This is a genomic window from Streptomyces sp. NPDC033177 (assembly GCF_055577715.1).
This window is the reverse complement of sequence record NZ_JBVIPS010000003.1, coordinates 573,691-615,913: the sequence shown is the minus strand read 5'-3', so window position 1 is coordinate 615,913 and position 42,223 is coordinate 573,691. Positions and strand designations below refer to the sequence as shown.

Annotated in this window: 37 protein-coding genes (1 of these 37 cut by a window edge); 15 read left to right on the top strand and 22 right to left on the bottom strand. The window is 69.0% G+C overall.

The genetic code is table 11. The features are described 5' to 3' along the window. Positions 1 to 387, bottom strand: a 387-nt coding sequence (locus tag ACZ5U5_RS13995; protein WP_469020886.1) for an SDR family NAD(P)-dependent oxidoreductase, incomplete at its 3' end; no start/stop codon positions are given. A gap of 156 nt (positions 388 to 543) precedes the next feature. On the opposite strand from ACZ5U5_RS13995, the gene ACZ5U5_RS13990 reads away from it, so the two are divergent. Beyond that, positions 544 to 909: a hypothetical protein gene (locus ACZ5U5_RS13990; protein ID WP_469020474.1), complete on the top strand. Its 366-nt coding sequence runs from the start codon at positions 544 to 546 to the stop codon at positions 907 to 909. Between the two features lie 340 nt (positions 910 to 1,249). Here the strand turns inward: ACZ5U5_RS13990 and ACZ5U5_RS13985 are convergent, their stop codons facing one another. Then, positions 1,250 to 1,801 carry a GNAT family N-acetyltransferase gene (locus ACZ5U5_RS13985; protein ID WP_469020472.1) on the bottom strand — a complete coding sequence of 184 codons (552 nt, stop codon included), beginning with the start codon at positions 1,799 to 1,801 and terminating at the stop codon, positions 1,250 to 1,252. A 2-nt stretch (positions 1,802 to 1,803) separates the two neighbouring features. On the opposite strand from ACZ5U5_RS13985, the gene ACZ5U5_RS13980 reads away from it, so the two are divergent. Further along, complete coding sequence (locus ACZ5U5_RS13980) at positions 1,804 to 2,067, top strand: hypothetical protein (RefSeq protein ID WP_469020470.1); 264 nt, start codon at positions 1,804 to 1,806, stop codon at positions 2,065 to 2,067. Here the strand turns inward: ACZ5U5_RS13980 and ACZ5U5_RS13975 are convergent. From ACZ5U5_RS13975 to ACZ5U5_RS13965, 3 genes are all read right to left on the bottom strand, one after another. Beyond that, positions 2,061 to 3,158 (bottom strand): hypothetical protein, encoded by a 1,098-nt coding sequence (locus ACZ5U5_RS13975; protein ID WP_469020468.1) that lies wholly within the window; start codon positions 3,156 to 3,158, stop codon positions 2,061 to 2,063. The genes ACZ5U5_RS13980 and ACZ5U5_RS13975 overlap by 7 nt on opposite strands. Before the next feature lie 101 nt (positions 3,159 to 3,259). Then, a complete protein-coding gene (locus tag ACZ5U5_RS13970) occupies positions 3,260 to 5,275 on the bottom strand; it encodes an RICIN domain-containing protein (RefSeq protein WP_469020466.1) in 2,016 nt (671 codons plus the stop codon). A 374-nt stretch (positions 5,276 to 5,649) separates the two neighbouring features. Continuing rightward, entirely contained in the window at positions 5,650 to 6,267 is a 618-nt protein-coding gene (locus ACZ5U5_RS13965) for a hypothetical protein (RefSeq protein WP_469020884.1), read from the bottom strand. 133 nt (positions 6,268 to 6,400) lie between these two features. On the opposite strand from ACZ5U5_RS13965, the gene ACZ5U5_RS13960 reads away from it, so the two are divergent. Continuing rightward, on the top strand, positions 6,401 to 9,031 hold the full coding sequence (locus tag ACZ5U5_RS13960) for a tetratricopeptide repeat protein (RefSeq protein ID WP_469020465.1): 2,631 nt from the start codon (positions 6,401 to 6,403) through the stop codon (positions 9,029 to 9,031). Between the two features lie 33 nt (positions 9,032 to 9,064). On the opposite strand, the gene ACZ5U5_RS13955 is transcribed toward ACZ5U5_RS13960, so the two are convergent. The 3 genes from ACZ5U5_RS13955 to ACZ5U5_RS13945 all read right to left on the bottom strand — a co-directional run bounded on the left by ACZ5U5_RS13955 (position 9,065) and on the right by ACZ5U5_RS13945 (position 11,390). After that, entirely contained in the window at positions 9,065 to 10,162 is a 1,098-nt protein-coding gene (locus ACZ5U5_RS13955; protein WP_469020462.1) for a barstar family protein, read from the bottom strand. Beyond that, entirely contained in the window at positions 10,159 to 10,662 is a 504-nt protein-coding gene (locus tag ACZ5U5_RS13950; protein WP_469020461.1) for a cupin domain-containing protein, read from the bottom strand. Before ACZ5U5_RS13950 ends, ACZ5U5_RS13955 begins: the two co-directional genes overlap by 4 nt. 107 nt (positions 10,663 to 10,769) lie before the next feature. Beyond that, on the bottom strand, positions 10,770 to 11,390 hold the full coding sequence (locus ACZ5U5_RS13945) for a sigma-70 family RNA polymerase sigma factor (RefSeq protein ID WP_469020460.1): 621 nt from the start codon (positions 11,388 to 11,390) through the stop codon (positions 10,770 to 10,772). A gap of 79 nt (positions 11,391 to 11,469) precedes the next feature. Between ACZ5U5_RS13945 and ACZ5U5_RS13940 the strand changes: the two genes are divergently transcribed. The 4 genes from ACZ5U5_RS13940 to ACZ5U5_RS13925 all read left to right on the top strand — a co-directional run bounded on the left by ACZ5U5_RS13940 (position 11,470) and on the right by ACZ5U5_RS13925 (position 17,526). After that, positions 11,470 to 12,309, top strand: a complete 840-nt coding sequence (locus ACZ5U5_RS13940) for an alpha/beta fold hydrolase (protein ID WP_469020457.1) — start codon at positions 11,470 to 11,472, stop codon at positions 12,307 to 12,309. Positions 12,310 to 12,347: 38 nt separating this feature from the next. After that, positions 12,348 to 13,943 carry an FMN-binding glutamate synthase family protein gene (locus ACZ5U5_RS13935; protein WP_469020455.1) on the top strand — a complete coding sequence of 532 codons (1,596 nt, stop codon included), beginning with the start codon at positions 12,348 to 12,350 and terminating at the stop codon, positions 13,941 to 13,943. A gap of 64 nt (positions 13,944 to 14,007) precedes the next feature. Next, positions 14,008 to 15,738 carry a thiamine pyrophosphate-dependent enzyme gene (locus tag ACZ5U5_RS13930; protein ID WP_469020452.1) on the top strand — a complete coding sequence of 577 codons (1,731 nt, stop codon included), beginning with the start codon at positions 14,008 to 14,010 and terminating at the stop codon, positions 15,736 to 15,738. 264 nt (positions 15,739 to 16,002) lie between these two features. Continuing rightward, on the top strand, positions 16,003 to 17,526 hold the full coding sequence (locus tag ACZ5U5_RS13925) for a catalase (RefSeq protein WP_469020449.1): 1,524 nt from the start codon (positions 16,003 to 16,005) through the stop codon (positions 17,524 to 17,526). Between the two features lie 100 nt (positions 17,527 to 17,626). Here ACZ5U5_RS13925 and ACZ5U5_RS13920 read toward each other — a convergent pair whose 3' ends face one another. Beyond that, entirely contained in the window at positions 17,627 to 19,672 is a 2,046-nt protein-coding gene (locus ACZ5U5_RS13920) for a SpoIIE family protein phosphatase (RefSeq protein ID WP_469020448.1), read from the bottom strand. A gap of 195 nt (positions 19,673 to 19,867) precedes the next feature. Here ACZ5U5_RS13920 and ACZ5U5_RS13915 point away from each other — a divergent pair, with 195 nt between their 5' ends. Next, positions 19,868 to 20,626, top strand: a complete 759-nt coding sequence (locus ACZ5U5_RS13915) for a hypothetical protein (protein ID WP_469020445.1) — start codon at positions 19,868 to 19,870, stop codon at positions 20,624 to 20,626. Between the two features lie 61 nt (positions 20,627 to 20,687). Then, positions 20,688 to 21,110, top strand: coding sequence for an SRPBCC family protein (locus ACZ5U5_RS13910; protein WP_365826566.1), 423 nt, complete (start codon positions 20,688 to 20,690; stop codon positions 21,108 to 21,110). A gap of 87 nt (positions 21,111 to 21,197) precedes the next feature. Here ACZ5U5_RS13910 and ACZ5U5_RS13905 read toward each other — a convergent pair whose 3' ends face one another. Then, on the bottom strand, positions 21,198 to 21,365 hold the full coding sequence (locus tag ACZ5U5_RS13905) for a hypothetical protein (RefSeq protein ID WP_469020444.1): 168 nt from the start codon (positions 21,363 to 21,365) through the stop codon (positions 21,198 to 21,200). 343 nt (positions 21,366 to 21,708) lie between these two features. On the opposite strand from ACZ5U5_RS13905, the gene ACZ5U5_RS13900 reads away from it, so the two are divergent. The 3 genes from ACZ5U5_RS13900 to ACZ5U5_RS13890 all read left to right on the top strand — a co-directional run bounded on the left by ACZ5U5_RS13900 (position 21,709) and on the right by ACZ5U5_RS13890 (position 23,267). Next, positions 21,709 to 21,975 (top strand): GlsB/YeaQ/YmgE family stress response membrane protein, encoded by a 267-nt coding sequence (locus ACZ5U5_RS13900; protein WP_363207835.1) that lies wholly within the window; start codon positions 21,709 to 21,711, stop codon positions 21,973 to 21,975. A gap of 39 nt (positions 21,976 to 22,014) precedes the next feature. Next, entirely contained in the window at positions 22,015 to 22,644 is a 630-nt protein-coding gene (locus ACZ5U5_RS13895; protein WP_469020441.1) for an alpha-ketoglutarate-dependent dioxygenase AlkB, read from the top strand. 242 nt (positions 22,645 to 22,886) lie between these two features. Beyond that, positions 22,887 to 23,267: a hypothetical protein gene (locus ACZ5U5_RS13890; RefSeq protein ID WP_469020439.1), complete on the top strand. Its 381-nt coding sequence runs from the start codon at positions 22,887 to 22,889 to the stop codon at positions 23,265 to 23,267. On the opposite strand, the gene ACZ5U5_RS13885 is transcribed toward ACZ5U5_RS13890, so the two are convergent. After that, positions 23,258 to 24,133, bottom strand: coding sequence for a LysR family transcriptional regulator (locus tag ACZ5U5_RS13885; RefSeq protein WP_469020437.1), 876 nt, complete (start codon positions 24,131 to 24,133; stop codon positions 23,258 to 23,260). The two genes, ACZ5U5_RS13890 and ACZ5U5_RS13885, sit on opposite strands and share 10 nt — an antisense overlap. Positions 24,134 to 24,249: 116 nt before the next feature. On the opposite strand from ACZ5U5_RS13885, the gene ACZ5U5_RS13880 reads away from it, so the two are divergent. Together ACZ5U5_RS13880 and ACZ5U5_RS13875 are read left to right on the top strand one after the other, a co-directional pair. Continuing rightward, positions 24,250 to 24,630, top strand: a complete 381-nt coding sequence (locus ACZ5U5_RS13880) for a tautomerase family protein (protein WP_469020434.1) — start codon at positions 24,250 to 24,252, stop codon at positions 24,628 to 24,630. Positions 24,631 to 24,857: 227 nt separating this feature from the next. Next, entirely contained in the window at positions 24,858 to 25,238 is a 381-nt protein-coding gene (locus ACZ5U5_RS13875) for a hypothetical protein (protein WP_469020432.1), read from the top strand. A 109-nt stretch (positions 25,239 to 25,347) separates the two neighbouring features. On the opposite strand, the gene ACZ5U5_RS13870 is transcribed toward ACZ5U5_RS13875, so the two are convergent. The 5 genes from ACZ5U5_RS13870 to ACZ5U5_RS13850 all read right to left on the bottom strand — a co-directional run bounded on the left by ACZ5U5_RS13870 (position 25,348) and on the right by ACZ5U5_RS13850 (position 31,463). Then, positions 25,348 to 26,652, bottom strand: a complete 1,305-nt coding sequence (locus ACZ5U5_RS13870) for a cytochrome P450 (RefSeq protein WP_469020430.1) — start codon at positions 26,650 to 26,652, stop codon at positions 25,348 to 25,350. Positions 26,653 to 26,825: 173 nt separating this feature from the next. Next, positions 26,826 to 27,710, bottom strand: a complete 885-nt coding sequence (locus ACZ5U5_RS13865; protein ID WP_469020427.1) for a geranyl diphosphate 2-C-methyltransferase — start codon at positions 27,708 to 27,710, stop codon at positions 26,826 to 26,828. A 14-nt stretch (positions 27,711 to 27,724) separates the two neighbouring features. Beyond that, positions 27,725 to 29,011, bottom strand: coding sequence for a family 2 encapsulin nanocompartment cargo protein terpene cyclase (locus ACZ5U5_RS13860; RefSeq protein ID WP_469020880.1), 1,287 nt, complete (start codon positions 29,009 to 29,011; stop codon positions 27,725 to 27,727). Between the two features lie 50 nt (positions 29,012 to 29,061). Beyond that, the gene (locus ACZ5U5_RS13855; protein WP_469020425.1) at positions 29,062 to 30,471 is read right to left on the bottom strand and encodes a family 2B encapsulin nanocompartment shell protein; all 1,410 of its coding nucleotides are present in this window, start codon (positions 30,469 to 30,471) and stop codon (positions 29,062 to 29,064) included. A gap of 275 nt (positions 30,472 to 30,746) precedes the next feature. Then, positions 30,747 to 31,463, bottom strand: coding sequence for a TetR/AcrR family transcriptional regulator (locus ACZ5U5_RS13850; protein ID WP_469020422.1), 717 nt, complete (start codon positions 31,461 to 31,463; stop codon positions 30,747 to 30,749). A gap of 227 nt (positions 31,464 to 31,690) precedes the next feature. Here ACZ5U5_RS13850 and ACZ5U5_RS13845 point away from each other — a divergent pair, with 227 nt between their 5' ends. Further along, positions 31,691 to 33,931 (top strand): MMPL family transporter, encoded by a 2,241-nt coding sequence (locus ACZ5U5_RS13845; RefSeq protein ID WP_469020421.1) that lies wholly within the window; start codon positions 31,691 to 31,693, stop codon positions 33,929 to 33,931. A 66-nt stretch (positions 33,932 to 33,997) separates the two neighbouring features. Here the strand turns inward: ACZ5U5_RS13845 and ACZ5U5_RS13840 are convergent, their stop codons facing one another. The 6 genes from ACZ5U5_RS13840 to ACZ5U5_RS13815 form a co-directional block, all read right to left on the bottom strand. Beyond that, positions 33,998 to 36,211 carry a discoidin domain-containing protein gene (locus tag ACZ5U5_RS13840; protein WP_469020419.1) on the bottom strand — a complete coding sequence of 738 codons (2,214 nt, stop codon included), beginning with the start codon at positions 36,209 to 36,211 and terminating at the stop codon, positions 33,998 to 34,000. A 79-nt stretch (positions 36,212 to 36,290) separates the two neighbouring features. Next, positions 36,291 to 37,898, bottom strand: coding sequence for a glycoside hydrolase family 13 protein (locus tag ACZ5U5_RS13835; RefSeq protein WP_469020416.1), 1,608 nt, complete (start codon positions 37,896 to 37,898; stop codon positions 36,291 to 36,293). A gap of 84 nt (positions 37,899 to 37,982) precedes the next feature. Beyond that, complete coding sequence (locus ACZ5U5_RS13830) at positions 37,983 to 38,858, bottom strand: carbohydrate ABC transporter permease (protein WP_469020414.1); 876 nt, start codon at positions 38,856 to 38,858, stop codon at positions 37,983 to 37,985. 18 nt (positions 38,859 to 38,876) lie between these two features. Further along, positions 38,877 to 39,833, bottom strand: a complete 957-nt coding sequence (locus tag ACZ5U5_RS13825; RefSeq protein WP_469020411.1) for a carbohydrate ABC transporter permease — start codon at positions 39,831 to 39,833, stop codon at positions 38,877 to 38,879. Continuing rightward, complete coding sequence (locus ACZ5U5_RS13820) at positions 39,833 to 41,275, bottom strand: extracellular solute-binding protein (protein ID WP_469020878.1); 1,443 nt, start codon at positions 41,273 to 41,275, stop codon at positions 39,833 to 39,835. The genes ACZ5U5_RS13825 and ACZ5U5_RS13820 overlap by 1 nt, the downstream gene beginning before the upstream one ends. 232 nt (positions 41,276 to 41,507) lie before the next feature. Then, positions 41,508 to 42,223, bottom strand: partial view of a LacI family DNA-binding transcriptional regulator gene (locus ACZ5U5_RS13815; RefSeq protein ID WP_469020409.1) — the 3' portion only. Its footprint extends 295 nt past the window's final position; the window shows 716 of its 1,011 coding nt (coding positions 296–1,011); the start codon falls outside the window, past its right edge; it ends in the stop codon at positions 41,508 to 41,510.

The window sequence follows — 42,223 nt, the reverse complement described above, 5'->3', positions numbered from 1 at the left end:
GGGTCTTAATTTCGTGGGTTCGCTCACTGGAACAACACCCCTGCACACTGGGGAGTGGTTAAGGAGAGGAAAAAAAACTGAACGAAAGGGGGGGGGGTCCCCCCCCCCCCCCCCCCCCCAGGACTCCTCGTCCGCCACATCACACGCCTCGAAGACCGCGCGTCCCCCGCTCTCGCGGATGGCCTGTGCGGTGCGTTCACCCTCCTCGACATCCACATCGGCGATGATCACCCCGGCCCCTTCACCCGCGAGCCGCCGGGCGGTCGCCGCGCCGATCCCGTGCGCGCCCCCGCTGACGACGACGCAACGGTCGACGAAGCGCCGACCGGGACTCGCCGTCCGCGACGGCTCCTCCGACTCCGGCGAACCCGATGACTCAGCGCCCACTGGCAACTCAACTCCCGCCTCTCGCACGGCAGACACGCCACAACCACATCAGGCACCTCCCCGCCAACACCCCGTCCCTAACCCCTCCCTGTGCGGGCCTGCCCGCGGAACGAAAGGCGGTGGACGAGACCGTGCCACGTGCTGGACGATCACCGGGTGAAGCGACTCATCGATCTCGACCAGGCGGCCGCCCAGATCAGCGCCCGCAGGCAACAGTGGACCGCCGCGGGCCTCATGGTCGGGCCGCTCACCTGGCGGGACGGGGAGGCGGCATGGCCGCAGCGGCTGGAGACGAGCCGCTCAGAGGTACGGGACCCGGACTCGGTCGGCGTCCATGTCACCGGCCCCTCGGACGCCGAACTCCTCGTGGTCCTGTTCCGGGGCGGCTGGGCTGACGTGGACTTCGTCGCGGCTCTCGACACGAACGAGGAGCTGGTGAGCGAGGCTCCTGAGGTCCTTTCGCCGCAGGTGTTCGGACAGCTCCTCGACGGCTATGTGCTGCGGGCGTTCGGAGTTCAGTGAGGCTCGACTTCCTGGGTGCTCCCCGGCTGTCTAGGCTGCCGGTATGTGGAGAGAAGTCGCGGAGCTGGCATTCCCGGAGGCCGGGTTCAGCGCGCCGGTCGAGCCAGCGGGCGTGGCCGCTGCGGAACGGCGGCTGGGGAGTTCACTACCTGCGGGCCTCGTGAGCCTGCTGCAGGAGACCGACGGCATCGTGGGGCACTACGGCACGGATACGTCTGGCAGCACGAGGACGACAGCCGCCGCTGGGTCGCCCGGGATCGGACGGACTACCTGAAGCGGTCGCTCACGGACGGGGAAGACGACTGGTACGAGTAGGCGCGCGCGTGGGGCCGATCGAGAGTCACTTTTCTGCCTCCTCGAGGTGGTCCCGATGCTCGGCAAGGTCGAGCGTGAACGCCACCCGGTCAAGTCCGGGGCCGTCGTAGTCCGGCTTCAAGGACGAGACCGAGAAGCCGAGCCTGGCATGGAAAGCCTGCGACGCGGAGTTCTGCGGGCTGGTGATGCAGTGCACGTACCGGCGGCCGTGTGACCGGGCGAGAGCGAAGAAGGCCCGGTACAGGGTTCGTCCCACGCCTTGCCCGTGCAGTCGCGGGTCGACGCCGACGAAGTGCACGTAGGCGGTGTCGGGTTGGGTCTGGGACAAGAAGCCGACAAGGAAAGCCGCGACCTGCCCCCCGTCGGCTGATTCCGCCTGCTCCCCGGTACGTTCGACCACGAAGCTGGTGGTGGTGAAGTGCTGGAAGTACAGCCTGGGCAGGAGCAACGAACGCTCCAGCGCACCCGCCGGTCCCTTCATGCCGCCCCACCACACGTCCAGCACCGCGAGCACCTGCGAGTGGTCGCCCTCGGCAAGGTGTCGAGCCGTCAGGCCCTCAGGAAGATCGTCGATCATCGGTGCAGTCTGTCACCGGCGTCACGCGCGCCGCTATGGCCGCGAACGCCCATCTCACCCGCGAGGCGGGTGGCCGCGCCGGTGGCGAGATGGTCCTGAGCGCGGGTGCGATCGACTTCACCCGCGAGGCGGGGCGGTGGACCGTCGATGACATCAGCAACCAGTCGACCGGGTACTGCCCCGACGTCAGCTCTTGGCAGGCGGTCGCCCGGGTTCTCGACCACACGGGGCTCGGCCGCCCCTCCCGCTTCACGCACGACTATTGAATGCTCCAGCGATGCGGGTGGCCGGGGTCGGCGGGGCATGCGAAGACGTTGAGCTGGCCGGCGCGGCCCACGATGACCTTCGTGGGTGTGCCGAACGGGTGCGGTGGCAGGTCCGCTTCCTCCATGGGCTTCCAGCTACCACTGCCGCCGTCCCACTCGGAACTGGCGATGGTCAGCAGCAAACGCATGGGTGTGGTGCAGGTCAGGCAGTCCATGGGGGAAGCGTCGGTAGTGTGCCAGGAGGCGAAGCCGCCGACGCGCCAACCGGGTGGGATGGACAGGTCGTACTGGTAGTACACCTGCTTGTCGCCGCCGTCCTCCGCGGCCCGCTCGTCCTCGCCCTTCTCCCCGGCATGTTCACGCTCGTTCGCTTCCCACGGCGAGTCCCACTCCTCGTCGGCCTCTTCGTCGAGTGCCTCCTCGCGGGCGTAGATCCTGTCGCACAGGTCCGTGGGCAGAAGGCCCGCGAAGGGGTACGTGACCACCTGCTCCGGATGCAGCACACAGGGCTCGGGCACGTATCCGTCGGAGCCGACGACTTGCGGCTGAGGCGGCGCGGCGAGCACCTCGCCGACCTCCTCCGACCTGCGCCAACGCAGGTGGAGCAGCATGCCGTAGCCGCTCGGGCCATGCGCGTCGAAGGGGCAGCAGAACACCTGGAGCAGGTCGCAGCCGTCCGGTCCGGCCGGCAGGTCGGGGATGTCACGCCGGTACAGCTGCGCGAGCGCGATCAACGGCAGCGGGTCGGTGTCGGTGACGTCGGGGATCCGGTGTCGCCGATGCAGCTCGTCCAGGAGCGCCCTTTCCTCTGCCGTGGGGCCCGAATAGGGTGCGCGGGCCCACGCGTCGTCCAGGACCTTGCGCCTTCGGCGGATGTCCGCGGGCCGTCGGCCACTGCTGCGACGGTGGACCTCGGTGCACACCGGCCATGGCTCGTCCGCCGGCCACAGGAGCGGGCCGCCCACGGAACTGGCCGACACATCGGGGTTTCCCGGCCTCGGGTGCAGTCGGGTCGTGGTTCCCCGGTATGCGGTGAGCTCAGGGAACAGCGCCTCGACATCAAGCGGCCGCGGCGGAGTGGTCCTCGTCATGGGCACGACCCTAAGCATCCGGCGGCCTGGCTGACCTGGCACCCCCGCCCATGGCTGAGGGCACCAACTGACGCCCACGGACACCCACGGACACCCACTGGCTAGCGAGGCCGTGCCGGCATTTTCCCCGTCACTTCGGCCCGCCCTGCAGTGAATTGGGGTCGCTCGCCGAAACCCTCACCAGGAAATTCCCGAGGAAGCCTCTGCCCGACCGGCAGCGGGGCGGTGGAGCAGCAACCAGCTTCGGCGTACCGCTCCGCGTCATCGCCGCGCCGGGTCGCGTCAGTTGAGGGCTCCCGGTTCTTGCCCTTCGCTCCCTGACCCCTCTCCCTGGCGTCCATCGGCGGCCCCGGCTTCTGCTTGCGGGGCGAGGACGGCTCGCAGGTCGAATGGGCGCAGGCTTGGCCCCCGCCCCCACCCCCGCCCCGACGCTTGCGAGGCGCGTCACCGCCACCCTTGACGCCCCGGACACCCTTGACCTTCTTCTCACCCTCCGAGCCTTCCGCGCCCTCTTCGCCCTCTTCGCCCTTCCCGCCCTTCGCGGACGGCTCACCCCCGCCCTTGATCGAGCGGGATTTCGGGTCCGCCGACGACGAGTCGAGCATCCAGCGCTGTTCCGGAGATCCGTCGCGGACCTTCACCACGGCTTCCGCGCCCTTGCGCGCGGAGGCAGGAGCGACCGCCAGCCGTTCGTGCCACCGGGGCAGCAACTCCCCCAGCACGGTCAGGTCGTAGCGCACCTCCTCCGCGCGCGCGGCCGAAGGCGCGACACATGCACCGAGGACGAGCACTCCATCGTTCCGGTGGGAGTCGAGGCAGAGGTCGGGACGGGCGACGGTGCTCAGCAGTCCGTTCTTGTCGTACGACCACTGCTGACTCGCCGCATCCGAGCACTTCGCCAGCTTCGTCTCGGCGCCGGGCTTCACCTTCCCCCGGATGTCGAGGCACAGATCCGCCGCGGCATTGCGGAGCGTCCCCTGGTCGGTCCTGTCGGGGTAGCCCGCTGAAGTGGGCGCGGGAGACCCGGTGGGCGGCGTCTCGGAACCCGTGCTCGGGCCGGTGCCATGGCTTCCGGTCATGCCGGTCGGTGGCATGGCCTCGCCACTGTCGCTGTCGCCGTCGCCCGAAGCGAGGGTGATGACGAGTACGGTCGCGAGCAGGACCGCTGACCCCAGGGCCGCTCCGGTGCGCAGCGCCCTGGAGTGTGCGCGCGCCTGCGCGAGCGAGCCGCCGACCGAGGGGTTGGGGGACGACGGACGATGGCGTCCGCCGCCGCCCGCGCGCCTGCCGCCCTGCGCGGGGGCTCCCGCGCCGCGCTTCACCACGCCCCCGCGCCCCGGGCGCGACTCCAAGTAGCGACGTGCGCCCCAACCGAGCACCGCTTCGGCGAGCAATGTCCCCAACTCCTTGTCCACGTGGACGAGTTGATCGGTCACATCCCGACAGTGACGGCACTCCGACAAGTGGTGTTGCGCATCGGGGAGCAACGTGCCGCCCCGGCGAATCGTGACATCGAGGATTCGGTTGTATAGGGGGCATTCCTTGGTCGGCGCGAGTTCGCGGTGGCCGCGAACGATGCCTGCCCGGAATTGTTCGCGTGCCTGCGCGAGTGCGTCGGCCGCGAGATCGGGGCTCAAGCCCGACATACCTGCGGGTATGGATATGTGCTCGGCCTCCACCGCCGTGTGCCACAGCAGACATTGGGCGTCCGCGGGAAGGTCCCAGAAGGAGCGCGCGGCGAGTCGACGCTTTTCGGGTGTCATGGAGGTCGCCGCCCGCATGCCGCGCCCACCGGTCGGTTTACGGAGTTCCGGCATGAGGGCGGATATGCGCTCGTCGACGGTCCACCCCCTGACCGTCTCCCTGACAGTCACCAGGAGGTACGGCCGCAGGGCCCCGCCCGGCTCGGCGCTCCCCAGCTGTTCGAGCATCTGGTGGAAGGATGCCGTGGCGACCATGGAGGCCGAACTCGACCAAGCGGCCAGGCAGATGGCCGCGTAGTCGTATGTTGCCTGCCAGTGCCGTGCGAGCAGCAGCGCGATGGGTTGGTCGGACTCACCCTCCGACCGGCCACGCAGTCGGGCGGCGAGATTTCGGTCTGATTCCTCGGGGGGCACGCCGGGATGAGGGGCGTGAGTCGGACGTGGGGGGTGAGGGGATGGCACAGAACCTTTTCCTTCCGAGCCGATAGACGGCACACGGAAAACACACCCATCGAAATGGGGCGCCTGATTGGTGCATACCTAAGGCTCACCGGTACGGAAAAACGGATCAACAAATCGTGGGATCGCCCGTGTACGGCCGACGGAAGACCTTTTGGGTCGGCGGCACGAATCCCGGACGAGAAAGGCGATCCTGATCATTGCCTCGGCGCGAGGAAGCTCACCTTGGCACAGCCGACTCGCGGGAAACAAGAAGTTCGAGGGACTTCCATTCGGGAAGAGAGAGGAACCTCGGCGTTACCTGCGGTACTCGCACCTGTTTTCGAAGTCTACGGCGAATCACCCAGCGGAGCGGATACGGCGAAGCCCTCGTCAAGGGTCGCGACCAAGGCGCCCGCGACTGGCGCGAAGCCACAAGAAGCCCATCGCTCAACGCACTTGAGGAAGCCGGTGAGGTCGTCCTGGACAGAGCTGAGGAGTTCCCGCAACCGCTCCCGGGGGATCTCGATGGGCCGTCCCTCCTGACGGGCGGCGTCAGGCCACATCCGGATGGTCGCGCCCACGTGCTCGACACGCGGTCCGGGATCGTGGCCGAGCCACGGCTCTTCCCCCTCCAACAGGCCCTGCCAGTCCCGCCAGTTCTCCAGCCCGAAGCAACAACCGGGCTCCACCGTGACCCCGCTGTCGGTGTCCCTGACCCGCAGACCACCGGGCGCGACCACGCACTCGGCGGTCACCAGCCGGTTCACCATCGCGAGCCCGTCCATGGTGTGCCGCTCGCTGCGCCTGCGGGGCCTGTTGTTATATCCCGTCAGCACCGCCATGACCGTGCCGACCTGAGGTGACGACAACTCACCGGACAGCCGCAAAAGCCGGCCGTCGGCGGGATCAGAGACGGGCCACAGCGCGAACTCTCTGGCCTCGCAGGTCTCCACCACGGCATCCATGATCAGCACACCCCCAGTCTCCCGCACCGCCCTCCGCGTACACCTGCCCTCTTCCTCCTGCCCGGCCCGACCATTGATGCCCGCGACGGCACACGATCCGACATGCTGTGGGGCAGGTGGGGAGGAGACCGCGATGGCAGAGGGACCGGTGTCGAGGCAGGAACTGATCCGGCGACGGCGCGGCGGTGGTTTCGTCGGGCGGCGGCGCGAGCTGGCGGTGTTCCGGGAGAACCTGGCGCAAGGGGCCAGTGCCGACACCTATCAGTTCCTCTTCCACGTGAGCGGTCTCGCCGGGGTGGGCAAGTCGACGCTCATCAGACGGTGGGAGGCGACGGCACGCGAAGGGGGAGCGGTGACCGCCGTCGTCGGGGACGACGTACACAGCGCGGTCGAGGCCATGGCGGCAATCAGCGAGCAACTGGCGCGTCAGGGCTTCCCGTTGAAGCAGTTCGACAAGCACCTGTCCGCCTACCGGCAGAAGTGTCACGAGGCCGACGCCGCGTTCACGGAACAACTGATGTGCGAAGGAGGCAACGGGCAGCGCAGCGGGCCGGGGCCCTCGCGTCGGACAGACCCATCCCCCTCCAGCGCGTTCGCGGCGCAGATCAGCGTGGCCGGGCTCAGCCTCGTGCCGGGGGTCGGCGCATTGAGCGGTGCGGTCCGCCCGGAACACGTCGCCTCCGGTCTCGACCGGGCGCGTGCGGCGCTCAGTTCACGACTGCACAGTCACGAGGACGTACAGCTGGTGCTGTCACCGCTCAAGACGCTGACACCGCAGTTCCTCGCCGATCTGGGTGGTGTCGCAGAACGCCGTCCGTGGGTGCTCCTGTTCTTCGACACCTATGAACGTACGGCACCACTGCTGGATGTCTGGCTGCGGGACATGCTGGTCAGCGAGGTGTACGGGCCGGTGCCGGTCAACGTGCAGGCGGCACTGGCGGGACAGGGGCCCCTGAACTCCGCGTGCTGGGGTGACAGCCTTGACCTGATCACGGAGGTCGCACTCGAGCCGTTCACGGAGGACGAGGCGCGTGCGCTGCTCTCCGCCCGCAGTGTGACCGACGTGCACGTGGTGGACGTCGTCCTGCGCCTGTCCGGCCGGCTCCCGGTGCTCCTCGACGCTCTCGCCAGGAGTCGCCCTCAACAGGTGGACGCGATCGGCGACCCGTCCGACACGGCCGTCGAGCGCTTCCTGAAGTGGGAGACGGATCCAGCCCGCCGGGACACGATCCTTGCCTGCGCGCTTCCCCTGCGTGTCGACGCGGACATCTACCGGGCTCTGGCGCCCGCCTCCGGTGCCGACGGCTTCGGATGGCTGAGCGGGCTCCCTTTCCTCACCGGCCAGGCGGGACGCCACCGCTACCACGACGTCATCCGCACCCCGATGCTGCGCTTTCAGCGCTCCCGCTCCCCCGTTCAATGGCGCCGCAGCCACGCCCACCTCGCCTCAGTCTTCCGCGCATGGCGCCGCGAGCAGGAGGAGAGGCTGTCGCCGGACGGTTACTGGGACGACTCCGCCTGGCGGGATCACCGGCTCGATGAGACGTACCACCTGCTCTGCGCGCAGGGCCACGGCGCGCTGTCCGAAGCCCTGCGCGACACGGTGCTCGCGTGCGGCCACAGCACCGAATCCCTGCGCCGCTGGGCCCAGTTGCTCATCCAGACCGGGACGGACAGCGACGGCTCCGGCGGCAACGGCGACCTCGTCCGAACCGGGCAGCGCCTGCTGGACTTCGCCGGGCAGGATTCCGGCGACGCGGAGACGCTGACCTTCCTCCTGACCACACCTGGTCTGGACACGGACGGGCGGGCGCTGGCCCATGCTCTCCGCGGCCGCGAGTACCGGCGCGGCGGCCTGCACAGCCAGGCGCTCGCCGACTACACAGCAGCATTGACCCTGGACCCGGATCTCCCTCGGGCCTATGCGGGCCGGGGACACACCCACCTGGCCATGCGCCAATTCGAGGCTGCGCTGGCGGACCACAGCCATGCCGTCCGGCTCGCTCCGCGCTCCCCGACGCACCGGATCAACCGCGGCACCGTCTACTACCGCATGCGCCGCTACGAAGAAGCCACAGCGGATCTCGACCACGCCTTGGGCCTCGATCGCCATAACACCTGGGCCCTGGAGTTCCGCGGCTTGCTCCACCACCACATGGGTCACCACGACAAAGCGCTGACCGATTTCACCGACGCGGTCACAGTCGACCCGCAGGCGGCGTGGGCTTACGGCGCCCGCGGCGATCTCCATCTCACCCTCGGCCACTTCGAATCCGCCCTCGCGGACCTCGACCACGCCCTCGGCCTGGCACCACAGGCTCCCTGGCCGCACTGCTGGCGAGGCGAGACCTACCGCGCCCTGGGCCGGCACGAGGAAGCTCTCGCGGACTTTGACCGTGCCATGGAGCTCCTCCCCCGCTGCGGCTGGTTCCCCTATCAGAGCGCTCTGGCCATGCGGCTGTCGGGAACGCCCGGCGAAGCAGCCATGTGGCAACGCGCGACGGACATCTACCAGGCCGAAGTACGCAGGGCGCCCGACTTCGCCGACCTGCCGCGCAGCAATCTCCTGGTGCTGTGGTGCGCCCTGCCCGACTGGGACCGCGCCGAGGAGCATCTGCGGGCCTTCTTGTCGTACGCCCCCTCACCTCACCAGATCGTGGAAGCGCTGGACGACCTGGCGGATCTTCAGCGGGCCGTGCCGGTCAGTCCCGAGAGGCTGGCGCCGGTCCTGAGACGACTGCGGGACGCCTTGGGAACGTCCTGAGGTGTGGGCCCGCATGTCTGCCGGTGCCTTCGCTCACGTCAACGTGACCCGCATGCCGCCCTCCGCCAAGACATCGAGTACCTCGGCGAACAGGTCGTAGCGGCGGCCGTCCGGTGTCAGGGAGCGTGACAGGTGTGCGCGGGCCGTTTCGGCGTTCCGCCAGAGCAGCGTCGCGGGAGCCGTGTAGCCGAAGGCGCCGCGCAGGCAGTCGTCGAGGGCCGCGAGGCAGCCGCCGAAGTAGCCGCCAGGACCGTTCACCGCTTCGCCGAGCGCCAGGCAGATGCTCGGTTCGTCGGTGATGTGCCCGCCGTCCAGTTCGTAGGCGTGACCGGTCGACCCGGCGGGGTGGGTGCGTCGGCAGCCTCGCTCCCGGACGAGATCGAGCCAGGCATTTCGGTGTCGGGTGTCCAGCTCGGTCCAGGCGCCCGGAGCCCGCGGAGGCCCGGCGTACCACTGCTCCCAGATGCGGCGGACGTACTCGGGCTCGGGCGTGAAGCGCTCCGCGTCGAGTTCCAGGTCGATCAGGTCCGGGCCGTAAGTGGAGGCGTGCCAGGATCTGACCTCGGTCCACAGCAGTCGCTCGGTGAGCAACTCGCCCTGGTCATCGTGTATTTGCAGGGATGCTTCCTCCAGGTCCAGCGCCCGCCGGGTGCCCTTCGCCAGTGCCGCCCGCAGTTGCTCACTCTGCGCGAGTCCCCGCAGGACGAGCGGAGGGGCCGCCCGCTCGGGTGGCAGGACCAAGGCGAACTCACGGCAGGAACCCAGCCACCGGGACCCGTCGTGCACACGAACGGAGCCCCGATAACCTTCGGGTGGGCCCTCGTAGTCGTCCAGGCCCGTCAGCACGAGGCTGTCCGTGCCGTGCGGTTGCCCCAGGCTCTCCGCGTCCTCAAGCAGCCAGGGATCGAGTGTCCGGTCCTCGGGCACCAGCCACACCCTGGCGCCGAGCCACCCCTGCACCTCGACGCCCTCGGGGACCCAACCGAAGAGTTCGTACGTCCCACGCAGGGGCTCCCCGAAGAGACCGTCCACGGCGGCGCACATACCCCATGCCCGGTCGTGCTCCGTCTCTGTCAGCGTGTATCGCCCGTACCCGCGGGCTTTTTCGTCCTCATGCACGCTGGGAATCATGCCTGGGCGGCGGCGAGCGCCTCGCGCCAGACGGGGCTGTCCACGTAGTGGTTGTCGTAGCGCTCCGAGGACTCCGCGATCTTCTTCGGGTCGGTCTCGCCGCGCATCACACTGCCGAGCAGGCGCAGGTAGTCGAAGCGGGCCATGCCGGGGGTGAAGACGAACAGGACGTCCGCCTCGCAGCCCGGTGCCGCGGCGAAGGCGTGCGGGGTGTGCGGGGGCACGGCGAGGAAGTCACCCGCCTGCAGGACGGTGATCTCCTCGCCCACGAGGACCTGGAGGGAGCCGCTGATCACGAAGAAGAGCTCCGTGGCCTTGGTGTGGAAGTGCGCGGGGGCGCCGACGGCCCCTTCGGTGAAGGTGGACCGGTAGGTGGTGAAGCCGCCGCCCGGTCCGTCCGTGTCGGCCAGCAGGGTCATGACGCTGCTCGGGTCGGCGCTGGTCTCGGCCTCCGACGCGCGGGTGAGGACAGCGGCGAAGTCGGCGTTCTTGCTGTTCATGGTGGTGTTCCCTTCGGTTCTGCGGCGCGTGCTCGCGTCGTTGTGATCACCACTCTATGAGCCCGATAGACCCTCACAGGAGTGCAATTCAGCGCCGAAAGGGAGGGTCAATTTCCGAGCTGATCGCGCTGGATCGCGTGGGCGAGAGCCCGGCGCGCGGAGGCTGATCCCGCGGCGGTGCCGCCCGCGGTCACGTCCGCGGGGATGTCGAGCCGGCGAGCGATCTCGTCGTACGTGTCCCGGTGGGCGCCCGGCAGTCGAGCCTGGTGCCGCCTCAAGTCCTCTTCGAGGAGCCGCCGCAGCTCGTCGACGCTCTGGGGCGTGAAGCGCTTCCGCCCGCGGCCGAGGGCGTTCACGTGACGTGTGCAGTGGGCGGCCTCGCCCAGCGTCTCCGAGACCACCTCGGCGAGGCCCCACAGGCGCCCTTCGAGCCACGGCAGGTCCCGCTGGTCGAGGTGCAGCTCCATCGGTGGCGGCCGGTCACCCGCCTTGCGTTTCGCCACCTGCTTGGACACGGCGGGCTGGCTCATGTCCGCCAGCTCGGCGATCTTGTCCTGCGTCCAGCCGAGATCAACGAACAGTTTGATCATCTCGGCGCGGAGCTTCCGCATCTCCTCGCCCGCGCGGATGACCTCGTTCATGCCGGCGAGCATCCGCGCGGCCTGCCCCTCGGTCAGCACCCCGGGACCCTCGCGAGAGCCCTCATACATGTCCTCCGCACCTGCCATGCCTCGGTTATACAGCTAGGCACACCAGTCGACATAACCGGGTTGTATAACCTGGTTATGCCGTGCCAGGATCCGACCCATGCCCACCTACTCCGCACCTGACGGAACCCAGCTCGCCTATCACGTACACGGAGACCTCCATGAAGGCGTCCCCCTCGTGTGCATCCCCGGCGGCCCCGCGGCCTCCCGCTACCTCGGCGATCTCGGCGGCCTGTCCGCGCATCGGCGACTCATCGTCATGGACAGTCGCGGCACCGGCCGGTCAGCGATCCCCGAAGACCCCTCCTCCTACCGGTGTGACCGCCTCGTCGATGACGTCGAGGCCCTCCGCCGCCACCTCGGGCTCCCCGAGATGGACCTGCTCGGCCACTCCGGCGGCGCGAACGTCGCCACGCAATACGTGGCCCGCCACCCCCAGAAAGTGCGCAAGCTCGCACTGATCGGCCCCGGCACCCGAGCCGTCGGCATCGCCGTCCCCGGTGCGATGCGGCGTGAGCTCGCGCTGTCGCGCAAGGACGAGCCGTGGTTCACCCCGGCGTTCGCCGCGCTGGAAGCGATCACCGAGGGCACGGGCACCGACTGGGACGCCATCAGTCCCTTCTTCTACGGCAGATGGGACGCCGCCGCCCGGCACCACTGCGCCATGAGCCAACCGGACAACAAGGAAGCCGTCACCTGGTTCGCGGCGGAGGGCGCCTTCGAGCCCGAGACCACGCGTGCGGGGCTCGCGGCCTGTGAGATGCCGGTGTTGCTGCTCACCGGAGAGTTCGACATGAACAGTCCCCCGCGGGCGGTGGCCGAGTTCGCGGCCCTGTTCCGCGACGCGAGTTTCGTGGTGCAGCCGGCGGGCGGGCACTATCCCTGGCTCGACGACGCCGGGCGCTTCGTGGCGGCCACAGCGGAGTTTCTGGATCACTAGGCACGTGTGACCAGCTGAAATCAGGTCACACGACGTGCATGACGCGTTTCGTGACAGTGGGCCTGCTGATGGCCTGCGCAGTGGGCGGTGTGTTTCTCGCCCTCCTGGCATCCCCGTGGTGGTGGTCGGCCGCGGTGCCTCTCCTGTGCGTGGCACTGACCGGTGTGTACGACCTGGCGCAGAGGCGGCACTCCGTGCTGCGCAACTACCCCGTGCTCGGCCATCTGCGGTTCCTCATGGAAACACTGCGCCCGGAGCTGCAGCAGTACTTCGTGGAACGCAACTACGACGGCAGGCCCTACGACCGCGACACCCGCAGCATCGTCTACGAGCGGGCCAAGGGCGTCGCCGCCGAGGAACCGTTCGGCAGCGAGCGTGACATGGACGCCCGCGGCTACGAGTTCCTCGTGCCGTCCATGGCACCGGTGGCCGTGCCCGACGAGCCACCCCGCGTGCGGATCGGCGGCCCGGACTGCACCCAGCCGTACGACATGGCGCTGCTCAACGTCTCGGCGATGAGCTTCGGCTCGCTCTCCTCCAACGCCGTCGTGGCGCTGAACACGGGTGCGGCGCGCGGCGGTTTCGCCCACGACACCGGCGAGGGCGGCCTCTCCTCCCACCACCTGCGGCCCGGTGGCGACCTCGTCTGGGAGATAGGCACCGGCTACTTCGGCTGCCGCACCCGCGACGGGAACTTCGACCCGCGGCAGTTCGCCGAGAAGGCCGCCCACCCTTCCGTGCGCTGCGTGTCGCTCAAGCTGTCGCAGGGTGCGAAGCCGGGGATCGGCGGCGTGCTGCCCGGCAGCAAGGTCAACGCCGAGATCGCCTCGGTACGGGGCGTTCCCGAAGGCAAGACCGTGGTGTCGCCGCCGTACCACCGCGTCTTCTCCACCCCTCGCGAACTCGTCCGCTTCCTCGCCCGGATGCGGGAGCTGACGCGCGGCAAGCCGGTGGGGTTCAAGCTGTGCCCCGGGTCCCGGGTCCAGTTCCTCGCCGTGTGCAAGGCCATGGTCGAGGAAGGCGTCACCCCGGACTTCATCGTCGTGGACGGCGCGGAGGGCGGTACGGGAGCGGCGCCGCTGGAGTTCGCCGACCACCTCGGCATGCCGCTGCGGGAGGGGCTGTTCACGGTGCACAGCGCGCTCACGGGCGCGGGCCTGCGGGACAGGATTCGTCTCGGCGCCAGCGGCAAGGTGGCGACGGGCTCCGACATCGTCAAATGCCTCCTCCTGGGCGCCGACTACACCAATGCGGCCCGCGCGATGATGTTCGCCGTCGGCTGCATACAGGCCCAGCGCTGCCACACCAACCGCTGTCCGACCGGCGTCACCACCCAGGACCCGCGCCGGGCCCGCGCCCTCGACGTCATCGACAAGGCCGCGCGCGTCACGCGCTACCAGCGGGCCACCGTGCAGAGCGCGCTGCAGATCATGGCCGCGATGGGCGTCCGCGACGCGGCGGACCTCGGCCCGCATCTCCTGCGCCGCCGCGAGGACCACGGTGATTTCCGGTCCTACGCCGAGCTGTACGAGTGGCTGTCCCCCGGCGAGCTGCTCACCGCACCGCCCGCGAGCTGGGCCGCCGACTGGCAGGCGGCAGATCCGGACAGCTTCGCCGTCGTCCGGCCGGCCTGACGCCCGGACCGCCACCTGCCGACACCTCCACTCCCCCTGACTGCCGTATCGAGAGGAAGACCTGATGTCCCGCACCGTTGCCCGCGTGATGATCGACGCCCTGGAAGAACTCAAGGTGCGCCATGTCTTCGGCGTGGTGGGAGATGCCCTGAATCCCTTCACCGACGCCATCCGCGCAAGCGACTCCGTCGAATGGGTGGGCTGCCGCCACGAGGAGGCCGCCGCATTCGCCGCCGGAGCCCAGTCACAGCTCACCGACACCCTCGGGGTGTGCATGGGCACCGTGGGACCGGGCTCCGTACACCTGCTCAACGGTCTTTACGACGCCGCCAAGAGCGGCACCCCGGTGCTCGCCATCGCGGGGCAGGTGCCCCTCTCGGAGGTCGGCACCGACTACTTCCAGGAGGTCGACAACGACCTCCTCTTCCGTGACGTCGCCGTCTTCCGCGCCACCGTCACCTCCCCGGAGCAGATGCCGGGCCTCCTTGAGATAGCCGTACGCAACGCGATCGGGCGCCGCGGTGTGGCGGTCCTGACGGTGCCCGGCGACATCGGTGACCTGGAGCTGCCTGCGGACCGGCCGGTCCGGCTCTCCGTCGCGGAGTCCGCCAACCGGCCCGACGACCCGGTCCTCGACGACGCGGCCTCCGCACTCTCCGACGGCGGCAAGGTCACCATGCTGGTCGGCCGCGGGGCGCGCGGTGCCCGCGAGGACGTCCTGGCCCTCGCGGAGCGCCTTGCGGCGCCCATGGTGCTCACGCTCAAGGCCAAGGAGGGCTTCGAGGGCGACAACCCCTACCAGGTCGGCCAGACGGGGCTGATCGGCAACCCGGCCGCCGCGCACGCGATGGACCACGCCGACACCCTGCTGCTGCTCGGCACCGACTTTCCGTACCGGGACTGGTATCCCCAGGGCAAGAAGGTCGTCCAGGTCGACCGGGTCGCCGAGCACATCGGCCGGCGCGTCCCGGTCGACGTGGCCCTCGCCGCCGACGTCGGCCCCACCGTGCGTGGGCTGCTGCAGCGCCTTGAGCGGCGCCCGGAGCGCGACCACCTGGACGAGGCGCGGGAGAAGTTCATCAAGTGGCAGGAGGGCCAGCAGCGGCTCGCCTCGCCCGGACACGACCACGGCCTCGTCGGCAAGGTGCGCTCCGCCCTCGACAACCGGGACCACCTGGTACGCCCGGAAGCGCTGGCCGCTGCGGTGGACGCGCTGGCGGCCGACGACGCCGTGTTCACCTCCGACACGGGCATGGCCACCGTGTGGCTCTCGCGCTTCGTCGAGATGCGCGGGTCCCGCCGCCTGCTCGGCTCGTACAACCTCGGATCAATGGCCAACGCCATGCCGCAGGCGATCGGCGCGCAGCTCCTCGACCCCGAGCGGCAGGTCGTCGCCTTCTGCGGGGACGGCGGCCTCGGGATGCTCCTGGGCGACCTCATGACCATCCGCAGCCGACAGCTGCCGGTGAAGCTCGTCGTCTTCGACAACCAGCGGCTGGGGATGGTCAAGCTGGAGCAGGAGCAGGCCGGGCTCGCGGAGTTCGGCACCGGACTCGACAACCCGGACTTCGCCGCGGTCGCCGAGGCCCTGGGCATCACCGGCATCCGGGTGTCCCGGCCCGAGGACCTCGCCGAGGGGGTCGGCAAGGCCTTCGCCACGCCGGGGCCCGTCCTCCTGGACGTCCTCACCAACCCCGAGGAGATCGCCGTGCCGGGCAAGCCGACGATCCAGCAGGGCTGGGGTTTCGCCATCGCCAAGATCCGCGAGAACCTCACCAGCCCCGGCGGCCACTGAGGCTCGGCGGGAAACGGAAGGGCTCGCCACGTATCGGCGGCGCCAAGGCGGGCACTCGGTCTCTGTCCGGTGAGAGATCCACGTGCACGAGCACAGACGAACAAATGGCCACATCAGTCGAAAAGCCGCAATATGGACTCGACGCGAGCACGCCGCCGAATCCGCCACGCCACAGACAGGTCCTCGACAGACAGCCCTTCGCAGCTGCCGGCCCAGGCCGTCGCGGCGCAGAGAACCACACCCACCGAAAGGCATTCGTACCTCATGAGCGACGTCACAGGTAAGGCGACAACCAACGACGCCGGCGCGCCGGTCGAAAGCGATGAGCATTCGCTCACCGTCGGCGCCGGTGGGCCGATCCTTCTGCAGGACTCCTATCTGATCGAACAGATGGCGCAGTTCAACCGGGAGCGGATTCCCGAGCGGCAGCCGCACGCCAAAGGCAGCGGCGCCTTCGGCTTCTTCGAGACCACCGGAGACGTCAGCGCCTACACGAAGGCCGCCCTCTTCCAGCCCGGCACCCGTACGGATCTGGTGATCCGTTTCTCCACCGTCGCCGGCGAGCGCGGGAGCCCGGACACCTGGCGTGACCCGCGCGGATTCGCGGTGAAGTTCTACACGACCGAGGGCAACTACGACATGGTCGGGAACAACACCCCGGTCTTCTTCGTGAAGGACCCGATGAAGTTCCAGCACTTCATCCGGTCCCAGAAACGCAGGGCGGACAACAACCTGCGCGACCACGACATGCAGTGGGACTTCTGGACCCTCTCCCCCGAGTCGGCCCACCAGGTCACCTGGCTGATGGGTGACCGAGGCATCCCGCGCAGCTGGCGCCACATGAACGGCTACACCTCGCACACGTACATGTGGATCAACGCGGAGGGCAAGCGCAGCTGGGTGAAGTACCACTTCAAGACGGACCAGGGCGTCGAGAACTTCACGCAGCACGAGGGCGACCAGATGGCCGCCGCCGACACGGATTACCACACCCGGGATCTCTTCGAGCACATCCGGGACGGCGAGTACCCGAGCTGGACCCTGTACGTGCAGGTCATGCCGTACGAGGACGCGGCGACGTACCGCTTCAACCCGTTCGACCTGACCAAGGTGTGGCCGCACGGCGACTACCCGCTGATCGAGGTCGGCAAGATGACGCTGGACCGCAACCCCACGGACAACCACGCCGAGATCGAGCAGGCGGCCTTCCAGCCGAACAACCTGGTCCCCGGCATCGGTCCGAGCCCCGACCGCATGCTCCTCGCGCGGCTCTTCTCGTACGCCGACGCACACCGCTACCGCATCGGCGGCAACTACCAGCAGCTGCCCGTCAACGCCCCGATCGTGCCCGTCCACACGTACTCCAAGGACGGGGCCATGGCGATCCACAAGCGACAGGACCCGGTCTACGCGCCGAACTCCAAGGGCGGCCCGGCCGCCGACACGGCCCGCTACGGCTCCCCGCCCAGTTGGTACGCCGACGGTGACATCACGCGCGCCGCCTACGTCGACCATGCCGAGGACGACGACTGGGGCCAGCCGGGCACGATGGTGCGCGAGGTCCTCAACGACGAGGAGCGCGACCGCCTCGTGGACAACGTGGTCGGGCACCTGCTCAACGGCGTGACCGAACCCGTGCTTGTCAGGGCCTTCGAGTACTGGTCGAACATCGACAAGTCGATCGGTGAGCGCATCGAGCAGGGTGTGCGCGCCAAGGCGAGCGAGAAGGACCCCAAGGCCGCGGAGCAGGCCAACCCGGCTCGCAGCAGCATGCAGGACAAGGCCTGACCGACACGGCCTGAGCGACTCCGGACGACCGGCCCGTCGGCCGCTGCCTGTGGGGCAGCGCCGACGGGCCTTCGCGTGCGTTCAGCCCGGCGTCATGCGTTCAGTCCGGCGGCACCGCGAAGTCGCACCAGACCGCCTTGCCCTCGCCCCGCGGCTCGATGCCCCAGCGCGTGGCGACCGCCTCCACCAGAAGCAGGCCGCGGCCGGAGGTGGCGGTCTCGACCGGGGACCTCATGTGGGGCCGGGTGCTTGAGCGGTCCTTCACCCAGAGACGGACATGGCGGGGCGGCCCCGTGAGCACCTCCAGCGTGAGGATGGCGCCCCCCTCGGTGTGGACCAGGGCATTGACGAGGAGTTCTCCCGCCGCCACCTCGACGTCGTCCGCGACCGCTCCAAGGCCCCACGACGCGAGGTGTTCCCGCAGCGCCGCACGCGCGTCGGCGAGCCCTTCCGGGTCGGCCTGGTGGACGTAACGGTGGATGCGCGGCTCCTGGAGCGTCCCGGGGTCGGGGAGCCGGCGCAGGACCAGGAGCGCCACGTCGTCGCTGCTGCCCCACCTCTTCCACAGTGCGCGGGAGAGATGGTCCGCGAGGTCCTCCGCGCCCTCGGGGCCGGCGGACAGCACCTCGGCGAGGTTCTGCATCCCGGTGTCGAGATCGAGACCGGCGTCCTCCACGAGCCCGTCCGTGCACAGGACCATCGTCTCGCCGGGCACGAGGTCGAGCCGCACCTCCGGGTAGTCCTCCATGCCGAACTCGGTGGCGAGGCCCAGCGGCAGCCCGCCACGGACCCGCGGCACGCCCACGCGGCCGTCGACATGCCGCACGAGGGGCGGCAGATGCCCGGCCCGCACGGCGCGCACGATGCCGGTGGCGGGGTCGAACTGGGCGTAGGTGCACGTGGCGAAGCGCTCGGTGTCCAGTTCGGCCAGGAAGCGGGAGGCGCGCGAGAGCACCGTCGCGGGCGGGTGCCCCTCACCCGCGAACGCCCGCAGGGCGATACGGAGCTGCCCCATGATGGCCGCCGCGTGGGTGTCGTGTCCCTGTACGTCGCCGACGACCACCCCGATACGCCCGCGGGGCAGGGTGATGACGTCGTAGAAATCGCCTCCGACGTCGCGACCGCCCCAGGCGGCGTGATAGCGCACGGCGACCTCGGAGTCCGCGACGTCGGGGACGCCGCGCGGCAACATCGTGGCCTGCAGGCTCTTGGCGAGGTCCCGTTCCTCGTCGAACAGCATGGCCCGCTGCAGTGACTGGGCGACGATGCCGGAGAGACCGATGCAGAGGTTGCGGTCCGCGTCGGTGAAGTCCTTGCGGCCGCGATAGAAGAGGGCGAGTCCGCCGATGGCCCGGTCCTGCGCCACCAGGGGCAGGAACGCCGCCGAGTCGAGCTTCATGTCCTCGATGTAGGGCCTGAGGCGGGTGAAGCGCCGCCCGAGGTCGGGCAGGGAACCCACGAAACGGGGCTGCCGTGTCATGACGGCCTCGGCCAGCGGCAGCGATTCGTCGACCTTGTGCAGCTTGAGCTCGTCGAGGGCCTGCATCGTCTGTCCCACCAGGGCGATCATCTTCAGGTTGTCCCCGTCGACGAGGCCGAGAACCAGGCCGTCGGCGGCGAACCGGTCTAGGCCGCTCGCGCCGGAGAGCACGGCCACCACGTCGTCGACCGTCACGGCCCGGGAGAGGGCCTGTGTGGTGCCCTGCACCATCAGCGCGACGCCCTGACGGCGCTCCTCCCTGGGATCGGTGGCGGCGAGCTGGGACCCGTCGTCCGCGGCCGTCCGCAGGACGCCGATGACGCGTACGGCCCGGCCCGCGTCGTTGCGCAGGATGCGTCCACGGGCGTGACTGAGGTGCAGGGAGCCGTCGCGATGGCGGACGCGGAAGTAGACGCCGTAGAGGTCCTTCCCCGCAGCGGTCGCCTCCGTGACGGCGAAGGTGATCCGCACCATCTCCTCGGGAGGTACGCGCCCCTGCAGGGAAGTCACCAGGCCGTGGAACTCGTCGGGCCGCAGGTCGAACACGCCGAGCGCACCGGCATCGAGTCCGAGCTCACCGCTGTCCAGGTCCCAGTCGAAACTGCCCATGCCGGTCAGGTGCAGGAACTGTTCCGGATCGAAGTGTGACTTCTTGGCTGAGGTCATGGCTGTCTCCGTATGCCGCTCGGTCACCATAAGCGCCACGGGCCCCGGGCGCGCGGCGCCCGCGCCCTGCCGAAAGTGGAGATCGACCTTCCGGTGATCTCCCCCGACAACGGGGTATCCGGGTGTTTCCGCGGCCCCGACGGCCGCGGGACAGCGGACGGGGCGCAGGTGCGTCCTCGGGAGGGAGCAGACGTGGTGAAGGGCAGCAGAAAGATGGCGGCCGTGGTGGCCGGGGCGGCGATGGTGGCCCTGTCGGGATGCGGCGGCGACTCGGGCTCGGACTCGAAATCCGGCGACAAGCCGTTCGCGGGCAAGAGCGCCGACCAGATCGCCGCTGACGCGGTCAAGGCCACCGAGCAGGCCGACTCGATGCACATGAAGGGAACGGTGCAGCAGTCGGCGGGTTCCACGACGACCGTCGACCTGTCCGTCGACAACAACAGGAACTGTGACGGCAGCATCGAGGCGGACGGCACCTCGGCGGAAGTGCGGAACACCAAGGGGACGTTCTATCTGCGGGGCGACGAGAAGTACTGGCGGACCGCCCTCAAGGGCCAGGCCGGCGGCGACAAGATCGTGCCGAAGATTGCCGACAAGTGGGTGAAGGCACCGGCCGACGACCAGACGGCGAAGAGCCTGTGCGACAAGAAGGCGCTCATGGCTTCCATGGACAAGAACAAGTCGGAACGCAAGGGCATGAAGAAGGGCGCGACGGCGGACGTCGACGGTACCGAGACGATCAAGCTGACGAAGAAGACCTCCGGCGGGGAGACCCTCACGCTGTACGTGGCCACCGAGGGCAAGCCGTACATCCTGCGCTCCACGTCGACGGGCGGCAAGGAACCCAACACCGCCACCTTCAGCGACTACGGCAAGACGGTCAGCCCTGAGGCGCCCGCGCCCGGCGAGACCGTCGACCTGCAGAAGCTTGCCGCGTCCGGCCAGAAGGCGTGACGTCGGCGCAGCCGGGTGCCGGGTGCGCCCGTAGCCACTCCCGTTCAGAAAGAGGTGCGTAATGTCCGCGTCCCTGCTCGAGTCCGTCGATGTCCGGGCGCCGGTTTCCGTCGCCTGGCAGCTGTGGAGCGACGTGGCCCGCTGGCCCTCCTTCCTCAGCCACGTACGGCTGGTCGAGCCGATGGACGAGCGACGCTTCGCGTGGCAGCTGGAGCTGCCCGGCGCGGAGAAGAACTTCGTGGCCGAGCTCACCGAAGTGGTGCCCGAGAAGCGGATCGCCTGGCACACCGTCGAAGGGGTGGATCACGCCGGTGTGGTGACCTTTCACCGGCTGAGTGACACCACGAGCCGGGTGACACTCCAGATCGAGTACGACCCCAAGGGCTTCGTCGAACACCTCGGCGCTCTCACGAACCTCGACTCAACCCTGGCCAACTACGACCTGGGTGAATTCCAGAAACTCGCCGAGAAGACGGCGCACTAGCCCCAGCGGGGCCATTGACGGCAAAAGGGTGCCGCGCACGCTGCTCAGCAGCATGCGCGGCACCCTTCGTGGTGCGTCGGACCGGGCTCAGGCCACGTCGCCGCGACGCTCCGCGGCGGGCGCTCGATGACGACGTCCCGTGTGGCCGTGCCCGTGGACGAGGCGCAGGTGGCGTACGCGCCGATCGGTTCTCGGCTCCGCTTCCTCGTTCAGGCTGTCCTCGATGCGGTCCATGGCGATGATCAGGAGTCCCATGACCGGTAGGAGCAAAAGAGCGACAACTAGCATCGGCAGCGTCCTCCTCGCGGCTTCTCTTCTCGCCTGCCCCTGACTGACATGCCCACGGCCCCGAAGGTATGGAGAGCCTGCAACGCTCTCTTCACATCTCCAGAGCGGACCGGGTTGCGTCCGGGCGGCGACCAGGCGTCGACCGGGCTGCCTTCACCCGGTCGGCTGGCAGAGGAATGACCTTTGTCCCATGGTTGATGACCTTGGTCCCGAGTGCGATGTCCGCGGAGGGACATTGGTCCCAGTATCAGACGGCACAGCACTTGCCGCGACACGTACACCAAGGTGCACAAGAGAAAGGACCATGCTCGTGGGCATCATCGCCTGGATCCTGATCGGTCTGATCGCAGGGGCCATCGCCAAGGCCCTCACCCCCGGCAAGGACCCGGGGGGCTGCCTGGTGACGATGCTGATCGGCATCGTGGGAGGCCTGCTCGGCGGGTGGTTGGGGAAGGTGATCTTCGGCGTTCACTCGATCAACGGGTTCTTCCACCTGTCGACCTGGATCGCCGCCATTCTCGGTTCCGTGGTCGTCCTGGTCATCTATCGCCTGCTCACGGGAGGGCGGTCACGCTGAATTAGATCGAATGTTCGAATCAGTGGGTACACTGGCCCCATGGCAACGCACCAGCTCCAGGGATCGCTCTTCGATCAGGGCGACGACGTACGCCTGGGATCCCTCGACGGAATCCGTCGGACCGTCCTCGGTGACGGTGCGTGGATCGACCTCCTGCCGGGCTGGCTCGGCGGCGCCGATGTCCTGTTCGAACGACTGGCGGCGGACGTCCCATGGAAGGCCGAGCGCCGCCAGATGTACGAGAGGGTCGTGGACGTCCCTCGCCTGCTCGCCTTCTACCGCGCAGGCGAGCCACTCCCCCACGCCGTGCTCGACGAGGCCCGGCAAGCTCTCTCCGAGCACTACGCCGCCGAACTCGGCGAGGCCTTCACGACAGCCGGCCTGTGCCACTACCGCGACGGGCGCGACAGTGTGGCCTGGCACGGCGACCGCATCGGCCGGGGCGCCCGCGAGGACACGATGGTCGCCATCCTCTCCGTGGGGGCGCCCCGTGACCTGGTGCTCCGTCCGCGCGGCGGCGGCGACGTCGTCCGGCGTCCGCTCGGGCACGGCGATCTGATCGTGATGGGCGGTTCCTGCCAGCGCACTTGGGAGCACGCCATCCCCAAGTCGGCCCGGGCCGCCGGTGGCCGCATCAGCATCCAGTTCCGGCCGCACGGGGTGCAGTGACGGATCGCAGCCCCGAGAGGCGCGGACGCGATGTGCTCCGAGCCGGCCCCATGCGCTACAGTCGATCTTGCGCCCACAGCCAGAACTCCGGCCGGTGGGCCCCGCGTTGGTCGTCCAAGGAAAGACACCCCGCTTCCTGTGGGGAAATGTAGGTGCAAGGCCTGCCCAGCGCTCGCGACAGCCCCGGTCCCTCGTCAGGGACCGGGGCTTTTTCCTGCCCGGACGAACTCGAGGAGACGCACGTGCACCCACTGGCGGTCGAACAGAATTTCCGGGCACGGGCCACCCGCCTGCAGAGCTGGGGAATCGGGCTGCTGGCCTGCGCCTTGCTGCTCTGGCTCCATGCCGCATGGCAGCTCTTCACGTCGTACGACTCCACGTACAACGCCGTGGACTGCCCCGCCCCGGTCGACGCCGAACCCAGGGACCTCTACTACGAGGACTCCGATGACGCCCACAGGGACGCCCTGCAATGCGCCTCCGACCGAAGCTGGCCCCAGCCGCTGGCGGCTCTGGTGTTGTCCATACCGCTGACCGCGGCAGGCAGCGTGCTGCTCACGACGGGCATGGTCAGCATCAGGCTGCGGCAGCACCACGACGACATGGAGAGCGCTCAGAAGTAGGACCGCGCCAGGTGCGCGGCGGCTGACTCCGCCAGGGGGCGGACCGCCGGGTGCCAGGAGCGGGTACGGGGTCCGGTCAGCACGAGGTGGCGGGATACCGCGGGCCTGAGCGGCAGCAGGGACAGGTCGGCGGGGAGCAGGGAGCGAGAGACCTCGGACAGCACCGTCACGCCGATGCCCGCCTGCACCATGCTGATCAGCGTCGTCAGGTCGCGCACCCGGTGGGTGGGCGTGAAGGGCAGCCCGGCCCGGGTGTGGATGGCGCGGATGCGGGTCTCGCAGTTGTCGGGCGAGATCAGGAACCGGTCGTCCGCCAAGTCCCCGATGTCCACGCATGGTTCGCCCGCCAAGGGGTGGTCCCGCGGCAGGACGGCACGGTAGTGGTCCTCGGCCAGGTGAACGCCCGGCCCCGGTGGCGGGTCGATGAGGATGGCGGCGTCGGCCACGCCGTCCGCCAGCCAGGTGGTCACTTCCGTGCTGTCACCCTCGAAGGCCTTGACCGTCACCCGAGGCTGATCTTCGGCCCAGTGCCGGAGCAGACCAGGGATCAACCCCCGGCAGACCGTCGGCGTGCAGGCCAGCCGCACGGTGCCGGTCATCGTCTTCGCGGCTTCGGCCGCGACTTGTTCCACGAAGCGCGCCGCCGACAGGGCGGTGCGCGCGTGCGGCAGGATCCGCTCGCCCAGGGCCGTGGTCCGCACCGGCGCGGCGCGGACCAGCAGCGGAGCCGTCAGCTCGCGTTCGAGGGAGGCGACGGCGTGCGAGACCGCGGACTGGCTCATGCCCAACTCGTCGGCGGCCGCACTGAATCCGCCCGCTTCGACCACGGCCAAGAAAGCCTTCAGCTGGGGAAGATTCACGGTCATGCGGCGGCCTCATAGAGCTATGACTTCAGTGCGTTGGCTCCATTGTCCCAGGTTGGCGAGGCTTGCTCCGTGCCGCCGCCTCCCGACGGCACCCACCGAGTCGTCCAAGGAGAGCCATGCCGTACATCCGCATCACAGTCACCGACACCGACCTCCCCGTCACGACTCAGCACGCGCTGGCCGAGGGACTCACCGGCCTCGCGGTCTCGGCCCTGGGCAAGTCCCGTGCGCGCACGATCATCCACATCGACCTGGTACCCGGCACCCGGTACTTCGTCGACGGCACACCCCTGACCGGCGCACTCGACGCGCATGTCGAGGTCAGCATCACCCTGGGCACCAACAGCGCCGCCCAGAAATCGGCGTTCATCGCGGGAGCCGATCAACTCCTGGCCGACGTGCTCGGACCGCTCGCCCGCTGCGGGGTCGCCCTGCACGAACTGCATCCCGAGAGCTACGGCTACGGCGGTGTGACGCAGTTCGACCACTACCGCTGACCAACTGGTTTGATCTGCGTGCGCATCGCTAAGCTCACTTATCAGGGCACAACTGGGGGCACGTTGCCGAGGACCCCCTCGACGGCCGCCCTGCTCCGGGGATGACCGAGCGAAGGCTCGCCGCCGACATCCGAGTCTTCCTCGCGAGTTGCCCCGCCGATTGGGGCCCCGAGCTGGCTCATTCACGCTCTGTGCATCGACGCTGCCCAGCAGTACCGTCCCCGCCCATGAGGGGGATCTGGATGTACTGGGGCTACATCGCAGCGGCGGCGCTTGTCGTTGCCTGGGGCAGCGGAGCTGGCAGCGCTGTGATCGTGGTCCTCTCGCTGCTAGTCGTTGCGTACGCGACGTTTCAGCTTCCCGTGTGGTGCGGAGCAGTGAATCGCAACGGAACTTACTGCCGACGCAACGCCTCGGGAATCTTGATGGGTTGCGGTCTCCGCCAACATCGGTGGCAGAAGATGAAGATGGTCGTTCTGCGGAGCAAGGCCGGAGACGTCTCAAGGGCGGTCTTTCCGTCCGCCAAGGAGAAGTTCGGGGCGTTCATCGCCGTCGGCGGTCTCGCATCCGCCGTCGCGGCCGTGATCGTGCCAGTGATGACAGGCTGAGGTCGACTGAAGCCTCTCCCAGGTGAACCGCCTTCCGCCTTCCGCCGCCCCGAACGTCGAGCCATTTTCGAGGGCACGCGGCCTTGAAGCTCGCGAAGAACCTCGGCAACTACCGGCAGGCCCCCGCAACGGTCTGGCCGTGCAGCACCGCCGGTGTCGGGCCGTCGGGGCGGACGGTGATGCTGTGGACGGCTCCCTTCGGGGTGGAGCGGAAGCTTGGGGTGTGGGCCGGCAGGAGGAGTTCGAGGAGCGCGGTCGACTCGCGGAGGGCGAACTGCAGGCCCAGGCAGGCGCGGGGGCCGATGCCGAACGGGAAGTAGCTTCCCGGGTGGGTGGGGCGTCGCCCCGGGACCGTGAAGCGCGTCGGGTCGAAGCGGGCCGGGTCGTCCCAGAGGTCGGGGTCCCAGTGCGTGAGGTAGGGGCAGACCAGTACGTCGGTGCCGGCCTCGATCTCGTACCCAACGAGGATGTCGTCCTGTGCCGCGCTGCGCGGCAGTATCCAGGCGGAGGGGTAGAACCGCAGGGCTTCGTGGACCAGTGCCTGGATGGCCTGGCGCCGCTCGGGCGAGCCCTCGGCGCCCGCGGCGAGGGCCTGTTCCCGCGCCTCCGGGTTGCTGTCCAGGAGGAGGTAGAGCCAGGTCAGGGTCGTGGCCGTGGTCTCGTGCCCGGCGACGAGGAGGGTGACGAGCTCGTCGCGGATCAGTCCGTCGGTGTACTCGGGGCGCGTCGCGGACGCCTCCAGCAGGACGTGCAGCAGGCCGGGGCCGTCGGGGCCCGGCTCGTTGTCACGTGCGGCGGCGATGGCGCGGCTCGCCACGGCGTCGATGCGGACCAGCTCGGCGGCGACCGCTTCTTGGGCGGCGGCACTGTCGGCGGGCAGGCTGGGCAGGGCGGCCACCACGGCGGGTACGGCGGCCAGTTCACGCTCCGTCGACGGGTCGAGGGAGTGCCCGGTCAAGGAACGCCAGATGGTGTCGAGGGCGTAGCGGCGCATCTCGTCGCCCACGTCGAAGACCTCGCCGGTGCGCGCGTACTCGGCCCAGCGCGCCGCCACGGTCCGCGCGGAGTCGGTGATCCGCTGCTCGAAGCGGCGCATCCCCGGCCCGGTGAACTGGGACTGCAGCAGACGCCGTTGACGCTGCCACGCCTCGCCCGTCGCCGCCAGGACTCCGTCGCCGATCAGCAGGCGCGCCCGGTGCGAACGCTTCACGTACCGGCCCGGCTGGAGCGCGAGCACGTGCTGCACGGCGTCAGGGTCGGTGACGAGCACGGTCGGACGCGGCCCCAGCCTGAACGCGGCGACCCCGCCGAGCTGTTCGCGCGCCCGGCCGAGGAGATCGACGAGTTCCCCTCCCCCGGCCTGCCACTGGGAGACGAGGGCGGGGTCGAGCTCGGGGACGCGGCGGGTGGCCACAGGGCTGCTCCTGGTCGGCGGCTTGTATGTCGTCTTCTCGGGCGGACGGGGCGGGCGTCACGCACTGTAGGGGAGCTGACGCGGCGCACAACAGGGCGCCTGACTCACGCAGTTGGCACGCCGAAGGGGCCGGGCCGCCGGATGGCGGGCCCGGCCCCTTCGCGGAGAAGCGCTCAGACGCGGTCGGCCGCGATCAGGACGTACTGGAACGAGCCGTCCTTGTACGAGTTGATGAACGCCTCCTCGATGCCGGTGACCAGCGACGACGTGGCCCGCAACTCCCAGTAGGGCAGGGTCTCGGGTGTCAGGTCGATGACGGCCTGCGGGACGAGACGGTTGTCGGCCATGGCGCGCAGATACTCGCGGCGGGAGTGGATGTTGCACTCGAAGTGCGCGTTGATCTGGGAGACCCACTTCGAGGGCTGGCCGTACCGCGGGTTCCAGCAGCCGGTGATGGTCACATAGCGACCGCCGACCTCAAGGATCCGTGAGTGCTCGGCGAACAGGTCGTGCAGGTCGACGTACATGCTCGACTCGTTGTTCCACGAGCCCGCGGCCTGCCCGGTCTCGAAGGGCATGTCGAGCATGTTGCACACGCGGGCGCGGACGTGGTCCTCGATGCGGAGTTCTTGGGCGCGCTGGTTGGCGAAGTCGGCCTGTTTGGCGGACAGGGTGACGCCCTCGACCTTGCAGCCGAAGCGCTGGTGGGCCATCACCATCGAACCGCCCCGGCCGCAGCCGGCGTCCACGAGCGTGCCGTCGGCTCCTGGGGAGCCGAGGTTGTCCAGGAGCACTTCGGCCTGTGCCGACTCCAGGCGGTGGAGCTCGGCGATCAGCCTCTTCTCGTGCTCGCTGTCGTCGGTGTCGCCCAGGGCCTCGTGGTCGATGTCACCGATGCCGTAGTGATGGTGGTAGAGCCCGTCGACGTCGCCGAGGCGCAGGTTCACCGGCCGCGCCTCGTTGTTCCAGTAGCGCGCGATGTCGTCTTGGTAGGGCGTCGCCGGGGCGGGGACGAACGCGGAGGCACCGCTGACGGTGGAGATTTCAGTGCTGGTCACAGATGATTCCGTCCTTACCAGAAATCGGGCAGGCTGTAGCGGTAGGTGTTGGTCTGGTGCCAGTAGTGGTTGCCGTCGACCCACACGGCCACGCCCCGCAGGAAGCGCAGCACGCTGGGTGCGGGACAGGCCTCGGCCACGGCGGCGGCCTCGGCCTCGAAGTCGCGCATGAGGTCGTTGTGGACCTCGACCGCCTTGAGGTAGCCCTCCTGGTCGGAGACGTCCTCGCGGTCGGCGATCACCACGGGCAGGTTCAAGTGCCGTCCTGGACCGGCGAGTTCCTTGGTGTACGAGTACAGGTCGTTGACGATGGTGCTGGCGTTGCCGGCGAGCGCGAGGACCCGCTGCATGTCGGGCCGGGCATGCAGGTCCGCTGGCAGCTCATAGCCGCCGATGGTGTCGGTGATGGTGGGGCACGGGCGGAAGTTGTTGAACTGCCGCATCGCGAGGTACTCCCACACCTCGGGGGTGTGGTCCGTCTGGGCCCAGGCGCCCTCGGCGAGATACCCCAGGTGCAGGCGGGCCATGTCGTGCCGGTAGCGGTCGGCCTGGGAGGGGGTGGCCTGTCGGACGAAGTACTCCATCGCCGAGCGGTAGGCGCGCCGCGGGGCGTCCGCGTGGAGCGACTCCGCCCACTGTGGTTGGTACTCCTTCGGGGCGTGGAGGGGGTCGAGGGCGGTGTGTGCCAGAAGAAGGCGTCCTCCGAGGCCGATGGGCGAGCCGCCGTGGTCCTCGCAGTAGCAGTCGTCGACCGCGTTCTCGGCGACCATGAGGCGGGTGGCGACCATCAGGTGGTCGACGGTCGGGGCGTCCGGGTGGCAGGCGACCATGTAGCGCCCGACGGAGAAGCCGTCGAACTGGCCCTCCCACTCCTCGGGATACAGCTCGACCTCCTCCAGCGCCCAGTCCTTGATCCTGCGGCTGACCTCCTCCACCCGCGCCGGGTCCGGCTCCGCCACCGGGTGGTAGTAGAGGCCGGGGATCTGCAGTCTCTCCGCCGGCGCCTCGGTCTCCGGGGGTGTCGGCGGCTCCTCGCGCCGGCCCAGGTGCAGGCCCGCGGTGCCCAGGCCGCTGGGGCCGCGCAGGATGCGCTCCAGGGCCGGGCTCGCCTGTCTCACCACGTCAGCTGCCTGGGTGGCAGGGGTCCCGAGGATGGCCGCGACGGCAGGCGGGCTCGGTGGCAGAGGGGAAGACCCGGGTTCGGGCATCCGTGACTCCTTGATGGGATGAGGGGGCTTTCCCGGAGCAGGGCATGGGGGCCCGGCCCGGGGAGTTCCGGGCTGTCGTGGCCGTGCCGGGATTCCGCCGGGACCTGGTCTGCTGAGACCGGGTCTGCCAGGACCTGGCTCTGCTAGGACCTGCGGGCGATCTGCACGTTCTCCAGCACGCCGAGGGCGTTGGGCACCAGGATCGCGGCGGAGTAATAGGTGCTGACCAGGTACGAGGTGATGGCCTGCTCGTTGATGCCCATGAAGCGCACCGAGAGGCCCGGCTCGTACTCGTCCGGCAGTCCGGTCTGATGCAGACCGACGACGCCTTGGTTGTCCTCGCCGACGCGCATGGCGAGGATCGAGCTCGTCTGTTCCTTGGTGATGGGAATCTTGTTGCAGGGCAGGATGGGGACACCGCGCCAGGCCGGAACCTGCTGGCCGCCGAGGTCGACGTGATCGGGGTAGATTCCGCGGGAGTTGAGCTCGCGCCCGATCGCCGCGATCGTCCTGGGGTGGGCGAGGAGGAGCCTGGTGCCGCGGCGGCGGCAGAGCAGCTCGTCGAGGTCGTCGGGGGTCGGCGGGCCCGAGTGGGGCTGGATCCGCTGCTTGAAGTCGGCGTTCTGGAGGAGGCCGAACTCACGGTTGTTGATGAGCTCGTGCTCCTGGCGCTCGCGCAGCGCCTCGATGGTGAGCCGGAGTTGCTCCTCCATCTGGTTCATCGGGCCGTTGTAGAGGTCGGTGACCCTGGTGTGGATCCGCAGAATGGTCTGGGCTGCGGAGAGTTCGTACTCACGCGGCTTGAGTTCGTAGTCGACGAAGGCGCCGGGCAAGGCGACCTCGCCGGTGTGGCCGGCCGACATCGCGATCTCGGCCTCGCCGTGCTTGTTCTGGCGCTGCTGCGGGATTCTGCGGAACTCGTCCAGGTGGGACTGCAGGCTCGGCGCGTTGGACAGCACCGTGGCGAAGTCGGCGCGCGACAGGGTGAGCAGGGTGCCTGCGGTCTCGGCGGTCGCGGTGCAGTCCCATCTGGCATCGCTGTCCAGAAGGGCGCTTTCCCCGAACCGGTCGCCGTCGGCGAGTACGGCGACGCCGACCTCGTCCCCGTACTTGCCCACGGACTTCTGACTGATCCTGCCGTGGGCAATCAGGTGGAGTTCCTCGGCGGGGGTGCCGCGCTCGACGAGGACCTCTCCGACCCGGAAGTCGCGCTGGACGCACCGGTCGGCGATCTCGGTCAGCACCTCGACGTCGTCGAAGCCGCGCAGCAGGGCCAGTTCGCCGAGTTCCCGGGGGATCACGCGGACGTCGCCGCCGTCCTGGACGAACTCGATGCGCCCGTCTCCGACGGTGTAGCTCAGGCGGCGGTTCACTCGATAGGCGCCACCCTTGGTCTCCACCCAGGGGAGCATCCGCAGCAGCCACCGAGAGGTGATCTCCTGCATCTGCGGGGCGGACTTGGTCGTGTTGGCGAGGTTCCTGGCAGCCGCGGTACCCAGGCTGGTCTGCCGGGGCGGCTCCAGCCGTGCTTCCGGGCCGGTCTCAACGGTCATCGGGCGAGCTCTCCTTCGCGGGGGTGCTAACCGGCATAGGCGTGCCAACCGGCGAAAGTGGAAGTAGAGGCGTAATCCCAGGGATTTCGTCCAGATCCGCAGACCATTTAACGGCTCTTGCGCCCACCTCGCCCGATAAGCCCGACGGCTGCACTCGAAGCGGTGATCTTGCTCGGAACGGGGTTTATCTGAACAACCCACCGGGTTCTGGCCAGTTGGCCGGAGGATGCTCGCCCCACGTATCCACCGTCACTCCAGGGTCGTTTGATGACCCGTCAGGCCCGCCCTCCGGGGATTCGGCGACGAATGTCCTCCAGCAGGTTCCGCATCGCCCCACGGAAGATCTCGGCCTGGTGTTCGCCGAGGAAGGAGGTATGTCCGAACACCTCCAGGACCACGAGCCCATGCAGGTGCCCCCAGGCGCTCAGGAAGAGCGCGGTGGCGGCCGGAGGCAGACGCCCCCCGCCGAAGTGCGGCAGCTGTTCCAGGTGTTCCCTCAGCGCGGGCGAGAGCGCGGGGGCGTCGGCCGCGGCGAGCTGTTCCTCGCTGTACCCCGCGAACAGTTCGCGCTCGAAGATGGCGCTCATCCTGCGCGTCGCCTGGGTGGTCGTGCCCTCCGCGGGTGCCGCGTAGTCCCGCAGAGGTGTGCCGTAGAGGAGCTGGAAGTGCTCGGGGCGTGCGATGGCCCAGCGGCGGTAGCCCTCGGCCGCGACCACAAGGCGCGGCATGCCCGAACCGTCCTCCGCGGAGTCGACGGCGGCCTGTACGGCATCGGCCAGGTCGTCGTACGCCTTCGTGACGAGCGCCGTGACGAGCGCGTCCCGGCTCGGAAAGTAGTGGTAGAGCGCCTGCACGGTCATCTGGAGGCTGCGGGCGACCGCTCGCAGGGACAGGGCCGCGGGCCCGTGTTCGGTGATGTGGAGCTCGGCGGCGTCCAGGATCTCTTGTGTGGCGGCGGCACGGCGCCGCTCGCGCAGGGAGAGCGTGGCCATGGCGTCCTCCTCTGCGGGTGGGCGGTGACCGGACGTCGATCACCCGTGTGAGCGCCCGGAGTTGATGGGCGTGAGGAAAATCTAACACTGCCAAATTTCTTGCCGTCTCACTAACGTCGTTCGCGGCGACGAAGAGTGCGACACCGCACCTGTTCCGGCCGCTTCGCGTCCCCTGATGCAGGCCGCTTCGCGCCGCTTTCACCGCATGACACCAAAGGAGAGCGGACGTGTTTGAACGCATGGCCGAACTGGCGATCCGCCGGGCCCGGCTCATACTCGTCGTGGCCGTCGTCGCCATGGCCCTCATGGGTGCCTTGGGCGCCGGCGCCTTCGGCAAGCTGCTGGGAGGCGGCTACGACGACCCGAGCTCGCAGTCCACCCGGGCCGGGGAAGTCATCGACGAGAAGTTCGACGGAGAGACGAACCTCGTCCTGCTGGTCCGCGCCTCCGAAGGCCGCATCGATGCCCCGGAAGCCCGACAGAGCGGCAAGGCCCTGGTGGCCGACCTCAAGAAGGAACAGAACCTCGAGAACGTCATCTCGTACTGGGACACGGCAAGCCCCGACCTGCGCTCCAAGGACGCCCGGGAAGCCATGGTGCTCGCCCACGTGAAGGGCGACGACCTGGAGCGGGACGAGAACGCCAAGAGCGTCATCGACGCCTACGCCGGCCCGTACAAGGGCGCACTCACCGTCCAGGCGGGCGGTGGCGCCGCCGTGACCAGTGAGATGGGCACACAGTCCGGCGAAGATCTCCTGCTGGCCGAGGCCATCGCCGTGCCGCTCACCCTCGTACTCCTCCTGCTCGTCTTCGGCAGTCTGATCGCGGCCCTGCTGCCGCTGATCATCGGTCTCATCGCCATCGCGGGCACGTTCGCGGAGCTCTTCGTCCTCGGCAGCATCACCGACGTGTCCATCTTCGCCATCAACCTGACCACCGCCCTGGGACTCGGCCTCGGAATCGACTACGCCCTGCTCATGGTCAGCCGCTTCCGCGAGCAACTCGCGGCAGGGGCAAGCGTGGAGGACGCCGTCCGCCGCACGGTCAGCACTGCGGGCCGCACGGTCGCGTTCTCCGCCGCGACCGTGGCTGCCGCGCTCGGGGCCCTGCTGGTGTTCCCGCAGTACTTCCTGCGCTCGTTCGGCTACGCCGGGGTCGGTGTCGTCGCCATCGCCGCCATCAGCACCCTGTTCGTCATGCCCGCCCTCTTCGTCGTCCTGGGCCACCGGGTCAACAGCGGACGTCTGCCGTGGGCGAGGCGTGGGCGGCCCACCGGCCGCGCGCCCCTGTGGGGACGCCTCGCCGGCACCGTCATGCGACGCCCCGCGCTCACCGCGCTGCCCGTGCTCGCGGTGCTGCTCCTCGCGGCGAGCCCGCTCCTCGGCATCACCTTTGGCACACCGGACGAACGCGTGCTGCCCGAGGACGCGCAGAGCCGCCAGGTCTCGTCCGTAATGCAGGAGAAGTTCAACGGCAACGACGATGCGGCCCTGCACGTCGTCATCGACGACCCCCTGAGCAAGGCCCCGCTGAAGACGTACGCCACTGAACTGTCCGGCCTCAAGGACGTGGTCCGCGTCGAGACCAGCCAGGGCACCTACGCCGACGGACGGTCCGAGGCGGCCATAACCGGCAACAAAGCCCTGGGCCGGCCCGACGCGCAGCAGATCACCGTCGTGAGCACCTTGCCACCGAAGTCGGACGCGGCCCAGGACCTCGTGACGGAAGTGAGGTCGATCGACCCGCCCGCCGGAGCACAGCCCATGGTGGGCGGAGTCGACGCCGAACTGGTCGACTCCAAGGACTCCATCGGCAGCCGGCTTCCCCTCGCCGTGGCCCTGGTCGCCCTCACCACTTTCCTCCTGCTCTTCCTGTTCACCGGCAGCATCGTGCAGCCACTGCGGGCACTTCTCCTCAACATGATCAGCCTGGGCGCCACTCTCGGCGTGATGACGTGGATCTTCCAGGACGGCAACCTCTCCTCCCTGCTGGGCTTCACGGCGCAGCCCATGGAGGTGTCCATGACGGTGCTGATGTTCTGCATCGCCTTCGGCCTCTCGATGGACTACGAAGTGTTCGTCACCAGCCGTATCAAGGAGCTCCACGACCTGGGCGAGGACAACGAGTCCGCCGTGACCAACGGCCTGGGGCACACCGGCCGCATCGTGACCGCGGCGGCCTGCCTGCTCGCGGTGAGCTTCTTCGCCTTCGGCACGGCCAAGCTCAGCTTCATGCAGATGTTCGGCCTGGGCAGCGGCCTTGCCATCCTCATCGACGCCGTCGCCGTCCGCGGCATCCTCGTACCCGCTGCGATGCGTCTGCTCGGCCGCTCGGCCTGGTACGCACCCGGCTTCCTGCGCACGTTCCACGAACGGTTCGGCCTCAGCGAAGGGGGCCCAGCCCCCGAACCGGCTGCCGCGCCGCAGCTCGTGAACGAGTCGCCGTACGAGAAGTCGACGCAGGTCTGACCGATCGGAACGCCTCGCTCGCCCCCGGCACAGCGGTGGGCGAGCGAGGCGCGCGGGCGCGGGAGGTCAGGACAGGTAGGCCTCCACCTCGCTCACCTGCGCTGCGGGCCAGCCGGTGTTGGCCGTGACGCGCAGCCGCAGATGACGGACGTCGGGAGAGGAGGCGGGCAGCGTGATGGTCACCTGGTTGCCGCTCGCCGGGTCGAAGCGGTAGCCCTTCGAGTCGGCCAGCGTGCTGAAGCTGGTGCCGTCGGTGCTGCCCTGGACGGAGAGGGTCTGGGTCCTCGCCCCCCAGACAGCGGGCGGCGGCAGCTTCAGGACGACCCTGCGCACCGGTTCCGCCTTGCCGAGATCGACGGTGATCGACTGCGGGAAGGAGTTGTTGGTGGATTCCCAGTACGTCGCCGCGTCACCGTCGACCGCCTTGGCGGGTGTGTAGACGTCGGCAGAGCCGGTCGCGGTCGCCGGTCGGCCCTTGGCGAGGTTGCGGTCCGGGTCGGGGTCCGGGTTGCCGCCGCCGGGCTTCGGCCACGTCGAGCAGTCGTCCCAGGTGCTGTCCCAGCCGGAGTTGCCGCCGCCGTCGGTGAGGGTGAAGGTGCCGGAGCCGGTCGGGTAGGGGCAGTTGTAGATGCCGGCCGCGCCGACCCCGGTGGCCTTGACGTTCGACATCTTCACCGCGCCGGGCGTCTCGGCCTGGACGACGACCGTGCCCACCTTGTCGATGGTCGAGCGGTCGACGCTGACGTTCTTCACGGCCTTGCCGGTGCCGCTGCCCGAGACGAATTCGTACGCGCTCCAGGGGCTGTCGGTGATGGTCGTGTCGGTGATGTTCACCGTGGCCTCGATGGCGCTGTCGTATGCGTCCACGCGCAACGCCCCCATCGGGTGCTGCCAGTTGGGGTTCATCGCCCCCGTGCGTACGAGGGTGTTTCCGGAGACGGTGATGGTGCCTGCCAGCGGGAAGAACGGATCGAGGAACTTCTGGTTGGAGATGGCGATGCCGCTGCCCAGGGCGTTGGTGTCGAGGATCAGGTTGTCCTTGACGGTGATGTCGCGACCGCCGTAGATCGCGATGCCGTTGGCGAGGTTGGGCTGCGAGATGGTGTTGCCGGAGAAAGTCGAGTTGCTGTTGGTGGAGTTGAGGGACCACATGGCCAGAGCGTCGTCGCCGGTGTTGCGCAAGAAGTTGTTGCGTACGTCGACGCCCTTGGCCGTGCCGTTGAGGTTGAGGCCGTCAGCGGTCATGTCGAGGATGCGGTTCTTCTCCACGACGAGGTTGTCGTTGTTGCCGGTCAGCCAGAGACCGACCTTGAGGTGCTGGAGCCACATCCCGGAGACGGTGGAGTTCGGGCCGAGTGATCCGTTGACGAAGTTGTCCGGGTTGTCGTCGACCCGCTCGGTGACCTCGCCGATCACCGCGAAGTCGTGCAGACCCACCTTGCCGGTGGGCGCGCTCGACTGGTCGATGAAGCGTGAACCGCGCACGACTGAATGCCAGTTGCCCGCGCCGCGGATCGTGACGTTGTCGACGTTGTTGAGCGACTGGGTGAGCCTGTACTCACCCGGCGGGATCCAGACCGTGCCGCCCTTGGCCGCAGTGATGGCCTCGCGGAACGCCTGGGTGGAGTCACCCTGGCCGGTGGGATCGGCGCCCTTGTCGGTGACGGAGAGCGCGCCCGACGGCTTTGCCGCGGCCGCCGCGACCTGCTCGAAGTCGGCCACGTCGACGGTGACCTGGGTGGAGACGGCCTCCAGTTTCACCTTGTCGCCCGACTGCAGGTTCTGGCCGAGCTGCAGCCGTGCGTTGTCGAAGAGGTGGTGGGTCTTGGAGCCCGCGATCCAGGAGGTGTCGACGTAGCTGTACTTCGACGTGACGGCGAGCGTCTTGGAGATCTTCTGGCCGTTGACGTACACGGCCATCGTGCCCGACTGGCCGTCGGGCACGTTGTAGGCGACGTTGAGTGCGTTGGCCGCCTTGGGGAGGGTGAACTCCACGCTCTGGCCCGCCGCGAGCCGTACCGCCTGCCGACCCGAGGCCTCGGAGGCGACCGTGCCCTGGGTGTAGTCGGGACCGATCTTGGCGCCGTTGGTGGTCGCGCTCTCCGCCTCGACGGAGGTGAAGGGGAGGGTGGCGCCCGCGGCTGCCTCGGCGGCCTGCGCGCCGGGGGCCGCGAGGCCGGTGACGAGGGTGCCGACGAGGCCGGCGGTGGCCACGGCGGCGTACCACTTGCGCGTGGTACTCGTTCTCGTCCTTGTAGTGCTCCTGTCAGGTCTGGTCATGTGGTGGTGCACCTTCCTTGTGAGTGGGGAGGTCAGTGCTCGGTCCGGGGAGAAGGGCCCCGGGAGGGGGCCCGGGGGTTCAGATGCGCAGCCAGGCCGCCGTGTCCTGCGGCAGGCGGCCCGACTCGTCCAGCGGGCCGCTTGCCAGCAAGAGGCGTGTGTGGGCGGGGAGTTGGCGGGGTGTGGGGGCGAGGTTGACGACGCAGGCCAGGCCCGGTTCGCGTACGAAGGCCAGCACGCCGTCGTCCGTCGGCAACCAGGTCAACGGGCCGTCGCCGAAGCCGGGTTCGATGCGGCGCAGGCGCAGGGCGGTGCGGTAGAGCGTGAGCATGGAACCGGCGTCCGCCGCCTGGAGGTCGGCGGCGTATGAGGGCCAGCCGTCGGGCTGGGGGAGCCAGGGTCCTGTCATCGACCCGAAGCCCGCGTGCGGTTCGGCGGCCGTCCAGGGCAGCGGCACCCGGCAGCCGTCGCGGCCCGGGTCGGTGCCACCGGAGCGGAAGTGCATGGGGTCCTGGATGTGCTCGCGGGGGATGTCGGCCTCGGGCAGGCCCAGTTCGTCGCCCTGGTAGATGTAGACCGCGCCGGGCAGGGCGAGGGCCAGCAGGGCCGCGGCGCGGGCACGGCGGGTGCCGAGCGCCAGGTCGGTGGGGGTGCCGAACACCTTCGTGGCGAAGTCGAATCCGGTGTCCGAGCGGCCGTAGCGGGTGACCGTCCGCGTCACGTCGTGGTTGCAGAGGACCCAGGTCGCCGGGGCGCCGACCGGAGCGTGCTCGGCGAGCGTGTCCTCGATGGATGTACGCAGCTTCGCGGGGTCCCAAGGGCAGGACAGGAAGCTGAAGTTGAAGGCGGTGTGCATTTCGTCGGGGCGCAGATAGCGGGCGAAGCGCTCGGCGTCGGGGAGCCAGACCTCCCCGACGAAGACACCGTCGTACTCGTCGGCGACGGCCCGCCAGGAGCGGTAGATGTCGTGCAGTTCGTCGCGGTCGATGAAGGGATGCGGGTCGACGCCCTCGGTGAAGTCGGGCAGGGCAGGATCCTTGGCGGGCAGCGCGGCGGAGTCGATCCGTACGCCCGCCACTCCCCTGTCGAACCAGAACCGAAGGACGTCCTCGTGTTCCTGGCGCACCGCCGGGTGGGCCCAGTTGAGGTCGGGCTGCTCGGGGGCGAAGAGGTGGAGGTACCACTCGCCGTCCTCGACACGCGTCCAGGTCGATGCGGTCGCCGAGAACTGCGAGGGCCAGTCGTTGGGCGGCAGTTCGCCGTCGGCGCCGCGGCCGGGGCGGAAGTGGAAGAGCTCGCGTTCGGGCGCGCCGGGGCCCGCGGCCAGTGCCGCCTTGAACCAGACGTGCTGGTCGGAGACGTGGTTGGGGACGATGTCGACGATGGTGCGGATGCCGAGCGCGCGGGCCTCTGCGATCAGCTTCTCGGCTTCGGCGACGGTGCCGAAGGCCGGGTCGATGACACGGTAGTCGGCGACGTCGTAGCCGCCGTCGACCATGGGCGAGAGGTACCAGGGGCTGAACCACAGGGCGTCGACGCCGAGTTCGGCGAGGTAGGGCAGCTTGGCCCGGACGCCCGCGAGGTCGCCGGTGCCGTCGCCGTCACCGTCCGCGAAGCTGCGTACGTACACCTGGTAGATGGCGGCCGAGCGCCACCAGGAGGCATCGGTCGGGGAGGTGACTGCCACGTGAGGGTTCCTTTCGGGCAGGTGGGACCCCGCCGCCGTGGCTTGGAGCGGTGGCGGGGTGGGTACGTGGGACGGGCGCGGGGGTCAGCCCTTGAGGCCGCCGGCGGTCAGGCCGCTCATGATGTTGCGCTGGAAGATCAGGAAGATGATCAGGGTCGGCAGCGAGGCGATGGCCAGGGCTGCCAGGAGCCAGTTCTCGGAGACGCTGGCGGCCAGGGAGTAGATGCCGACGTTGACGGTCTGCTTGCCGGGGTCGGGCAGGGTGAGCATCGGCCAGAGGAAGTCTTTCCAGACCGCGACCACCGCGAAGATGGACACGACGCCGAGGATCGGCCGGGACAGCGGCAGGACCACCGAGCGCAGGGTGCGCATGGTCGAGGCACCGTCGATGGCGGCGGCGTCCAGGAGCTCGCGCGGGATGGAGTCGAAGAACCGTTTGAGCAGGAAGATGTTGAAGGCGTTGGTGACCGAGGGAAGCCAGATCGCCCAGGGTGAGTTGATGAGGTTGCGCTCCACGACGGGCACGTCGAGGACGGTCAGGTACTGCGGAACGACCAGGACGGTGGCCGGGATCATCAGGGTGAGCAGCATCGCTCCGAGGATCGCCTTGCCGAACACTGGCCGCAGCTTGGAGAGCGAGTAGGCGGCCGCCACGTCGAAGATCAGCTGAAAGGCGAGCGCGCCGAACGCGTAGTACAGGGTGTTGAACAGGAGTTTGGCCAGGTCCATCACGCCCCAGGCGTCCGCGTAGTTCTGCGGGTGGACGGCGTCGGGGATCAGGGTGGGCGGTGTCTGGGCGAACTCCTGCGGGGATTTGAGGCCGCTGGTGACCATCCAGTACAGGGGTCCGATGAAGACCAGGGTGAAGAGGACCGTCACCACGGTGAAGGCCGTCCAGTACAGGAACTTGCCGCGTGGGCAGGCCAGTTGGGCCGGGGAGATCAGGGTGCGTGTGCTCATGTCCGTCGTCTCCCCCGGTTAGTCTTCGCTGCCGGCGCGGCTCAGTCGCGCGTACGCCGCCGAGAATCCGGCGAGCAGTACGAGCAGGACCAGGCCGAGCGCCGCCGCGCTGCCGTAGTTGTTGAAGGTGAACGCGTACTGGTAGATGAGGTGGACGACGGTCAGGGTCGCGCCCTCGGGGCCCGCGCCGCCGGTGAGCAGGAACGGCTCCACGAACACCTGCATGGTGGCGATGATCTGCATGAGCAGCATCAGCGAGAGGATCAGCCGGGTCTGCGGGATGGTGACGTGCCAGATGCGGCGGAAGATGCCCGCGCCGTCCAGCTCGGCCGCCTCGTACAGCTCGCCGGGGATTGACTGCAGTGCGGCCAGGTAGATCAGTGTCGCGCCGCCCATGTTCATCCAGGTGGCGGCGACGACCACGGAGAGCATCGCGGTGTCGGTGTCCTGCAGCCATGCCTGCCCTGGCAGGCCCACGGCTTCCAGGATGCGGTTGAAGAGGCCGTGTCCGGGGTCGTAGAAGTACTTGAAGAGCAGCACCGATGCCACCGGCGGCAGCATCACCGGGAGATAGACGAGCAGCCTCAAGTAGCCGCGCCCGTGCCGGAATTCATTGAGTATCAGGGCGATGGCGAAGGGCACGGCGAAGCCGAGGAGCAGCGCGAGTCCGGTGAACAGGAAGGTGTTGCGCCACGCCTGCCAGAACGCCGGGTCGTTGAAGATGTAGGTGAGGTTGGACCAGCCGGCCCAGACGGTCTCGCCGTTCTCGGTCTTCTGGAAGGCCAGGATGAATTCCCTGACCATCGGATACCAGGAGAAGATCGAGAAGCACAGGAGAGCGCCGATCAGGAAGGCGTGGGCGGTGAGGTTGCGCTTCAACGCCCGGCGGAACGCGCCGTGTTCGGGGCCGGGGGCCCGGCCGTCCGCCGGGAGGGACGGCCGGGCCTTGTTCTCGGAGAGGGTGGGAGCGGACATCACTGGTTGGCCAGGACCTGGTTGACCTGCTGCTCGGCGGTCTTGAGTAGCTTGTCCGCGTCGGCGTCCTTGTTGGTGAGGACGGCCGACATCAGCGTGTCGAGGACCTTGTAGACCTCTTGCGCCTTGGGCGGCTCGGCCTTGCCCGTGACCGGCTTGTCGGTGAAGGCCTGGAAGTTCTCGACGGGCATCGTCGCGCTTTCCTCGCGGGCCTTGTCGTCCTTGGCCTTGCTGTCACCGGTCCAGAAGTTCGGCTGCGGCAGGCCGACGGGCAGGCCGTCCGCCTTCGTGCGGGCCCAGTCGAACTGGCCCTTTCCGACGCTGAGGAACTTGAAGTTGATCCACGCGATGGCGGCCTTGATCTGGTCGGGCGAGCTGCCCTTCTTGATCATGTAGTCGTTGCCGCCGAAGAGCGTGGCCTTCTGGCCGGGTATCGGACCCATCCCGAAGTCGTCGTACTTCGCGCCGAGGTTCTGCACCATGTACGTGATGTCGTCGGGCGCGGCGAGGAACATGCCGAGCTTGTCGGAGGCCATCTGCTTTTGCAGGTCGCCCCACTTGAGCAGCTGGGTCTTGCCCATGCTGTTGTCTTCCCAGCGCATGGCCTTGAGGTTGTCGACGATCTGTTTGCCGGTGTCGTTGTTGAAGGCGGCCTTGGTGCCGTCCTCGGTCACGATGTCGCCGCCGAGGCCGTAGGTGGTGGCGGTGAAGTGCCAGCCGCCGTTGTTGCCCGCGCTGTACTCGCCGAAGCCCGAGACGCCGTCGCCCAGGGCGGCGATCTTCTTGGCGGCGGAGCGGACCTCGGCCCAGGTCTGCGGAGGCGAGTTGGGGTCGAGTCCGGCCTTCTCGAAGAGCTTGCGGTTGATCAGCAGGCCCATGGTGTAGTTGCTGTAGGGCAGGCCGTAGAGCTTGTCGTCCTTCTTCAGGACGCCCAGGACGTTCGGGTCCATGTCCTTCAGCGCCGGTACGGACTTGTCGTTGACGTACGCGCTGATGTCCTGGGCCCCGTCGTTGTCCAGGACCTGCTGCAGATCGGTGAAGTAGGTGTAGAAGACGTCCGGTTGGGACTTCGCCTTCAGCATCGCCGTGAAGCGGGGAGGCTCCAGGCAGGGGTCGGTCTGCTTCCCCTCGATCGTCACGTTCGGGTACTTCTTGTTGAACGCCTTGACGTCCTCCTTCCACTGCTTGAGCTCGGCCTTCTCGGCGGCCGGCGGCATGCAGTCGATGGTGAGCGTCACCTTGGTCTTCGGGTCCAGCGGAGCCGCGGCGTTGGCCGCGTCGGCACCGTTGTCCCCGTCGGAGTCGCCGTCACTGCTGCTGCTCGTGCCGCAGGCGGCCAGGGCGGTGAGGGCGAGCGCTGAGGCTACGGCGATCGTGCCCGTACGACGGCGGACGCCGGTCGTACGGAGAGTGGTGCGGCGGCGGATACGGCGAAGTGGCATCCGGGAGCTGCTCATCGGTGGACCCCTTTGGACAGCGCCGCCTGCCCGTGGAGGCAGGGACGGCATGGCAGGAGCTGGGAAGCCCACAGCTGCGCGGACTGTGTGGCGGCGCTTACTCAAGCACCGCCGACAGAACAACGCAATATCTCGCGCGATGATTGAAAGAAATTGACAGCCAGAAGGCAATGATTTCCCGTCAGCCGCCCCAGCCCTCCTGCGGGCGGTCCAGCACCTACGCCTGCGGAGGCTGCCCTGTCGAGCCGCGCACCACCAGCTCCGGTTCGAAGAGCAACTCCTCGGTGGGCACCGCACTTTCGGCGATCTGCAGCGTGAGCAGCTCGACCGCCGCGCGGCCCATGGCTTCGATCGGCTGGCGCACCGTGGTGAGCGGAGGATCGGTGCAGGTCATGAACGCGGAGTCGTCGTATCCGACCACCGAGACGTCCTGCGGGACACCCAGGCCGCGGCGGCGGGCGGCGCGCACCGCGCCGAGCGCCAGCGGGTCGCTCGCGCAGACGATGCCGGTGACCCCCTCGTCCAGCAGGCGCGCGGCGGCGGCCTGGCCGCCCTCGATCGAGAACATCCCGCGCGAGACATGCCGCTCGGGCAGCTCTTCGCCGGCCTGCTCCACGAGCGCACGGGCAGCGGCGAGCTTGCGCTGCGAGGGCATGTGGTCGGCGGGGCCGAGCACCAGGCCGATGCGGCGGTGGCCGAGCGTGGACAGATGCCGCCAGGCCTGCTCGATCGCCACGGCGTCGTCACAGGAGACCGCCGGGAACCCGAGCCGCTCGATCGCCGCGTTCACGAGAACCACCGGGATCTTGCGCGCGGCGAGCCGCTTGTAGTGCTCGTGCGGGGCGTCCGCCTGCGCGTACAGCCCGCCGGCGAACACGACGCCGGACACCTGCTGCTGCAGCAGCAGCTCGACGTAATCCGCCTCGGAGACCC

Bases quoted from the DNA above. Each gene is read 5' to 3' on its own strand.
- ACZ5U5_RS13840 (WP_469020419.1), bottom strand. From the start codon at position 36,211: ATGACCAGACCTGACAGGAGCACTACAAGGACGAGAACGAGTACCACG.
- ACZ5U5_RS13830 (WP_469020414.1), bottom strand. From the start codon at position 38,858: ATGAGCACACGCACCCTGATCTCCCCGGCCCAACTGGCCTGCCCACGC.
- ACZ5U5_RS13920 (WP_469020448.1), bottom strand. From the start codon at position 19,672: ATGACCTCAGCCAAGAAGTCACACTTCGATCCGGAACAGTTCCTGCAC.
- ACZ5U5_RS13950 (WP_469020461.1), bottom strand. From the start codon at position 10,662: ATGAACAGCAAGAACGCCGACTTCGCCGCTGTCCTCACCCGCGCGTCG.
- ACZ5U5_RS13935 (WP_469020455.1), top strand. From the start codon at position 12,348: ATGACGCGTTTCGTGACAGTGGGCCTGCTGATGGCCTGCGCAGTGGGC.
- ACZ5U5_RS13825 (WP_469020411.1), bottom strand. From the start codon at position 39,833: ATGTCCGCTCCCACCCTCTCCGAGAACAAGGCCCGGCCGTCCCTCCCG.
- ACZ5U5_RS13895 (WP_469020441.1), top strand. From the start codon at position 22,015: ATGGCAACGCACCAGCTCCAGGGATCGCTCTTCGATCAGGGCGACGAC.
- ACZ5U5_RS13960 (WP_469020465.1), top strand. From the start codon at position 6,401: ATGGCAGAGGGACCGGTGTCGAGGCAGGAACTGATCCGGCGACGGCGC.
- ACZ5U5_RS13955 (WP_469020462.1), bottom strand. From the start codon at position 10,162: ATGATTCCCAGCGTGCATGAGGACGAAAAAGCCCGCGGGTACGGGCGA.
- ACZ5U5_RS13945 (WP_469020460.1), bottom strand. From the start codon at position 11,390: ATGGCAGGTGCGGAGGACATGTATGAGGGCTCTCGCGAGGGTCCCGGG.
- ACZ5U5_RS13925 (WP_469020449.1), top strand. From the start codon at position 16,003: ATGAGCGACGTCACAGGTAAGGCGACAACCAACGACGCCGGCGCGCCG.
- ACZ5U5_RS13855 (WP_469020425.1), bottom strand. From the start codon at position 30,471: ATGACCGTTGAGACCGGCCCGGAAGCACGGCTGGAGCCGCCCCGGCAG.
- ACZ5U5_RS13820 (WP_469020878.1), bottom strand. From the start codon at position 41,275: ATGCCACTTCGCCGTATCCGCCGCCGCACCACTCTCCGTACGACCGGC.
- ACZ5U5_RS13975 (WP_469020468.1), bottom strand. From the start codon at position 3,158: ATGACGAGGACCACTCCGCCGCGGCCGCTTGATGTCGAGGCGCTGTTC.
- ACZ5U5_RS13880 (WP_469020434.1), top strand. From the start codon at position 24,250: ATGCCGTACATCCGCATCACAGTCACCGACACCGACCTCCCCGTCACG.
- ACZ5U5_RS13910 (WP_365826566.1), top strand. From the start codon at position 20,688: ATGTCCGCGTCCCTGCTCGAGTCCGTCGATGTCCGGGCGCCGGTTTCC.
- ACZ5U5_RS13965 (WP_469020884.1), bottom strand. From the start codon at position 6,267: ATGGATGCCGTGGTGGAGACCTGCGAGGCCAGAGAGTTCGCGCTGTGG.
- ACZ5U5_RS13985 (WP_469020472.1), bottom strand. From the start codon at position 1,801: ATGATCGACGATCTTCCTGAGGGCCTGACGGCTCGACACCTTGCCGAG.
- ACZ5U5_RS13930 (WP_469020452.1), top strand. From the start codon at position 14,008: ATGTCCCGCACCGTTGCCCGCGTGATGATCGACGCCCTGGAAGAACTC.
- ACZ5U5_RS13905 (WP_469020444.1), bottom strand. From the start codon at position 21,365: ATGGGACTCCTGATCATCGCCATGGACCGCATCGAGGACAGCCTGAAC.
- ACZ5U5_RS13875 (WP_469020432.1), top strand. From the start codon at position 24,858: ATGAGGGGGATCTGGATGTACTGGGGCTACATCGCAGCGGCGGCGCTT.
- ACZ5U5_RS13850 (WP_469020422.1), bottom strand. From the start codon at position 31,463: ATGGCCACGCTCTCCCTGCGCGAGCGGCGCCGTGCCGCCGCCACACAA.
- ACZ5U5_RS13940 (WP_469020457.1), top strand. From the start codon at position 11,470: ATGCCCACCTACTCCGCACCTGACGGAACCCAGCTCGCCTATCACGTA.
- ACZ5U5_RS13885 (WP_469020437.1), bottom strand. From the start codon at position 24,133: ATGACCGTGAATCTTCCCCAGCTGAAGGCTTTCTTGGCCGTGGTCGAA.